Origin of the sequence: Micromonospora andamanensis, assembly GCF_016863495.1 — a bacterium.
Classification (GTDB): Bacteria; Actinomycetota; Actinomycetes; order Mycobacteriales; family Micromonosporaceae; genus Micromonospora; species Micromonospora andamanensis.
In genome coordinates this window covers 56,918-114,238 of the sequence record NZ_BOOZ01000011.1, presented here as the reverse complement: position 1 = coordinate 114,238, position 57,321 = coordinate 56,918, and the positions used below count along the sequence as shown (strand labels likewise).

At 71.5% G+C, this 57,321-nt stretch carries 55 protein-coding genes and 1 riboswitch (2 of these 56 only partly in view); of the genes, 20 read left to right on the top strand and 35 right to left on the bottom strand.

From position 1 onward, the window contains the following. Positions 1-198, bottom strand: partial view of an ROK family transcriptional regulator gene (locus Van01_RS11805; RefSeq protein WP_099850545.1) — the 5' portion only. 981 nt of this gene lie to the left of the window's left edge; only the first 198 of its 1,179 coding nucleotides appear in the window; its start codon is at positions 196-198; its stop codon lies off the left edge, out of view. A gap of 182 nt (positions 199-380) precedes the next feature. Further along, positions 381-1,508, bottom strand: a complete 1,128-nt coding sequence (locus Van01_RS11800; RefSeq protein WP_239099010.1) for a YihY/virulence factor BrkB family protein — start codon at positions 1,506-1,508, stop codon at positions 381-383. Positions 1,509-2,146: 638 nt separating this feature from the next. On the opposite strand from Van01_RS11800, the gene Van01_RS11795 reads away from it, so the two are divergent. From Van01_RS11795 to Van01_RS11775, 5 genes are all read left to right on the top strand, one after another. After that, positions 2,147-4,261 carry a TRAP transporter permease gene (locus Van01_RS11795; protein ID WP_373306247.1) on the top strand — a complete coding sequence of 705 codons (2,115 nt, stop codon included), beginning with the start codon at positions 2,147-2,149 and terminating at the stop codon, positions 4,259-4,261. Beyond that, positions 4,258-5,298, top strand: a complete 1,041-nt coding sequence (locus Van01_RS11790; RefSeq protein WP_239099009.1) for a TAXI family TRAP transporter solute-binding subunit — start codon at positions 4,258-4,260, stop codon at positions 5,296-5,298. The genes Van01_RS11795 and Van01_RS11790 overlap by 4 nt, the downstream gene beginning before the upstream one ends. Positions 5,299-5,361: 63 nt before the next feature. Beyond that, positions 5,362-7,677 (top strand): sensor histidine kinase, encoded by a 2,316-nt coding sequence (locus tag Van01_RS11785; RefSeq protein WP_204005734.1) that lies wholly within the window; start codon positions 5,362-5,364, stop codon positions 7,675-7,677. Beyond that, positions 7,677-8,102: a roadblock/LC7 domain-containing protein gene (locus tag Van01_RS11780; RefSeq protein WP_239099008.1), complete on the top strand. Its 426-nt coding sequence runs from the start codon at positions 7,677-7,679 to the stop codon at positions 8,100-8,102. The genes Van01_RS11785 and Van01_RS11780 overlap by 1 nt, the downstream gene beginning before the upstream one ends. Continuing rightward, the gene (locus Van01_RS11775) at positions 8,099-9,067 is read left to right on the top strand and encodes a TAXI family TRAP transporter solute-binding subunit (RefSeq protein ID WP_204005733.1); all 969 of its coding nucleotides are present in this window, start codon (positions 8,099-8,101) and stop codon (positions 9,065-9,067) included. Before Van01_RS11780 ends, Van01_RS11775 begins: the two co-directional genes overlap by 4 nt. Before the next feature lie 140 nt (positions 9,068-9,207). Here the strand turns inward: Van01_RS11775 and Van01_RS11770 are convergent, their stop codons facing one another. The 9 genes from Van01_RS11770 to Van01_RS11730 all read right to left on the bottom strand — a co-directional run bounded on the left by Van01_RS11770 (position 9,208) and on the right by Van01_RS11730 (position 18,740). Then, positions 9,208-10,017 carry an ABC transporter permease gene (locus Van01_RS11770; RefSeq protein ID WP_204005732.1) on the bottom strand — a complete coding sequence of 270 codons (810 nt, stop codon included), beginning with the start codon at positions 10,015-10,017 and terminating at the stop codon, positions 9,208-9,210. A gap of 9 nt (positions 10,018-10,026) precedes the next feature. Beyond that, a complete protein-coding gene (locus tag Van01_RS11765; protein WP_204005722.1) occupies positions 10,027-10,815 on the bottom strand; it encodes an ABC transporter permease in 789 nt (262 codons plus the stop codon). Positions 10,816-10,839: 24 nt separating this feature from the next. Beyond that, a complete protein-coding gene (locus Van01_RS11760; protein WP_204005713.1) occupies positions 10,840-11,772 on the bottom strand; it encodes an ABC transporter ATP-binding protein in 933 nt (310 codons plus the stop codon). A gap of 145 nt (positions 11,773-11,917) precedes the next feature. Continuing rightward, positions 11,918-12,454 carry a hypothetical protein gene (locus tag Van01_RS11755; RefSeq protein ID WP_204005711.1) on the bottom strand — a complete coding sequence of 179 codons (537 nt, stop codon included), beginning with the start codon at positions 12,452-12,454 and terminating at the stop codon, positions 11,918-11,920. 2 nt (positions 12,455-12,456) lie between these two features. Next, on the bottom strand, positions 12,457-14,322 hold the full coding sequence (gene dnaG / locus Van01_RS11750; protein WP_204005709.1) for a DNA primase: 1,866 nt from the start codon (positions 14,320-14,322) through the stop codon (positions 12,457-12,459). Positions 14,323-14,466: 144 nt separating this feature from the next. Then, positions 14,467-16,050 (bottom strand): BCCT family transporter, encoded by a 1,584-nt coding sequence (locus tag Van01_RS11745; RefSeq protein WP_373306246.1) that lies wholly within the window; start codon positions 16,048-16,050, stop codon positions 14,467-14,469. Positions 16,051-16,251: 201 nt separating this feature from the next. Continuing rightward, entirely contained in the window at positions 16,252-17,097 is an 846-nt protein-coding gene (locus Van01_RS11740; RefSeq protein ID WP_204005705.1) for a siderophore-interacting protein, read from the bottom strand. Positions 17,098-17,148: 51 nt separating this feature from the next. Beyond that, positions 17,149-18,390, bottom strand: a complete 1,242-nt coding sequence (locus Van01_RS11735) for a deoxyguanosinetriphosphate triphosphohydrolase (RefSeq protein ID WP_204005697.1) — start codon at positions 18,388-18,390, stop codon at positions 17,149-17,151. Then, the gene (locus tag Van01_RS11730) at positions 18,387-18,740 is read right to left on the bottom strand and encodes a VOC family protein (RefSeq protein ID WP_204005695.1); all 354 of its coding nucleotides are present in this window, start codon (positions 18,738-18,740) and stop codon (positions 18,387-18,389) included. Before Van01_RS11730 ends, Van01_RS11735 begins: the two co-directional genes overlap by 4 nt. A 291-nt stretch (positions 18,741-19,031) precedes the next feature. Here Van01_RS11730 and Van01_RS11725 point away from each other — a divergent pair, with 291 nt between their 5' ends. Further along, entirely contained in the window at positions 19,032-19,532 is a 501-nt protein-coding gene (locus Van01_RS11725) for a roadblock/LC7 domain-containing protein (protein WP_204005693.1), read from the top strand. A 471-nt stretch (positions 19,533-20,003) separates the two neighbouring features. Here Van01_RS11725 and ppdK read toward each other — a convergent pair whose 3' ends face one another. Further along, complete coding sequence (gene ppdK, locus Van01_RS11720; protein ID WP_204005682.1) at positions 20,004-22,739, bottom strand: pyruvate, phosphate dikinase; 2,736 nt, start codon at positions 22,737-22,739, stop codon at positions 20,004-20,006. Between the two features lie 387 nt (positions 22,740-23,126). On the opposite strand from ppdK, the gene Van01_RS11715 reads away from it, so the two are divergent. Beyond that, entirely contained in the window at positions 23,127-24,893 is a 1,767-nt protein-coding gene (locus Van01_RS11715; RefSeq protein ID WP_373306245.1) for a beta-N-acetylhexosaminidase, read from the top strand. Here Van01_RS11715 and Van01_RS11710 read toward each other — a convergent pair. Continuing rightward, positions 24,838-25,047 (bottom strand): hypothetical protein, encoded by a 210-nt coding sequence (locus Van01_RS11710; RefSeq protein WP_204005680.1) that lies wholly within the window; start codon positions 25,045-25,047, stop codon positions 24,838-24,840. The genes Van01_RS11715 and Van01_RS11710 overlap by 56 nt on opposite strands. Before the next feature lie 684 nt (positions 25,048-25,731). Between Van01_RS11710 and Van01_RS11705 the strand changes: the two genes are divergently transcribed. Beyond that, positions 25,732-26,388 (top strand): C39 family peptidase, encoded by a 657-nt coding sequence (locus tag Van01_RS11705; protein ID WP_204005678.1) that lies wholly within the window; start codon positions 25,732-25,734, stop codon positions 26,386-26,388. A gap of 278 nt (positions 26,389-26,666) precedes the next feature. On the opposite strand, the gene dusB is transcribed toward Van01_RS11705, so the two are convergent. The 5 genes from dusB to Van01_RS11680 all read right to left on the bottom strand — a co-directional run bounded on the left by dusB (position 26,667) and on the right by Van01_RS11680 (position 30,817). Next, entirely contained in the window at positions 26,667-27,845 is a 1,179-nt protein-coding gene (gene dusB / locus Van01_RS11700) for a tRNA dihydrouridine synthase DusB (protein WP_373306240.1), read from the bottom strand. 24 nt (positions 27,846-27,869) lie between these two features. Then, positions 27,870-28,094 carry a hypothetical protein gene (locus Van01_RS11695; protein ID WP_204005676.1) on the bottom strand — a complete coding sequence of 75 codons (225 nt, stop codon included), beginning with the start codon at positions 28,092-28,094 and terminating at the stop codon, positions 27,870-27,872. A 138-nt stretch (positions 28,095-28,232) separates the two neighbouring features. Beyond that, positions 28,233-29,612: a glycine--tRNA ligase gene (locus Van01_RS11690; RefSeq protein ID WP_204005674.1), complete on the bottom strand. Its 1,380-nt coding sequence runs from the start codon at positions 29,610-29,612 to the stop codon at positions 28,233-28,235. 112 nt (positions 29,613-29,724) lie between these two features. Next, on the bottom strand, positions 29,725-30,237 hold the full coding sequence (locus tag Van01_RS11685) for an Rv0361 family membrane protein (protein ID WP_239093945.1): 513 nt from the start codon (positions 30,235-30,237) through the stop codon (positions 29,725-29,727). A gap of 238 nt (positions 30,238-30,475) precedes the next feature. Continuing rightward, positions 30,476-30,817 carry an antibiotic biosynthesis monooxygenase family protein gene (locus Van01_RS11680; protein WP_204005672.1) on the bottom strand — a complete coding sequence of 114 codons (342 nt, stop codon included), beginning with the start codon at positions 30,815-30,817 and terminating at the stop codon, positions 30,476-30,478. Positions 30,818-30,846: 29 nt separating this feature from the next. Between Van01_RS11680 and Van01_RS11675 the strand changes: the two genes are divergently transcribed. From Van01_RS11675 to Van01_RS11645, 7 genes are all read left to right on the top strand, one after another. Further along, positions 30,847-31,104 carry a hypothetical protein gene (locus Van01_RS11675; RefSeq protein WP_204005662.1) on the top strand — a complete coding sequence of 86 codons (258 nt, stop codon included), beginning with the start codon at positions 30,847-30,849 and terminating at the stop codon, positions 31,102-31,104. A 54-nt stretch (positions 31,105-31,158) separates the two neighbouring features. Further along, a complete protein-coding gene (locus tag Van01_RS11670) occupies positions 31,159-32,163 on the top strand; it encodes a metal ABC transporter substrate-binding protein (RefSeq protein WP_204005660.1) in 1,005 nt (334 codons plus the stop codon). Beyond that, on the top strand, positions 32,160-32,924 hold the full coding sequence (locus Van01_RS11665; protein ID WP_204005659.1) for a metal ABC transporter ATP-binding protein: 765 nt from the start codon (positions 32,160-32,162) through the stop codon (positions 32,922-32,924). Before Van01_RS11670 ends, Van01_RS11665 begins: the two co-directional genes overlap by 4 nt. Then, entirely contained in the window at positions 32,921-33,790 is an 870-nt protein-coding gene (locus tag Van01_RS11660) for a metal ABC transporter permease (protein ID WP_204005658.1), read from the top strand. The genes Van01_RS11665 and Van01_RS11660 overlap by 4 nt, the downstream gene beginning before the upstream one ends. 37 nt (positions 33,791-33,827) lie before the next feature. Next, positions 33,828-34,127 (top strand): ArsR/SmtB family transcription factor, encoded by a 300-nt coding sequence (locus Van01_RS11655; RefSeq protein ID WP_204005657.1) that lies wholly within the window; start codon positions 33,828-33,830, stop codon positions 34,125-34,127. A 76-nt stretch (positions 34,128-34,203) separates the two neighbouring features. Further along, positions 34,204-34,602 carry a Fur family transcriptional regulator gene (locus Van01_RS11650; protein WP_204005656.1) on the top strand — a complete coding sequence of 133 codons (399 nt, stop codon included), beginning with the start codon at positions 34,204-34,206 and terminating at the stop codon, positions 34,600-34,602. Between the two features lie 174 nt (positions 34,603-34,776). Next, positions 34,777-35,388 carry a hypothetical protein gene (locus Van01_RS11645; RefSeq protein WP_204005655.1) on the top strand — a complete coding sequence of 204 codons (612 nt, stop codon included), beginning with the start codon at positions 34,777-34,779 and terminating at the stop codon, positions 35,386-35,388. 103 nt (positions 35,389-35,491) lie between these two features. Here Van01_RS11645 and Van01_RS11640 read toward each other — a convergent pair whose 3' ends face one another. The 6 genes from Van01_RS11640 to Van01_RS11615 form a co-directional block, all read right to left on the bottom strand. Beyond that, the gene (locus Van01_RS11640) at positions 35,492-37,426 is read right to left on the bottom strand and encodes an acyl-CoA dehydrogenase family protein (RefSeq protein WP_239099026.1); all 1,935 of its coding nucleotides are present in this window, start codon (positions 37,424-37,426) and stop codon (positions 35,492-35,494) included. 188 nt (positions 37,427-37,614) lie between these two features. Further along, entirely contained in the window at positions 37,615-38,115 is a 501-nt protein-coding gene (locus Van01_RS11635) for a DUF6328 family protein (protein WP_204005639.1), read from the bottom strand. A gap of 172 nt (positions 38,116-38,287) precedes the next feature. Next, positions 38,288-39,115: an alpha/beta fold hydrolase gene (locus Van01_RS11630; protein WP_204005637.1), complete on the bottom strand. Its 828-nt coding sequence runs from the start codon at positions 39,113-39,115 to the stop codon at positions 38,288-38,290. A gap of 57 nt (positions 39,116-39,172) precedes the next feature. Beyond that, the gene (locus Van01_RS11625) at positions 39,173-40,258 is read right to left on the bottom strand and encodes an ATP-binding cassette domain-containing protein (RefSeq protein WP_204005636.1); all 1,086 of its coding nucleotides are present in this window, start codon (positions 40,256-40,258) and stop codon (positions 39,173-39,175) included. Positions 40,259-40,367: 109 nt separating this feature from the next. Further along, positions 40,368-41,135 carry a TIGR03943 family putative permease subunit gene (locus Van01_RS11620; protein ID WP_204005634.1) on the bottom strand — a complete coding sequence of 256 codons (768 nt, stop codon included), beginning with the start codon at positions 41,133-41,135 and terminating at the stop codon, positions 40,368-40,370. Continuing rightward, positions 41,132-42,073 (bottom strand): permease, encoded by a 942-nt coding sequence (locus Van01_RS11615; protein ID WP_204025056.1) that lies wholly within the window; start codon positions 42,071-42,073, stop codon positions 41,132-41,134. The genes Van01_RS11620 and Van01_RS11615 overlap by 4 nt, the downstream gene beginning before the upstream one ends. A gap of 400 nt (positions 42,074-42,473) precedes the next feature. Further along, positions 42,474-42,579, top strand: a riboswitch (TPP riboswitch). A 71-nt stretch (positions 42,580-42,650) separates the two neighbouring features. On the opposite strand from Van01_RS11615, the gene Van01_RS11610 reads away from it, so the two are divergent. The 3 genes from Van01_RS11610 (at position 42,651) to Van01_RS11600 (ending at position 45,578) form a co-directional block, all read left to right on the top strand. Further along, positions 42,651-43,241 carry an ECF transporter S component gene (locus tag Van01_RS11610; RefSeq protein ID WP_204005631.1) on the top strand — a complete coding sequence of 197 codons (591 nt, stop codon included), beginning with the start codon at positions 42,651-42,653 and terminating at the stop codon, positions 43,239-43,241. A 103-nt stretch (positions 43,242-43,344) separates the two neighbouring features. Further along, entirely contained in the window at positions 43,345-44,781 is a 1,437-nt protein-coding gene (locus Van01_RS11605) for an ABC transporter ATP-binding protein (RefSeq protein WP_204005629.1), read from the top strand. Next, complete coding sequence (locus Van01_RS11600; protein ID WP_204005627.1) at positions 44,778-45,578, top strand: energy-coupling factor transporter transmembrane component T family protein; 801 nt, start codon at positions 44,778-44,780, stop codon at positions 45,576-45,578. The genes Van01_RS11605 and Van01_RS11600 overlap by 4 nt, the downstream gene beginning before the upstream one ends. 123 nt (positions 45,579-45,701) lie before the next feature. Here the strand turns inward: Van01_RS11600 and Van01_RS11595 are convergent, their stop codons facing one another. After that, complete coding sequence (locus Van01_RS11595) at positions 45,702-45,929, bottom strand: hypothetical protein (RefSeq protein WP_204005625.1); 228 nt, start codon at positions 45,927-45,929, stop codon at positions 45,702-45,704. Positions 45,930-46,333: 404 nt separating this feature from the next. Here Van01_RS11595 and gnd point away from each other — a divergent pair, with 404 nt between their 5' ends. After that, positions 46,334-47,779, top strand: coding sequence for an NADP-dependent phosphogluconate dehydrogenase (gene gnd, locus Van01_RS11590; RefSeq protein WP_204005623.1), 1,446 nt, complete (start codon positions 46,334-46,336; stop codon positions 47,777-47,779). A gap of 102 nt (positions 47,780-47,881) precedes the next feature. Here gnd and Van01_RS11585 read toward each other — a convergent pair whose 3' ends face one another. The 3 genes from Van01_RS11585 to recO all read right to left on the bottom strand — a co-directional run bounded on the left by Van01_RS11585 (position 47,882) and on the right by recO (position 49,877). Next, positions 47,882-48,067, bottom strand: coding sequence for a hypothetical protein (locus Van01_RS11585; protein ID WP_093407489.1), 186 nt, complete (start codon positions 48,065-48,067; stop codon positions 47,882-47,884). Positions 48,068-48,156: 89 nt separating this feature from the next. Then, positions 48,157-48,933, bottom strand: coding sequence for an isoprenyl transferase (locus Van01_RS11580; RefSeq protein ID WP_204006151.1), 777 nt, complete (start codon positions 48,931-48,933; stop codon positions 48,157-48,159). A gap of 32 nt (positions 48,934-48,965) precedes the next feature. Then, entirely contained in the window at positions 48,966-49,877 is a 912-nt protein-coding gene (gene recO / locus Van01_RS11575) for a DNA repair protein RecO (RefSeq protein ID WP_239099007.1), read from the bottom strand. Positions 49,878-50,003: 126 nt separating this feature from the next. On the opposite strand from recO, the gene Van01_RS11570 reads away from it, so the two are divergent. Beyond that, positions 50,004-50,867, top strand: a complete 864-nt coding sequence (locus Van01_RS11570) for a DUF4097 family beta strand repeat-containing protein (RefSeq protein ID WP_204005621.1) — start codon at positions 50,004-50,006, stop codon at positions 50,865-50,867. On the opposite strand, the gene Van01_RS11565 is transcribed toward Van01_RS11570, so the two are convergent. The 7 genes from Van01_RS11565 to Van01_RS11535 form a co-directional block, all read right to left on the bottom strand. Next, entirely contained in the window at positions 50,854-51,948 is a 1,095-nt protein-coding gene (locus tag Van01_RS11565; protein WP_204005619.1) for an acyltransferase family protein, read from the bottom strand. The genes Van01_RS11570 and Van01_RS11565 overlap by 14 nt on opposite strands. Before the next feature lie 172 nt (positions 51,949-52,120). Next, entirely contained in the window at positions 52,121-53,017 is an 897-nt protein-coding gene (era, locus tag Van01_RS11560; RefSeq protein WP_204005617.1) for a GTPase Era, read from the bottom strand. Continuing rightward, positions 53,014-53,391: a cytidine deaminase-like protein gene (locus tag Van01_RS11555; protein WP_204005614.1), complete on the bottom strand. Its 378-nt coding sequence runs from the start codon at positions 53,389-53,391 to the stop codon at positions 53,014-53,016. Before Van01_RS11555 ends, era begins: the two co-directional genes overlap by 4 nt. Beyond that, positions 53,384-54,766, bottom strand: a complete 1,383-nt coding sequence (locus Van01_RS11550) for a hemolysin family protein (protein WP_373306239.1) — start codon at positions 54,764-54,766, stop codon at positions 53,384-53,386. Before Van01_RS11550 ends, Van01_RS11555 begins: the two co-directional genes overlap by 8 nt. Then, positions 54,766-55,239: an rRNA maturation RNase YbeY gene (gene ybeY / locus Van01_RS11545; protein WP_204005612.1), complete on the bottom strand. Its 474-nt coding sequence runs from the start codon at positions 55,237-55,239 to the stop codon at positions 54,766-54,768. The genes Van01_RS11550 and ybeY overlap by 1 nt, the downstream gene beginning before the upstream one ends. 15 nt (positions 55,240-55,254) lie before the next feature. Beyond that, positions 55,255-56,307, bottom strand: a complete 1,053-nt coding sequence (locus tag Van01_RS11540; protein ID WP_204005610.1) for a PhoH family protein — start codon at positions 56,305-56,307, stop codon at positions 55,255-55,257. Between the two features lie 182 nt (positions 56,308-56,489). Continuing rightward, positions 56,490-57,321: the 3' portion of a serine hydrolase domain-containing protein gene (locus Van01_RS11535; RefSeq protein WP_204005602.1), read on the bottom strand. 557 nt of this gene lie beyond the right edge of the window; the window shows 832 of its 1,389 coding nt (coding positions 558-1,389); the start codon falls outside the window, past its right edge; it ends in the stop codon at positions 56,490-56,492.

Sequence of the window (57,321 nt, the reverse complement as noted above, 5' to 3'; positions counted from 1 at the left end):
GAGCGTCGACCGCCGTCCGCCCCGGGACGCCGCCTTACCTGCCTCCGCCACGTAACCGAGGGCGACAAGTCGCTCCAGCTCGGCGAGCAACCGGGGACGGGGCATCTCCAGTCGGTCGGCGAGTTCGGCCCGCGACAGCGCTCCCTCGTCGCGTAACAACCGCAACAGTCGGACGTGCAGGGGGTCGGCGTTGGGCACGGCTCACCTCTCCCACCGGGGGTGTTCACATCGACGAAATGCCGACGTGTGGTGCCCGACACAGTAGGAGGCTTCAACCTGCGCTGTCCAGACCTTAGGGCAGTTTGACGACAACTTTTGCTTGATCTAGCAAAAGTTTCGGTGCAAGGCGGCAGCTAGTAGATGTGGATGCGTCCGGAAGGTCACTGGGAAGGCGATTCACCACCCTTCGAGCGCAACTTGCGGTCGTCGCGCAACTCAACGTAGGGCTCCCGGTCGACAGGTCGCAGCCCACCACTTATCGCCCGCGCCCGCGCCAACTCGGCATCGAGTTCCGCACCGAACAGGATCGCGATGTTGCTCAGCCAGAGCCAGACCAAAAAGATGATCACCCCGGCCAGGGCCCCGTAGGTCTTGTTGTACGAGCCGAAGTTGCCGACGTAGAAGGCGAACAGGCCGGAGACCAGCAACCAGATCAGGACCGCCAGCACCCCACCGGGACTCACCCAGCGGAAGCCGCCCTGCCGGGCGTTCGGCGACGCCCAGTAGAGCAGGGCGAACATCAGGCTGACCAGGACCAGCAGCACCGGCCACTTGGCGATGTCCCACACCTGCACGGCGGTGCGCCCCACCCCCAGCGCGTCGCCGACCTCCTCGGCGAGGCGGCCGGTGAAGACCACGATCACCGCACTGGCCAGCAGCATCACACCGATCACCGCGGTGACTCCCACCCGGATCGGCAGGGTCTTCCAGATCGGGCGTCCCTCCGGCACGTCGTAGATCGCGTTGGAGGCCCGCATGAAGGCGGCGACGTAACCGGAAGCCGACCAGAAGGCGGCGAGCAGACCGATGATCGCGGCGATACCGGCCAGCCCGCCGCTCTGCTGAGCCTGCTCGATGGCGGCATCGAGGATCTGGCGGATGTTCTGCTCGGGCACCGACTCCGCGACGGTGTCGCGTACCGTCCGGGTGGCCGCCGGACCGAGCAGGCCGAGCAGCGAGACCAGCACCAGCAGGCCCGGGAAGATGGAGAGCACGCCGTAGTAGGTGAGCGCCGCGGCCCAGTCGGTCAGGCTGTCGTCGCCGAACTCGCGCACCGTCCGACGCGCCGCCGCCACCCACTCGCCACGTGACAGTCGGCCCGGGTGCGCAGGCGTGTCGCGGTCGGCGTCCGACTCCCCGCGCCCGGCCGGAACGCTGTCAGCAGCCGACTCGTCCCCTCGCCCCTCGGGGGCGGCCTCGGACCCCGGGCCACCGTCCCGTCGTCCCTCGGCGGCGGCGTCGCCCCCTGGTTCACGCCGGTCCGCACGGGAAGACTCCTCGGAGGCCATCGCCCCTCCCCTCAGTTCCGTTCGCGGTGATCGTTCAGGACTCATGCCCAGCCGGGGACGTCGAGTAACCCATCGGCAGGCTGCGCGGTCCGGACGCGCGATCCGGCTCCGATTCCTCGCTCGCGGGAAATGCGTCATCCTGGGTTCCCGCAAGACGGTTGCGGGTCTAATTCGATCACCGCGGTAATGGTCCGGGCACGGCGGCCTGGGCCGCGAAACGGTCGAGGGGTGTGGTCCGCGTTCGGCCGGGCGGCAGCGCGATCGACCCCGCCGACACCGCGACCCAGGCGATTCGCGACGACACCCACAGTAGTTTCATGCACGGAGAGTAATCACAACTGTGGATTTTTGGCCACCTCGAGACGGCGGCAAGACGCCCGCTAACCGGTAAAGCGGACAGCGGCCGTCCGGCTCGCCGATCGCCCCACACCGCCCCTATCGGCACCTTCGGCCCGATCATGAACGCTATTCTTAATTATCGCGCCGAGCCGTGACACGAAAGAATGTAAAGTCACTCAGCGAAGCGATGCTCGACAATGTCCCCCAACGCGGAGCCAATTCGCGTATCGTCCCCCCTCGTGTCGGCTATCCGATTCACCGATGATTCCGGACCTGATCGCCACGGCGCGCGCAGCCGAGTGGCGGAGGCGGAGCCATCCGCACCCCGGGTCGATCCGGCCGGGATCGACCCGACCGAACTCGCCGGCCGGTTCGAGGACGAGAAGCCCGGCCGGGTGCTGACCGGACCGGTCGCCCTCGTGCTGACCGCCGCCACGCTTGTGATCGGTCTGCTCGCGCTCTGGCAGGTGTTCCGGCCGCTGGCCCAGGGCAGCAAGTACTACCTCATCTACTTCCTGGCCGGCGTACTCCCGTTGGTCTTCCTCGCCTACCCGGCCGACCTGCGGCTGCCACGCCGCCTGCGGGCGGTGGTCGCGGGTCGGGCCCGGTCGATGCCGGCCCCCGACCCGGCCGTGCCCGGCAGGTCCGGCCCCAGCCGCGTCGACTGGCTGCTCGCCGCCACGGCGTTGGCCGGCTGCCTGTACCCGGTGCTGCCGATCACCCTGGCCGGCGGTGGCGGCGGCTACGACGCCTTCCTCGACCGGCAGGGGCTGCTTGTCGGATTCGACGTGGCGATGGGCACCATCCTGCTGCTCCTGCTGCTGGAGGGTTGCCGGCGCACCACCGGCTGGATCCTGCCCGCCGTCTGCGTGGTCTTCCTCGGCTACGGCTACTACGGCGGGCTGCTGCCGCAGACCTGGGCGGTGGCCCACGCCGGGCTCGACTTCGGGCAGCTTGTCGACGCCTTCTACAACTCCGACAGCGGCTTCTACGGGACTCCGCTCGACGTGGCCGCCACGTACATCGTGCTGTTCACCATCTACGGAGCGGTGCTCGATCTCTCCGGCGCCGGCCGGTTCTTCGTGAACCTGTCCGCAGCGGCGTTCCGCCGCTCGCGCACCGCCGCCGGTCGTACGGCGGTGGCCTCCGGTTTCCTGCTCGGCACCGTCTCCGGCTCCGGGGCGGCCACCACCGTCAGCATCGGCGCGGTCACCTGGCCGATCCTGCGCCGCGCCGGGTACCCGGCGGAACGGGCCGGCGGCATGCTCGCCGCAGCCGGCGTCGGTGCCATCCTGTCCCCGCCGACGCTGGGTGCGGCGGCCTTCATCATCGCCGAGTACCTCGGCGTGTCCTACCTCCAGGTACTCGGCTGGGCGATGGTGCCGACGGTCCTGTACTACCTCGGCATCGTGCTCTCGGTGGAGATCGACGCGCGCCGCTCCGGAGTGCGCCCGGCAACCCTCGAGGCCGGTTCCGCCTGGCGGCTGCTGGCCCGCTCCGGCTACCACTTCGCCTCCCTGTTCGCCATCGTCGGGCTGCTCGCCGTCGGGCTGTCGGCGACCCGGGCCGTGGTGCTGGCCACCCTGCTCGCGATCGTCCTGTCCTTCCTGGACCGGGCGCACCGGCTCACCCCGGCCCGGCTGGTCGCCGCGCTCTCCACAGGCGTACGCGGCGTCCTCGCGGTCACCGTCGTCTGCGCGGCGGCCGGCGTCATCACCGCCACCACCACCAAGACCGGCCTCGGCCCGCAGGCCGCCGCGCTGCTGGTCGGCGCCGCGAGCGCGGTCAGCTCGGAGCCGGCAGTCGTGCTCGCCCTGACCGCGCTGCTCGCCGCCGTCGCGCTCAGCCTGCTCGGCCTGGCCGTCCCGGTGACCGCGTCGTTCGTGATCGGCTGGGTGATCATCGGCCCGGCCCTGCTCGACCTCGGCGTCAACGCTCCCGCCGCCGCCATGTTCGTCTTCTACTTCGCGGTGCTCTCCGAGGTGTCGCCGCCGACCGCGCTCGCCGCCGTCGCCGCCGCAGCGGTCACCGGCGGCCGACTGGTGCCCACCATGTGGCACACCCTGCGGTACGCCCTGCCGGCGTACCTGATCCCGCTGGCTTTCGTGATCACCCCGACCGGTCTCGGCCTGCTCGGCATCGGTGGCCCCCGGCGCATCCTCGTCGCCACAGCGGTCACCGCCCTCGGTGTCGCGGTGCTGGCCGTCGCGGCCGGCGGCTGGCTGCCCGGCGTCGGCCCGGCTGGGGTGCCGGAACGCGTGATCGGTGCCGCGGCCGGCCTGACGCTGCTCTGGTTGCAACCCGTGCCCGTCGCGATCGGTGCCGTGCTGGCCGGCGTCATGGCGGTGGGCGTGTTCGTACGACGCGGATCCGCCGGCCCCTCCGGTGGGACGCACGCCGGATCACCGGCATGACCCAGAAGGGAGACAGTGTGGGACGGATCAACGTGCGGCTCGCGGCCGGGGTGGGAGTCCTCACCCTCGTCGCCGCCGGCGCCGCCGGTTGCGGAGGCCGCCAGGACGCCGCAGCCACGGACGACACCGCGAGCGCCGTCACCTGCGAGGTGGCCGAGAACACCCGGGTGGGCATCGCCACGGGTAACGCCACGGGCGTCTACTACGTGGTCGGCAACGCCCTGGCCGGCCAACTCTCGGACAGCACAGGTGGTCGGCTGACCGGCACGGCGGCCGAGACCGGAGCGTCGGTCCAGAACATCGAACAGCTCGTCGGTGGCCAGTACGACGTCGCCTTCTCGTTGTTCGACACCGCGGTCAACGCGGTGGAGGGCAAGGAGAGCTTCAGCTCCCCGCAGCCGGTGGAGGCGCTGGCCCGGATCTACGACAACTACACCCAGGTGGTCGTCCGGGCCGACTCGGGGATCAACTCGGTGGCCGACATGCGCGGCAAGAAGATCTCGACGGGCTCCCCCAAGTCCGGCACCGAGGTCATCGCGAACCGGCTGCTGGAGGCCGCCGGCCTGAACCCGGCCACGGACATCCAGGCCCAGCGGCTCGACCTCGTCAAGACCGTGGAGGGCGTCAAGGACGGCACTGTGGACGGCTTCTTCTGGTCCGGCGGACTGCCCACCGGCGGGGTGACCGACCTGTTCACCACCGCCAGCGACAAGGTGAAGCTCATCGACGTCACGCCGCTGCTGCCCAAGCTGAGCGAACTGAACCCCGCGTACCAGGCCGGCACGATCGGCCGGGACGTCTACTCCACAACGGCGGACACCCCGACCATCGTGGTGCCGAACGTGCTGCTCGTCCGCAAGGACCTCGACGCCAACGTGGCCTGCGCCATCACCCGGACGGTCTTCGAGAAGAAGGACGCGCTGGCTCAGGCAAATCCCGCTGCCAAGGGCATCGCCCTGGACACCGCCCGCAGGACCGACCCGGTCGGGCTGCACCGGGGCGCGGCCAAGGCGTTGCAGGACCTCGGCGCGAGCTGACCGTCGGCGGCCGGGCCGGGCGCGTGGCACCCGGCCCGGCCGCCCCGACCTCGGGAGAACCCCGTGCCGCTGTCCTCGCTGGCCCGCGTACGCCGGCACAACCGCCCGTCCGACCACACCGGCCGACTGTGGTCCGTGCGTACCCAACTGCTCGCCCCGATCCTGATCGCCACCGCCGGTCTGCTCGTGCTGGGTGCCATCCAGACCGGTGACGCCCTGGCCGCCTCCACCGACGCCGAACGGGCCCGGGTGCTGGCCGGCACCGCCACCGCCACCGTCTCCCTGGTGCACGAGCTGGAACGGGAACTCGGCGAGACGGCGGCGCTGCGCCAGCGCGGCGGAACCTCCGGCCGGCAGCTTGTCGACGCCCAGCGACGCCGGGTCGACGAGGCCAGCGAGCGTTACCGGACCGCCAGTTCCGACGCCCGCCGTACCGCGCCGGACCTCGGCCGCGCCCTCGACGGCGTGACCGAGCACCTCGACCAGCTCGACGAGGCCCGACTCGCCGCGCTGACCACCGACAACGCCGACGGTGTCTACGTGGCACTCGTGGAGTCTCTGCTCGCCGTCGCCGACGCGCTGCCCGCTCAGCTACGCGACCCCGAACTGGCCAACCGCGCCCGGGAGGTGGCCGCCGTCGCGGCCCAGGAACACCTGGCGTCACTGGAACGCGACCTGCTGCGGGCCATCTTCGTCCGAGGTGAGCTGGCCAACGGTGAACTCGTCAGGCTGGGCCGGCTACGCGGAGCACAGGAACAACGGCAGGCCGAGTTCTCCCGGATCGCCGGGGAACGCGCCGCCGACGCGTACACCCGGCTGCTCGCCGGTGGGGACGTCTCCACCGCGCGCCGGATGCGCGACAGCGCGTTGAACGCCGACACCGAGCCGGCCGCGCTCGCCGCCGACGGCGACGCCTGGTACGTGGCGCAGAGCGGCGCGATCCGCCGGTTCAACCTGCTCGGCCGGGAGCTCTCCGACGAACTCGACAGGCGCGCCGCCGAGCTGGCCGCCGACGCCCGTCAACGGGCACTTGTCACAGGCGGCTCCACAGCCACGCTGGCGCTTGTCTCGTTGGTCACCGCCGCGCTGCTCGCGGTACGCACCAGCCGCCGGCTGCGCCGGCTGCGGGTGGCCGCGCTGACCATGGCCCATCGGGAGCTGCCCGAGCGGATCACCGCCATCTCGGCCGGCGAGAGCGGTCCGGTCGAGGGCGCGGCCTCGCAGCTCACCGCGGGAATCAGCAGGGGACGCGACGAGATCGCCCAGGTGGCCGAGGCGTTCGACACCGTCAACCGGGCCGCGCTGCGGCTCGCCGGCCAGCAGGCCGAGCTGCGGATGGACGTGACCCGGATGGTCGAGGCGCTGGCCCGCCGGATCCGTACCCTGATCACCCGGCAGTTGCGGCTGCTCGACGACTTCGAGCACGAGGAGACGGATCCGGACGCGCTGGCCCGGCTCTTCGCCCTCGACCACCTCGCCGCCCGGATGCGACGAAACGGAGAGAACCTGCTGGTGCTCGCCGGGGGCGAACCCGGACGATCGCAGGACGGTCCGCATCTGGTGGCCGACGTCGTACGCGGTGCCGCCTCCGAGATCGAACAGTACGCCCGGGTCGAGATCGACGTGCCCACCGCGGGTGTGCAGGGCTCGGCGGTGGGCAACCTGGTGCACCTGCTGGCCGAGCTGCTGGAGAACGCCACCTCGTACTCCCCGCCGCACACACCCGTGCATGTGGACGGTAGACGTACCGTCGACGGGCTGACCCTGCGGGTACACGACCAGGGCATCGGCATCGGCGAGAGCCGGCTGGTCGAGATCAACGAGCGGCTGCGCGCTCCGGCCGCGTTGTCCAGTGCGGCAGCCGGCAGCATGGGCCTGCACGTGGTGGCGCACCTGGCCGCCCGACACGGCATCCAGGTGCGGCTGCACAGCGCCGGCGCCGGCACGGTTGCCCAGGTGGACGTGCCGGAGGCGGTACTGACCCGGATGGAACAGCTCACCGGCCGCCCGACCACCGTCGGTCGTCCGGTCGCCCCGGCCGGCGGCGCCTGGTTCCGGCACCGGGGCGCTCCCGTAGTGGTCGGTGCCGCGGCGGACCAGTTCGACGTGCACCGGGCCCCGACGATGACGTTGCCGGTGTTGGGCAACGGCACGTCGGCCTGGCGGCCCGGCACCGCCGGTCCCGGGGACGCCACTGCTGTCGGTCTGCCCCGGCGGGTACGCGGCGGCGGGCTTCAATCCGAACTGCACGACGTGCCGCCGCCGCAGGCCGCGCCGGACCTGCTCGACCCCGAGGTGGTGCGAGCCCGGCTGTCCGCTCTCTCCGCCGGAGTGGCCCACGCGATGCGACGTAACCAGCAGACGAACGGGAGACCCTGATGATGCCCACTGGCAGCCCCGACCTCGACTGGCTCCTGGCGAACTTCGCCGAGCAGGTACCGGACGTGTCGCACGCCCTCGCCGTCTCCGGGGACGGGCTGCGGCTGGCGGCCTCGCCGCACCTCTCGACCGACCAGGCGGACCAACTCGCCGCCGTCATCAGCGGCCTGGCCAGTTTGACCGTCGGCGCCGCCCGGCTGATGTCGGCGGGGCGGGTCCGACAGCAGATCGTCGACATGGACGGCGGCGTGATGCTCGTGATGTCGGTAGGTGATCGCGCCCTGCTCGGCGTACTGGCCGCCGCCGGATGTGACCTGGGTCAGGTCGGTTACGAGACCGCGACGCTGGTCCAGCGGGTCGCCGAGGCGCTCGAACCGGCGGCCCGGACCTGGGCCGACCACCATCCCGGTGGAGTGCCCGCATGAGCCGGGGGCGGCGGTGGGTGGCGATACTGCTGGCGGTCACGCTCGTCACCGGCTGCGCCGCCGAGCGCACCCCGCAGGCTCGACCGTGGCACGACGGGCGAATCTTCCTCGCCACCGGCAACACCACGGGCGTCTACTACCAGCTGGGCGGCGGCTACGCCGACGTCATCAGCCGCCACCTGCCCGGCTACGAGGCTCGGGCCGAACCGACCGGGGCCTCCGGGGAGAACATCACCCGGCTCGTCGACGGCGACATGGAGATCGCTTTCAGCCTCGCCGACACGGCGGCGGACGCCAGCGCCGGCCGGGGTGCCTTCAACGGTCGGCCGCAGCCGATCCGGGCGCTGGCCCGGGTCTACAGCAACTACACCCACGTGATCGTCCGGGCCGACGCGCAGATCGCCGACCTCGCGGCACTGCGCGGCAGGCGGGTCTCCACCGGCTCGCCGAAGTCCGGCACCGACGTCATCGCCGGTCGGCTGCTCGCCGCCGCCGGCCTCGATCCGGAGCGGGACGTACGCCGGGCCCGGCTGTCGCTGCCGGAGACGGTGGCCCGGATGCGCAGCGGCACCCTCGACGCGATGTTCTTCTCCGGCGGACTACCCACGCCGGGAATCGCCGACCTGCTCACCGGCGCGCCGGACCGGTTCCGGCTGCTGCCGGTCGCCGACCTGATCGAACCGTTGACCGCGACACACGGCTCGGTCTACACCACAGCCGAGCTGCCCCGCGACGCCTACGACACGCCAGCGGGCACCCCGACCGTGACTGTCGCCAACGTGATCCTGGTCAGCGCGGAGATGCCCGACGACCTGGCGTACGACCTGACCCGCCTGCTCTTCACCTACCAGACCGACCTGGCCCTGGCCCACCCCGAGGCGCGCAACTTCGACCGCGAGTCCGCCGCCACCACCGACCCCATCCCCCTGCACCCCGGCGCCGCCCGCTACTACCAGGGCGGCTGACCCGGTTGAGGTGCGACGCTGAACCGTGGCACTCCTGATACTCGACACGCCGTGCTCAGGACACCTGGAGTGCCACGGATCGCCGCCCACGACGCCCGACGACGCCCCAGGGACCGCGCCAGCGACGCCTTGGGCGTGGGTTACTTGTAGAGCAGGCGACCCATGCGGCGGGAGGCGATGAGCAGGCCGGCGGTCAGCACCGCGAGCAGGTAGAGCACGTCGAGCGTCCAGCTCCAGCCGCCGGTGTCGACGGTCAGCGCCCGGATCAGGTGCACCGCCCGGTAGAGCGGAGTCACCTCGACGAGCCACCGCAGCACCGCCGGGTACGCCTCGGCGGGCACGAAGGTGCCGGAGAACAGGAACAGCACGAACTGCGCCGAGCTCATCAGGTCGAAGTCCTGCCAGCTCCGCATGAACGTGGAGATCGCCATGCCGACCGCGCCGAACGCGAAGCCGACGAGCACCGCCGCCGGGAACGCGGCGAGTGCGCGCACGGGCGTGGTCAGGTCCATCACCACCATCACCACGAGGAACGCGGCGGAATACGCGCTGCCCCGCAGCATCGCCCAGGCCAGCTCGCCGAGGGCGATCTCGAACGGCTGCACCGGGGTGGCGATCACCCCGTCGTACAGCTTCATGTACTTCATCTTCCCGAAGAAGTTGAACGTGGTTTCGGCGAGCGCGCCGGTCATCGCCGACGAGGCGAGCATGGCCGGGGCGACGAAGGCCGCGTACGTGACCACCGCGCCGCTGGGCAGCGTCAGGTCGCCGATCAACGCGCCCACCCCGACGCCTATGGAGAGCAGGTAGAGCAGCGGTTCGACGAAACCGGAGACGAGCAGCAGCCAGTAGACCGACCTCAGGGCGGCGACGTTCCGCTCGGTGACCGACGCGGACCGCCGCGACGCGGCCGAGACGTCGACAAGCCGGGGCAGCACCAGAGTGACCATGACCCTCTCCTAGACGACGAGCCGGCGGGCGAAGACGCGGCGGGCGAGCAGCCATCCGCCGGCCGCCCAGGCGGCCAGGTAACACAGGTGGCCGGCGACCGACCAGGCCGGGGCGACGCCGAGCACCGCCGCCCGGCACAGGTCCACGGCGTGCCAGAGCGGCGTGACGTACGCGAGCCAGCGCAATCCCAGCGGCAGCGACTCCACCGGGAAGAACACCCCGGCGAACAGGGTCATCGGGATCACCGCGAAGCGGAACAGCATGGCGAGCCAACTGTCCGAGTCGACGGATGCCGCGTACGCGAAGGTGGGTGCGGCGACGGCCAGCGCGAGCAGCGCCGCCACCGGCACCGTCAGCACCGCCCACGGCGAGCGCAGCGCCCCCAGCACCCCGGTCACCAGGAGAAACGCGATGACGGCGGTCAGCACCCGGAACAGGACGAACGCCAGGTGACCGGCGACGATGTCGCCGACCCGCAGCGGTGACGAGCGCTGCCCGAAGTAGATCTTCTGCCACTGGAGGTTGCCGAAGACCGGCCACGTCGACTCGGCGATCGCCACCTGCAACGCCGTCGACGCGAGCAGACCTCCGACGATCCATTGCAGGTACGAGACGCCACCGACACCACCGTCGATGTACGCCCCGACGCCCAGCCCGAACCCGAGCACGGTGAGCGTGGGCAGCAGAAAGGACGAGAAGGCGCCGGCCCGCCAGGTACGCCGGTAACCCACCAGGTGGTATTCGAGCACCCGCAGCGCCGGCACCCGAGGCAGGGCGGGTCGGGTCAGTTGGGTCATGGCAGCCCCCTTCGGTGGTCTGGCTCAGTCGACGAGGGTGCGGCCCGTCAGGTGCAGAAAGACGTCCTCCAGGCTGCTGCGCCGGACCAGCACGTTCGTCGGGTGCAGCCCGAGCGCGGCGACCTCGGCCACTGTGGCGTCGCCGTCGGGCACGTAGACCAGGATCCGGTCGGGCAGCACCTCGACCCGCTCCCCCAGGGCGTCCAGCTTGCCGGCGAACGCCTCCTGCGACTCGGCGGCGAACCGCAGCTCGACCACCTCACGGGTGGCGTGCCGCTCGATGAGCGCGCGCGGCGATCCCTCGGCGACGATCCGGCCGCCGTCCATCACGACCAACCGGTCGCAGAGCTGCTCGGCCTCGTCCATGTAGTGCGTGGTGAGAACCAGGGTGACGCCCTGCTGCTTGAGTCGGAACAACCGTTCCCAGACCAGGTGTCGGGCCTGCGGGTCGAGACCTGTGGTCGGCTCGTCGAGCAGCACGATGTCGGGCTCGTTGACGAGCGCGCGGGCGATGGTGAGCCGACGTTTCATCCCGCCGGAGAGCGGCTCGACCTTGCTGTCCGCCCGGTCGCTGAGCTGCACGAAGTCGAGCAGCTCGGTGGCCCGCGCCCGGGCCACCCGGCGTGGAATGCCGAAGTAGCGCGCGTACGTCGTCAGGTTTTCCCGGACGGTCAGCTCGGGGTCGAGGTTGTCGAGCTGTGGACACACGCCGAGCCGAGCCCGGATGGCCGGACCGTCCCGCACCGGATCCATGCCCAGGATGCGCAGCTTCCCGCCGCTGGGCGGCGAGGTGCAGCCCACCATCCGCATGGTTGACGACTTGCCGGCACCGTTGGGTCCCAGGAAGCCGAACGCCTCACCGGCGCTGACCTCCACGTCGATGCCGTCGACGGCGGTGAAGTCGCCGAACCGCTTCACCAGCCCCCGTGCCTGAATGAGTGGTCGCCCCGTGTTCACCCCCGGACCCTAAACACCCGCCCCGACACTTCCCACCCGATTACCCGCCGATCATGGAGTTGTGGCACCTAACAGAGCGGATAATTCGGCCCATTTCCGGTGCCACAAGTGCATGATCGACGCGCAGGGAAGGCGGGGCGCAGGGTTAGAGGTCGGTGGGGGTGGTGGCGGCGCGGGCGGTGGCGACGAGGCGGTCGGTCTCGGCGAGGACGTCGGGGGCGTCGGTGGGGGTTCCCGGGTCGTAGTGGACCATCCAGGTCAGGCCGTCGCTACCGGCAACCCGGCGACCGACGACGCGGCCGGAGCCGCCGGGTACGGCGTGGTGCTGGGTGTACGCGACGGACCGGGTGACCCGGGTGCGTACCTGGTGCGGCAGGTCACCCGGGTCGAGCAGCAGGTACTGCTCGGCCGGCAACTCGGCGACCACCAGGTAGCCGTCCCGCTCGGCGACCTGCTCGCCCGGCGTCACCGTCAGTTCCCGACCCGACCAGACCGCCTTGACCACGTCGTGCCAGCCGATCCGGTGGCCCCGGCCCGGCAGCCAGAGCCCGAGGTTGGTGGCGACCACCACCCCGTCTCCCTCACCGTTGCCGGCGGCGGCCCAGGCCAGTACCCGTTCGTCGCGCTCCAGCGGCGGCCGGTCGGCGGGTGGCAGCTTGGGCCGGCGGCGGAACAGTGGCATCCCTACAACCCTCCCGCCGCCTGCTCGCGCAGGGCACGGGCGTGCTGCTCCAGCGAGAGCAACTCACCGAAGGCGGCGAAGTACTCGTCCTTGTTGTTTACCGGATTGATCCGCTGGATCCGGGACTTCAGCTCCCGGATGCGTGCGGTGACCGACCCCCACTGCAACCGGGCCATGGTGATCGAGACGTAGCGCGGATCCGGCTCGCCGTCGATCCGCAGCGGTTCCACGGCCAGTTCTCCGACAAGCGCTTGCGCGGCGAGGTCCTCGCACGCGTCCCGTACCGCTTCGATCCATACCGCGCCGCCGGCAGCCGACGCGGCCCCGCCGGCCGCGGCGACCGCCGCCCGCACGGCCACGTGCACCGGGTGCCGGTAGTCGGTCGCCTCGACCGCGTCGAACATCGGACCGGCAAGCACCGGCTCCTGGAGGGCCAGCTTCAGCGCCTCCCGCTCGACCATCGACTGTGGGCTGTCCACGCTCGGCTCGGTCCGGACGGGCCGCGCGGCCGGACCGTCCGTCGGACGTCCCGAGGCGGCGGTCGCCACCGCCCGCTGCACCGGCTCGATCTCCATGCCCAGGTCACCGGCGAGCTTACGGACGTACTCCGGCCGCTTCTCCCGGTCCTTGAGCTTCGCCACCAGGGGCGCGGCCCGTCGCATCGCCTCGACCCGACCGTCGACGGTGTCCAGGTCGTACCGGCTGATCACGTGGCGCAGCGCGAAGTCCACGAGCGGCTCGCGGCGGGCGACCAGGTCACGCACGGCCAGGTCACCCTTTGCCAGGCGCAGCTCGCACGGATCCATGTTGTCGGGGCTGACCGCGATGAAGGTACGCCCGACGAAGCGCTGGTCGTCGTCGAAGGCGCGCAGCGCGGCCTTCTGCCCGGCCGCGTCCCCGTCGAAGGTGAAGATGATCTCGCCAGCTACCGCGTCGGTGTCCAGCAGCAGCCGGCGCAGCACACCGATGTGATCGGCGCCGAACGCGGTGCCGCAGGTCGCCACGGCTGTCGGCACACCGGCCAGGTGGCAGGCCATCACGTCGGTGTAGCCCTCGACCACCACCACCCGCCCCTGCTTGGCGATCTCCCGTTTGGCCTGGTCGATGCCGTAGAGCACGTGGGACTTCTTGTAGATCGGCGTCTCGGGGGTGTTCAGGTACTTCGGACCGTCGTCGTCGGCGAAGAGTTTGCGCGCACCGAAGCCGATGACGTCGCCGGTCAGGTCCCGGATCGGCCACAGCAGCCGCCTGCGGAACCTGTCGATCAGACTGCCCGAGCGGGCCGGTCGGGACAGGCCCGCGGTGACCAGTTCGTCGTGACTGAAGCCACGCTGACGCAGGTGCTTGGTGAGCAGGTCCCACCCGTCGGGGGCGAAGCCGCAGCCGTACCGCTGCGCGGCGGCCCGGTCGAAGCCGCGCTCGGCCAGGAACTCCCGGGCGGTACGCGCCCCGGCGGTGGTGAGCTGGGCGGTGTAGAACTCGACAGCGGCGGCGTGCGCGGCGACCAGCCGCTGCCGCTGGCCCTGCTGAGGGCGGTTCGGCCGGGGTGCCGACCGGTCGTCCTCCAGGTAGCGCAGTTGCAGGCCGGCGCGGGCGGCGAGCCGTTCCACCGACTCGACGAAGCTGAGATGCTCCGCGTCCATCAGGAACTTGATCGCGTCGCCACCGGCGCCGCAGCCGAAGCAGTACCAGACGTTACGGGCCGGCGAGACGTTGAACGACGGGCTCTTCTCGTCGTGGAAGGGGCAGAGCCCCTTGAGGTTGCCGCCGCCGGCCGACTTGAGCGTCACCGTGTCGGAGATGATCTCGGCGATGGACGTCCGCTCGCGGACCAGCGCAATGTCCTCGTCCCGGATCCGCCCCGCCATGCCGCCACCTCCTCGGCCTACATCCTGCCCTGCCCGCCCGGGCGGCACGGAGGGGCCCCTCGGTGCCGGCCCGCGCCGATCCGCCCGCGTCGTGCCGGCGAGCCAGCCGGCACGACGCGGGGGCCGAGGGCCACCAGGTGGCGGTCAGCGGGACCGGCGCCGCAGGTATCGGCGTACCGGCGGCGGGTCCTCCTCCTCGTACGATCGGGCCGCGCGCACCGCCTCGGCCAGCCCGTGCGGGCGGGTACGCACCGGTGCGGCAAGCAGTGGATCGCGGGACATGTCCTTGACCAGGGCGACGGCCAGACCGAGCATCACCACCACGAACGGCAACGCCACCATGATGGTGGCCTGTTGCAGCGCGTCCAGCCCGCCGACGAGCAGCAGCACCGCGGCGACCGCGCCGATCAGAACTCCCCAGGCGACCACCACCACCCGGTGCGGGCGCAGCGCCCCCCGGGAGGTCAGCGAGCCCAGTACCAGCGAGGCGGAGTCGGCGCTGGTGACGAAGTACAACGCGATCAGCACCATGGCCAGCACGCTCGTCAGCGCCGCCAGCGGCAGCGCGTCGAGCAGCCCGAACAGCGCCTGCTCGCTGCTTTCCGAGGCGTCGGTCACCAGGTCGCGTACGCCAGTGGCCTGCACCCGCAGCGCACTGCCGCCCATGATCGCGAACCAGACGGCGCTGGCGCCGCTGGGCACCAGGAGCACCCCGATCAGGAACTGCCGCACGTTGCGGCCCCGGGAGATGCGGGCGATGAAGGTGCCGACGAACGGTGCCCAAGAGATCCACCACGCCCAGTAGAAGATCGTCCAGCCGCCCAGCCAGGCCGGGTCGGAGAACGCCCCGGTCCGGGTGGACATGAAGACGAGGTTGCTGAGGTAGTCACCGATGGAGGCGGGCAGCACCTCAAGGGTGTAGATGGTCGGTCCGACCACGAAGACGAAGAGCATCAACGCGACGGCAAGCACCACGTTCGTCGTGGAGAGCCATTTGATGCCCCGGTGCAGGCCGGTGAAGGCGGAGATGACGAAGGCCAGCGTGAGCGCCCCGATCACCACAAGCTCCACAGCTGTGCTGTCCGGCACCCCGGCCACCAGGTCCAGGCCGGCGGCGACCTGAAGGGCGCCGAGTCCGAGGCTGGTCGCGGAGCCGAAGACGGTGGCGAAGACGGCCAGCAGGTCGATGCCCTGACCGACAGGACCGTCGGCGCGGTCACCGATGAGCGGCCGGAACGCCGCCGAGATCCGGTTCTGCCGGCCCCGACGGAAGGTCGAGTACGCCAAGGCCAGCGCCACCACCGCGTAGATCGCCCATGGGTGCAGCGTCCAGTGGAAGAGGGTGAACTGCATGGCCGCCGACGCCGCCTGCCCGGTCTGCGGCTCGACGCCGGCCGCTGGTGGCGGCGTGGCGTAGTGCTGGATGGGCTCGGCGACGGCGAAGAAGACCAGGCCGATGCCCATGCCGGCGCTGAACATCATGGCGATCCAGGCGAGCGTGCTGAACTCCGGTTCCTCGTCGTCCTTACCGAGCCGGAGCCGGCCGAACCGGGACAGCGCCAGCACCACCGCCAGCACCAGGAAGGCGTTGGCCGCCACCACGAAGAACCAGCCGAACGTGTCGATCACCCAGGCCAGACCCGATTCGCCGACGCTCGCCAGCGAGTCACGGGCCAGCACCCCCCAGAGCACCACGGCGAGCACGCCACCGACGCTCAGGCCAAGCACGATCGGGTCGATCCTGCCGTCCTTGCCACCAGGTTCGGCGGTTTTCTCGTCCACCTGCTCGCTCATGGTCACCCCTGACCAGCCTCCCGTTCCGCTGCCGTCGTGCTCGGAGAAATTCCGGCGATTCACACCCAGGGAACCGACTTTTGGCCGTTCACGGGCGTGTTGGGGGGCCACCTTGCCGGTTATCGGTCCAACGGGTCAACCGAGCGGCACGGGCACGCGCGTCTCTTCGTCGGCCTCGACCTGACGGTTCCAGTCGGGCTTGGTGGCCCGCCAGCCCTCGTCGTCCAGGCCCCTGCGCCAGTAGCCGGAGATGGACAGCCAGTCGCGGGGAACCGACCGCTCCACCCGCAGCAACCGGCGCAGTCGGCGGACGAAGGACGCCTCGCCGTGCACGAAGGCGTGCACCCTGCCGGCCGGGAAATCCAGCCCGCGCACCGCGTCCACGAGCGCCTCGCCCACCGGGCGTACGCCCCGGTGCAGCCAGGTCAGCCGCACCGCCCCGGGGCTCGGCAGCGGCTGCTCGTCGGCCGGGCCGTCGACCTCGATGAAGACGTGGGCGGGCGCGCCGACGGGCAACCGGGCCAGGGACGCGGCGATCGCCGGCAGGGCGCTCTCGTCACCGACGAGCAGGTGCCAGTCGGCTGCCGGGCTCGGCGCGTACGCCCCACCCGGGCCGACGAACAGCACCTCGTCGCCGGGCCGCAACGCCGCCGCCCACGGGCCGGCCAGCCCCTCGTCGCCGTGGTGCACCACGTCGACAGTCAGTTCCCCGGCCGCCGCGTCCCAGTCGCGCACCGTGTACGCGCGCAGCCGGGGCCACTGCTCTCGTGGCAGGTCACGACGGATGGCGGCGAGATCGACAGGGCGCGGCAGGTCGACCCCGGCGACCGGAAACACGACCTTGATGTAGTGGTCGGTGAACTCGCCGACCGGCAGGCTGGCCAACTCTTCGCCGCCGAGCACCAGCCGGACCACGTGCGGGGTGGGCCGCCAGGTGCGCAGTACCCGGGCGGAGGTGACCTTCTTCGGGCGATCCGTCATTCGGTTAGGCTAACCTCACTCGCGGCGTGCCGTCCGACCCCGGTCCCGATGTCAGCTTCTGCCCAGGCGATCGTGCCAGGCCAGCGCGGCGGGGTCGGTCAACGAGGCCACCTGGTCGATCACCACCCGCAGCCGGGCGTGGTCGTCGGGTGCCTCCCGCCACAGCGGGGCGAAAACCGGGTCGAGCGCTTTCGGTGCCCGCGCTGCCAGGATCTCCACAAGCCCGGCGACGATCTCCCGCTGCCGCTGGTAGCGGCCCTGCGCACCCGGCCGACGCATCACGTAACGCAGGGCGATGCCCTTGAGCAGCGCGCACCGGGCGCGCAACGGCCGGGGCACGACCAGGTCGGCTGCGTACCGCCGATGGGGTCCCGGGCCGAACCGTTCGGTGGTGGCGGCGACTGCTGTCGCCACGAACCGGCCGGTCAGCACGCTCGTGGTGGCCTTCAGCGCGGCCTGGGCCCGATGACTGCCGTCGTAGCCGGCCAACGGGGCGAGCACCGGGTCAGCCAGCAGGTCGGCAAGCGTCTCGTCTAGGTAGTCGCGCGACTCGGTCGAATAGACGGCGGCGACGTCGGCGCAGAGCGCCGCCCGTTCATCGGAGTCGGCGAGCAGCGGCTCCAGGGTGAGGTACCCGCCGTGGATGCCGTCCTCGACGTCGTGCACCGAGTACGCCACGTCGTCGGCCCAGTCCATCACCTGCGCCTCCAGGCACCGCCGCTCGCCGGGCGGCGCACCCTGTCGAAGCCAGGCGAAGGCAGGCAGATCGTCGGCGTACACGCCGAACTTGCGCCGGCCGGGCTGGCGGGTCCACGGGTACTTGCCTACCGCGTCCAGTGCGGCACGGGTCAGGTTCAACCCGACAGATGCCCCGTCCGGGCCGTACACCTTGGCCTCCAGCCGGGTCAACACGCGCAGCGTCTGGGCGTTGCCCTCGAACCCGCCGCAGTCGGCGGCCAGCTCGTCGAGTACGCCCTCGCCGTTGTGACCGAACGGCGGGTGACCGAGGTCGTGGGCCAGCCCGGCGGTGTCCACCAGGTCCGGATCACAGCCGAGCCGGGCACCCATCTCCCGGGCGACCTGGGCCACCTCCAGCGAGTGGGTCAGCCGGGTACGCAGGAAGTCGTCGGTGCCGGCCGTGTGCACCTGGGTCTTCGCGGCCAGCCGACGGAACGCCGCCGAGTGCAGCACCCGGGCCCGGTCCCGTTCGTACGGGGACCGGCCGTGCTCCGGGTCCTTGACCGGCTCCGCCACCCGACGCGCCGCGTCCGACCCACCGGCCGCAGCGCTCAATCCCCACGCTGCCGCAGCACGCAGAACTCGTTGCCCTCCGGGTCGGCCAACACCGTCCAGTCGTCGCCGTCCTGACCGATGTCGACGTGCCGGGCACCCATGTCCACGAGGCGTTCCACCTCGGCCTCCCGGTCGGTCGGGCGCAGGTCGAGGTGCAGCCGGTTCTTGCCCTCCTTGACGCCGGTCACGGGCACGAAGACGATGCCGGGCAGCCGGTCCACGCTCTGCCGGATCTCCACCTCGTCCGGCCGCTCGTCGACCACCTGGTAGCCGAGCGCCTCGGCCCACCAGCGCGCCAGCCGGCCCGGGTCCCGGGCGTCGACGGTCAGGCTCTCCCACACACTTGTCATGCGGGCACCGCCACCGCGGCGCCGACGGGCTCTGACAACTCGGCACGCGATCTCATCCGGCCACCCCCTTCGCGAAAGACGGTCCATGGGCGAAGTCAGGTTACGCCCGGGGATCCGGTTCGGCGCGGCGGCGACGTGCCCACGGCGGGTCCGCATCCTCCGATCAGACGAGAGTTGTCGCCCAATTGCCGACGGTAACGGGATCGCACTCATCGACGTCCACGGGTAGCGTCGCCATCGCGGAACGTCACTTGTTGAGGCGGAGACACGACCGGTGGGAGAGACACGCTCGTGAACGCGGAAACGATGATGGGTACCGAGCTGCGGGGCCTGCGCCGACGCCGCCCCGAGGTCGCCGGCACGGTCCTCGCCGGCACTGACGGCCTGCTCATCTCCAGCGACCTGCCCACTACCGACGCCACCCACCTGGCAGCGCTGGCGGCGGCCAGCTTCGGCCTCGGGCACCGGATGGCGGCCACCGTACGACAGGGTGAGTTCCACGAGTCCGTGGTGCACACCGCCGCCGGCTGCGTGGTCACCTACCCGGCCGGTCGGGACGCACTGCTCACCCTGGTCGCCGAGCCGGGCGCGGATCTCGCGGCGCTCCGCGAGGAGGCCCGTGGGGTGGTCCGCCGCACCGGCCCGGCCCTTGCCGCCTGCCGCCGCCCGACCCTGCTGCCCCACCAGGCGGATCCGCACGCCCCGCTGGCGGTCCGCACACCCATGGCCTCGATGCCGAACCAACGCCCCCGCCGCGACCCGTCCATCACCTGGCGCCGCCCCCCGATCTGACCGCTCCACCCGGCGCCGCCCGCCAAGGGGTGCACCGCACCCCACCACTCGCCACACCTCGACCCCCCGCAGGCCGGGCCACGCGGTAGGCACACCCTGCCTTGCGCGCCACGCGGTACGACGCCACGCCGTACTCCGCGCTGCATCGCGCCACGCTGCATCGCACGCCACGCGGTACGCCACGCTGCATCGCACGCCACGCGGTACGCCACCGGACGGCCCGCACAGCCCACGCCACACCGCGTACTACGCCACACAACCCGCCGCCGCGCCCCGCCCAAGACGACGCGCAGTGCGCGACGCCCCAGGCCAAGCAGCAACATCGGGGATGTTGCTGTGTCGAGCCGCCGTGAGGCAGCAACATCCCCGATGTTGCTGCCTCACGGCTGACCCGGCGCGACCCGGGGGCGCAGCGGGACCCCGTGTGGGAGGGAGGCGGCGGTTCGCCCCGGGGCGGGGCGAGCCGTGCGGTCAGCGGCTGTCGGAGCCGGTGGTGACCACTGCCGCCCGGCCGGCCTCCAGTCGCGCCACCGGCACCCGGAACGGCGAGCAGGAGACGTAGTCCAGCCCAACCGAGTGGAAGAAGTGCACCGAGTCGGGGTCACCGCCGTGTTCGCCGCACACCCCGAGCTTGAGCCCCGGCCGGGCCGCCCGCCCCTCCTCGGCGGCGATCCGCACCAGCCGGCCGATGCCGTCGGCGTCGATGGACTCGAAGGGCGAGATGCCGAAGATGCCCAGTTCCAGGTAACGCCAGAAGAACGCGCCCTCCACGTCGTCGCGGGAGAAGCCCCACCCCATCTGGGTCAGGTCGTTGGTGCCGAACGAGAAGAACTCGGCGGCCTCGGCGATCTGCCCGGCGGTCAACGCCGCCCGGGGCACCTCGATCATGGTGCCGATCAGCACGTCAACGTCGCTGCCGCCGACCACCTCGGCGATGATCCGCTCGGCTTCGGCGCGTACCGTCTCCAGCTCCTGGACCGCGCCGACAAGCGGGACCATGATCTCCGGGCAGGGCCGGACCCCCAGGCGGGTGCACTCCACCGCCGCTTCGGTGATCGCCCGGACCTGCATCGCGAAGAGTCCGGGGATGACCAGACCCAGGCGTACGCCGCGCAGCCCGAGCATCGGGTTCTCCTCGTGCATCCGGCGCACCGCCGCGAGCAGCGCTTCCTCCTTGGCGACGTCCTCACCGCGCTCCTGGGCGACAGCCACGTTCACCGCGAGCTGCTCCAGCGGGGGCAGGAACTCGTGCAGCGGCGGGTCGATCAGCCGGACGGTGACCGGCGAGCCGTCCATCTCCCGGAAGATTTCCACGAAGTCGGCCCGCTGCAACGGCAGCAGCGCGGCGAGCGCGTCCTCCCGCCCGGCCGGGTCACGCGCCAGGATCAGTCGTTCCACAAGCTCCCGGCGGTCGCCCAGGAACATGTGCTCGGTGCGGCAGAGTCCGATGCCCTCGGCGCCGAAGCGCCGGGCCCGGGCCGCGTCGGCGGCGGTGTCGGCGTTGGTGCGGACCGCCAGGCGTCGCGTCGCGTCGGCGTGCGACATGATTCGGTGTACGGCCCTGACCAGCGCGTCTTCGCTGGTGGCCGGGTCGACCTCGCCCTCGAAGTAGCGCACCACCTCGGACGGGCTGACCGGCACCTCACCCAGATAGACCTTGCCGGTGGTGCCGTCGATGGAGACCACGTCGCCCTCGGTGACCGTCCGCCCGGCCACGACGAACCGCCGCTTCGGCACGTCGATGTCCAGCTCGTCGGCACCGGAGACGCAGGTCTTGCCCATGCCCCGGGCCACCACCGCGGCGTGGCTGGTCTTACCGCCCCGCGAGGTGAGGATGCCCCTGGCCGCGATCATGCCGTTCAGGTCGTCCGGGTTGGTCTCCCGACGGACCAGGATGACGGCCTCGCCCTCAGCGGCCAGCTCGACGGCGCGGGCCGAGGTGAAGACCACCTTGCCGACCGCCGCACCCGGTGACGCACCAATCCCGGTCGCGACCGGCTCGAACTCGTGGTCGAGCTGAAAACGCGGGAACATCAACTGGGCCAGTTGCGCGCCGTTGACCCGGTGCAGGGCCTCGTCGAGGTCGATCAGGCCCTCGTCGACGAGCTGCCCGGCGATGACGAACGCGGCGGCGGCCGTACGCTTGCCGACCCGCGTCTGGAGCATCCACAGCTTGCCGCGCTCGATTGTGAACTCGATGTCGCACAGGTCCCGGTAGTGCCGCTCCAGCCGAGCCATGTAGTCGAGCAGTTCGTCGTAGGAGTCCTTGTCGATCCGCTCCAGCTCCTGCAACGGCACGGTGTTGCGGATGCCGGCCACCACGTCCTCGCCCTGGGCGTTGGCCAGGTAGTCGCCGTAGATGCCCTGGGCGCCGCTGGCCGGGTCGCGGGTGAATGCGACCCCGGTGCCGGAGTCGGGGCCGAGGTTGCCGAAGACCATCGCCACCACGTTGACGGCGGTGCCCAGGTCGGCCGGGATGCGCTCCTGCCGGCGGTAGACCACCGCCCGCTCGGCGTTCCACGAGTCGAACACCGCGCGTACCGCCAGGTCCAGCTGCTCGCGCGGCTCCTGCGGGAACTCCCGCCCGGTGTGCTTGCTGAAGATCTTCTTGTACGCGTCGACAAGCCCGCGCAGGTCGTCCGCGTCCAGGTCCAGGTCGAGGTCGGTGCCCTTGGCGCGTTTGGCCTCGTCGAGCGCGTGTTCGAACTCCTCGCCCGGCACGTCGCAGACCGTCTTGCCGAACATCTGGATCAGCCGCCGGTAGGAGTCCCAGGCGAACCGGTCCGCTCCACCGGAGGCGCCCTGGTCGGTGGCGGCACCGGCCTGCCGGGCCAGCCCCTCGACGCTGCGGTCGTTGAGCCCGACGTTGAGCACGGTCTCCATCATTCCGGGCATCGAGAACTTCGCCCCGGAGCGCACGGAGACCAACAGCGGGTCGTCCGGGTCGCCGAGCCGCCGGCCCATCTCGCGTTCCAGCGCCGCCAGGTGGGCGGCGATCTGCTCGGCCAGCCCGGCCGGTTCCGCACCCGTGTCGAGGTACGCCCGGCACGCCTCGGTGGTGATGGTGAAGCCGGGCGGCACCGGCAGGCCGAGATTCGTCATCTCGGCCAGGTTCGCCCCCTTGCCGCCGAGGAGGTCCTTGAGCTCCTTGTTGCCCTCGGCGAAGTCGTAGACGTACTTGTGCTCAACCGTCTCTTGCGCTGTCACCAGAGCCTCCCACGCGCCCGGATTGACACTTAACGAAGGTTCAGTTTTTTGATACCCCGGATCCATGGACTGGTAATCCGGGGAGTCGTGCCGATCGGTGGGCGAAGGCTAAGCGAACAACGCGCAGCCCGGGAGCACTCGGTGACAATAGGCACAGCAATCACGACTGTCCGCGTTCAGGACGGTTGTTGGGAACGATTCCACGCGCACATTCACGCAATTGCCGGCCTCCCCGTACGCTTGACGGCACGCTCCGTGACCATCTGGCACCATTGCCACAACCGCCGCGAATACACCCCCTCGGGAGTCCTCGTGTCCGCCCCACCCGACACCACACCGGAACCACTCGACCCGACCCGCTCCGGCAACCTCGCCGAGCTGTCCGAGGTGACGCCCACCCCGGCGACCGGCTACACCGCTGCGGACCACATCGCCGCAGGTGACGGGACGTCCGTGCGGGCTGACACCGAAACGGCCGTGCCGGCGGACGACGCGGTTCAGGCCGCCGGGCGTACCGCCGGGGAGCTGGCCAGTGCGGCGGAGCGGGAGGCGGCGGCGCTGCTCGCACCGCCGGCACCTGTCCGACTGGGTGAGGTGGTGCCCGCGCCGGAACGGGTCGAGCCGGACGCCGCGGCCGACTACCTGCTCGCCGCCGACGCGGTGATCCGGGTCAGCGCCGATCCGGCTGCCGTGGCCGTCGCCGGGCACCTCGCCGCGCTGCTGCGCCCGGCGACCGGATACCCGCTGCCGGTGACCGACACCGCCACGCCCGTCCCCGCCGGCGGCATCGCCCTCGACCTCACCGGCGACGCCGCCCTGGGCGCGGAGGGCTACCGGCTCGACATCACCACCGACGGCGTACGCATCGCCGCCGGCACCGCAGCCGGCCTCTTCCACGGGGTACAGACGCTGCGGCAGCTGCTGCCGGCAGCCGTCGAGAGGTCCACCCCGGTCGCCGCCCGCTGGGTGCTGCCCGGCGGGTCGATCCTCGACCGCCCCCGCTACCCGCACCGGGGCGTGATGCTCGACGTGGCCCGGCACTTCTTCGGCGTCACCGACGTGCTGCGGGTGATCGATCACCTGGCCCGCTACAAGCTCAACCGGCTGCACCTGCACCTCACCGACGACCAGGGCTGGCGCATCGCGATCGACTCGTGGCCCCGGCTGGCCACCGTCGGCGGGGCCGGCGCGGTCGGCGACGCGCCCGGCGGGTACTACAGCCGCGCCGACTACCAGCGGATCGTGGCGTACGCCGCCGACCGGCACATCACCGTGATCCCCGAGGTCGACCTGCCCGGTCACACGAACGCCGCGCTCGTCGCCTATCCGGAACTGGCACCGGATCGGGTCGCGCCGCCGCCGTACGCCGGCACCGAGGTCGGCTTCAGCTACGTCGACCCGGCCAACGAACGCACCTACGACTTCGTCACCGACGTGCTCGGCGAGATCGCCGCGCTCACCCCCGGCCGGTGGCTGCACATCGGCGGCGACGAGGCGTTCAAGGTGCCCGCCGAGGTGTACGCCGGTTTCGTCGAGCGGGTGCAGCGCATCGTCGCCGAGTTGGACCGGGACGTGATCGGCTGGCACCAGATCGCTCCCGCCGCCCACGTCGACAGGCGGGTCCTCCAGTGGTGGGGCACGACCGGCGAGGACCCGGTGACCGCCGAGGCGGTACGCCGGGGGGCCCGGCTGGTCCTCTCCCCCGGCAACCACGCGTACCTGGACATGAAGTACGCCCCGGACACCCCGATCGGGCACGACTGGGCCGGCCTGATCGACGTGCGCCGGGCGTACGACTGGGATCCGGCCAGCCACCTGACCGGCGTACCGGCCGAGGCGGTGCTCGGCGTCGAGGCGCCGCTGTGGACCGAGTCGGTGACCACCCTCGCCGAGATCGAGTTCATGCTGTTCCCCCGGCTGCCCGCCATCGCCGAGCTGGGCTGGTCACCCCGGTCGACGCACGGCTGGGTCTCGTTCCGGGAGCGGCTGGCGGGGCACGGCCCACGCTGGGACACCGCCGGCATCGCGTACCACCGCTCTCCCGAGCTGCCCTGGCCACAGCCGGCGACGCCGATTCCCGCTCCGCGTGGTCCGGCGGTCAGCCGCTCCGGTGGGCCGCCAGCCCGTCCAGGAGCAACTCCAGGCCGAGGGTGAAGCGGTCCACCGGTCCGGCGGCGAACAGTGCGTCGCGCAGCGCGACGGTGTGCGGAAAACGGTCCGCGGGCAGGTCGCGGTAGTACTGCGCGACCTCAGCCCAGCGCCGCCGTACGGCCTCCGAGCCGCCGGATCCCGCGAACGTCGTTCGCATGATGGACGACGGGCTGACCCCCGGTGCACCGGGTGGGCTTTTCGAACGGATCGCGGCGTATGTCGGGACAGCCTGGCTCGGTGTGGCCGGCGCTCGACTCCTGGCCCACCGCCGACGCCCTCAGCCGGCAGCACGGCGCTTATCGCATGGTCGGCCCCTGGCCACCGCCGACGCCTTCAGCCAACAGTCCGGCGCTGATCGCGTGGCCGGCCCCTGAAAGCCGACTCCCGGCGCACCGCCGCCTCCGTCGGCCGGCAGCCCCGCCGTTGGCACGGCCGGCACCGCTGCGCGGAACACCTGCCGGGACATTCGTGCACGGCGTGGCCCGGATGTCCGATTCGCCGGTGACCGGGGCCACGCTGCCGGCGGAATCGCGGGCCCGGCCCGGTGGTTATACATGGCGTAACCGCGAGCGCCTCCCCGGCGCCGCCCCGGCCCGGTCGGAATGATCCCTCACCCCCGGGCGTTACACCCCCCGGTACACCGCCGAAGCCATCCGCCCTCCCCCGCGCGAGGGCCCCCCGGAATGGCCCCGGCCCACCCGGCGATACACCCACCCGGGCATCACGTCCCGGGCACCGAACGCCGGACCAGCGCGTAGCACGTCTCCCCTTTCCCGCATGGCCCACCCGCATCCCCCGCGGGCCGGAGCCACGCGCACCCCCGACCGAAAGGTGCGAAACCATGGCTACCACCATCCTGCGCAAGACCGCCCTGACCATCGCCGCAGCCGCCGCCACCGCCGGTGGCATCGCCGGCCCCGCCATCGCCGCCCAGGCCACCCCGGCCGTCCAGGCCAGCGCCGTGACACAGGACCGCAAGCCCGGCGGCGAACGCGAACTCGGCGTCCGCTACGAGGCGCAGCCCAACTTCTACTACTGCGGCCCCGCCGCCGCCCGCAACGCGCTGAGCGTGCAGGGCAAGAACATCGACGTGGACACCATGGCCAAGGAGATGCGCACCACCGAGGCCGGCACGAACTCCATCAACGACATCACCCCGGTGCTGAACAAGGAGACCGGCAAGGACGTCTACAAGTCGGTCGAGATCGCCGGCGCCAAGGCTGACGACAAGCAGACCGACAAGCTGCGCGACGACATCGTCCGCACCGTCGACGACGGCCGTGCCGTGGTCGCCAACATCGCCGGCACCGCCACCGACACCGACGGCACCGCCCACAGCTTCGAAGGTGGCCACTACATCAGCATCGTCGGCTACCGCGACAACGGCGACACCGTCACCATCGCCGACTCCGCCAACCCCGCCCAGGCCTCCTACCGGATGAGCATCGACACCCTCGCCGACTGGATCGCCACCCGCGGCTACAGCGCCACCTCCTGACCAACCCAACACCACGAAGGGCCGACCCCACCAGGGGTCGGCCCTTCGTCATCCCCACCCCACCCCACCCCACCCCGCCCCGCGGATGCGACAACATCGGGGATGTTGCTGCCTCAAGCCACGGGCCAGACAGCAGAATCACCGAAGTTGCTGCCTCCGGCGGGGGCGCCCACCCCCACGCGGTGCCCGTGACGGGTCAGGCCACCGGGGTCAGGAACTCTCCCCGAAGGTGCAGACGGTGCGGCCCGGCGGACATCACGGAGGGGGCGCTCGGCCGGTCAGCCGCCGGAGTCGTCAAGCTCGGCGCCCTCGGGAACGGTGTCATCGTCGCGGCTGGCCAGCCAGCCGTCGGGCAGGAAGACCTTGCCCGGTGAGTTGGTGCGACCACGCGGCTGACCCAGCGTCTCCACCGGGAACGGCACCGCCGGGTCGAGTTTGCCGAGCAGGTCGTCGAGCTGGGCCAGGCTGTCGATCATCGCCAGGGAACGACGCAGCTCGCTGCCGATCGGGAAGCCCTTGAGGTACCAGGCGACGTGCTTGCGGAAGTCGGTGCAGCCGTCCCGCTCACCACGCGCCGGGTTGCGGGCACCTGCGGTGAACTGCTCGACCAGCAGCTCGGCGTGCCGGCGCATGGTCACCGCCACCTCGCCGAGGGTGGGCAGCCGACGCTGCGACGAGCCGTTGAACGCCGCCTCCAGGTCGGCAAAGAGCCAGGGCCGCCCCAGACAGCCCCGGCCGATGACCACGCCGTCGACACCGGTGTGCGCCACCATCCGCAGCGCGTCGTCTGCCTCCCAGATGTCGCCGTTGCCGAGCACCGGCACGTCGAGTGCCTGCTTGAGGGTGCCGATGGCATCCCAGTCCGCCGTACCCGAGTATCGCTGGGCGGCCGTACGCCCGTGCAGGGCGACCGCGGCGACGCCGGCCTCCTGGGCGGCGAGCCCCGCCTCGACGTACGTCAGGTGGTCGTCGTCGATGCCCTTGCGCATCTTCACGGTGACCGGCACCCCGGCGGGTGACGCGGCGTCCACCGCGGCCCGCACCAGGCGGGCGAAGAGCCGCCGCCGCCAGGGCAGCGCCGCACCGCCGCCACGACGGGTCACCTTCGGCACCGGGCAGCCGAAGTTGAGGTCGATGTGATCGGCGAGGTCCCGCTCGACCACGATCCGCACGGCGGCGGCTGTGGTTTCCGGGTCGGTGCCGTAGAGCTGGAGGCTACGCGGGCGCTCGTCCGCCCCGAACGCAATCATCCGTAGCGTCTTCGGGTTCCGCTCGACCAGGGCGACCGTTGTGATCATCTCGCAGACGTAGATCCCGCCGCCCTGCTCCCGGCAGAGCTGCCGGAAGCCGACGTTCGTGATGCCGGCCATCGGCGCGAGCACCACCGGCGGCCACACCTGGTGCGGCCCGATGCGCAGCGGCGGCAGCTCGGCCGCGGAACGGAGGGCGGTTTCCACAGTTCAAGGGTACGGGGCTCGCCGTCAGCGCCGCCGCCACGGCCACCGGCGGCCACCGCCACCGGACGCCTGCCGGACCAGCGCCTCCGCCGCCCGCAGCTTCTGCTGGATCTCCGTGCCGCTCACACCCAGCATGTCGGTCAGCAGGATGCCCTGCTTGACCACCAACCCGGCACGCTCCCAGCCCGCCGGCCGGGTGGAGTACTCCCGCGCCCGCTCGAAGATCTCCTCGCGTGCTTCTGGCTCCACGTCGTCGGCCCTTCGTCGTCTCCGTGCGGATCAGACCGCCCTGGGAGACATCATTGGCCATGGATGCCAGTCGGCACGCCCGTGGCGCCCGGCCCGGACCTGCCGGACGGACCGGCACGCCCGGGCGCGGCCGAGGGATCAGCAGCCGGGCAGGCGGTCGATCAGGTAACGCTCGACCTGGTCCAGGCCGATCCGTTCCTGGGTCATGGTGTCCCGGTTGCGCACCGTCACCGCGTTGTCGTCGAGCGTGTCGAAGTCGACGGTGACGCAGAACGGGGTGCCGATCTCGTCCTGCCGGCGGTAGCGGCGACCGATCGCCTGCGAGTCGTCGAACTCGACCACCCAGCGCTTACGCAGGTCGGCCGCGAGCTGCTTGGCCTTCGGCGAGAGCGCCTCGTTACGCGACAACGGCAGCACCGCCACCTTCACCGGGGCCAGTCGCGGGTCGAAGCGCATCACGGTGCGCTTGTCGACGCCGCCCTTGGTGTTCGGTGCCTCGTCCTCGTCGTACGCCTCAAGCAGGAAGGCCAGTACCGCCCGGGTGAGGCCGGCAGCCGGCTCGATCACGTACGGGATCCACCGCTCGCCCTTCGTCTGGTCGAAGTACGACAGGTCGACGCCGGAGTGCTTGCTGTGCGTGGACAGGTCGAAGTCGGTGCGGTTGGCGATGCCCTCCAGCTCGGCGAACTCGGTGCCGCCGAACTGGAACCGGTACTCGATGTCGACTGTGCGCTTCGAGTAGTGCGAGAGCTTCTCCTTGGGGTGCTCGTAGAAGCGCAGGTTGTCCTCGGAGAGGCCAAGGTCGAGATACCAGTTCCAGCGCTCGGCGAGCCAGTACTCGTGCCACTGCTCGTCGGTGCCCGGCTCGACGAAGAACTCCATCTCCATCTGCTCGAACTCGCGCGTACGGAAGATGAAGTTGCCCGGGGTGATCTCGTTGCGGAACGACTTGCCGGTCTGCGCGATGCCGAACGGCGGCTTCTTGCGGGCGACCGTCTCCACGTTGCGGTAGTTGACGAAGATGCCCTGGGCGGTCTCCGGCCGCAGGTAGTGCAGGCCCTCGTCGCTCTCCACCGGGCCGAGGTAGGTCTTCATCAGGCCGTTGAACATCCGGGGCTCGGTGAAGGTGCCCTTGTTGCCGCAGTTGGGGCAGTTCAGCTCGGCCAGCGAGGTCGGCGGGCGGCCGTGCTTGGCCTCGTACGCCTCCTCGAGATGGTCGGCGCGGAACCGCTTGTGGCAGGACTGGCACTCGGTCAGCGGGTCGACGAATGCCTCCAGATGCCCGGAGGCGGCCCACACGTCCCGGGCGAGGATCACCGCGGAGTCCAGACCCACCACGTCGTCGCGCTGCTGGACCATCGTCTTCCACCACTGCCGGCGGACGTTCTCCTTGAGTTCCACGCCGAGCGGACCGTAGTCCCACGCCGACCGGGTGCCCCCGTAGATCTCGCTGGAGGGGAAGACGAAGCCTCGGCGCTTGGCGAGGCTGACGACGGCGTCGATTCGGTCGGCTGGCATTTTTCCTCCTACGCCGACTGGCGGTCGGCGGGGACGTGACGGTCGGCGGCTACGGCTCGGGACCACGGTACGACCGGCTCGGTCCCGAACCCAGCACATTACCTGCGGCCGGTCAGTTGACTCCGCAGACCTCCATGCCACCGGTCTGCGGATCCTGCGCGAGCACGACCTGCTGGCGCTCCTGGCCACCACCGCTGTAGGTCACCTCCACCGGCACGGTCAGCGTGGTGGTGTCCACCTCACCGACCCGGTAGGAAGAGATCTGAGGTTCAGCGGCGGAGCGGCGTTCGAACTCCTGCCGGGACTCGCGTCGCCGGGCATCCTCGCAGAGTTGGTCGTACGCCCGGCCGTAGTCGCCGTCGGAGAGGGCCCGGTAGTAGTCGCCGGAGACCGTCCGACCCTGCTCCTCGATCGCCTGCACCCCACTGACCAGCAGCCCGACCACTGCGGTGCCGCCACCACCGCAACAGAGCAGCAGCGCCAACGCCCCCGCGCCGAGGCCGAGCCAGAGCCGTGACCGGCCGCCCTCGGTCGGCGGTGCCGCGAACGGCGGTGCCACCCCCGGACCGGGCGGCGGCACCGGCGCTCCCGACTCCGGGCCGGGCGGTGACGGTACGGGCGGCAGTTGACCCCCGGGCGGGTTACCGGGTGAGAACTGGTCCCCGGGGGGCGCGGTGGGCTGGAGCTGACCCGCCGACGGCGAGCCGGGGCCGGTGCCATCGGTAGGTGGCGGGCCGGATGCGGCCGGCGGCGCGCCGCGTTCGCCGGGGACCTGAGGCCCCTGCTGGCCGGGCAGCGAGGGGTCTGGTGGTGGGGCTGCCGGTCCGGGAGCGGTCATGGAAGCCAGCGTAGTGCCCGGCGACTCAGCGGTAAGGACCCGCAGCCCGGTCACTGGCGACTGTGACCACGTCACCGCCGGGGGCGGCGCTCGCCAACGGCTCGTACGCGGACGGCTCGTCGAGGCTCTCGGCGAGCAGCGGCACTGCGGTGATCTTCACGTCGAACCCGCCGAGGGCGCGGCGGTAGGTGCCCACCGACTCCCACTCGGTGACCAGGCACCAGTGACGGGGGTCGTCCAGCGCCCGGACCAGCTGTCCGCGCTGGTAGCCGGGGCGGGCAGCGAGCGCGGCGAGGGCCGCGTGGGCCCGCGCGGTGAACGCCTCCGCGACGTCTTCGTCGACCACGAACCGGTTGGTCACCAGCACCGACGCCTCCTCCTCGTAGAGTCTGTGGGATGCAGCGTACGCAGCCTGGGATCGCCGCCCGACTGGCCCGGACCAACCCGACGACGGTGTTCCTGGTCACCCTCCTCCTCGCGCTTGTCGCGTTCTTCGCCCCGGGCGTGATCGGCGGGCTGTTCACCCTGCTGCTGGCCGGTGCGCTGGCGACCCTGCTGGTGACCACCTGGTCGGTGCAGACGCCACAGACCCGGGCGATCCGACTGATCGTGCTGACCCTGCTGGTCACCGTCGGCCTGGTGAAGCTGCTCTGACATGCAATCATGCGTTTTTGACAATCATTGTCGTTGTCGCGGAGAGTCGATGACATGACCTTCCGCCCCGCCCCGCGTGCCCTGGCCACCGCCACGGCCGCCCTGCTCGCCCTGACCGGCGTCACCGCCTGCTCGAACAACGACAGCCCGGCCGGCGCCGACCCGCAGCGGGTCGACGTGGTGGCCGGTTTCTACCCGTTGCAGTTCCTCGCCGAGCGGATCGGCGGCGACGCCGTGGCCGTGACGAACCTGGCCCGCCCCGGTGCCGAGCCGCACGACCTGGAGCTGAACCCGGGCCAGGTGGGCCAGATCAGCGAGGCGGAGCTGGTCCTCTTCCTGCACGGCTTCCAGCCCGCCGTGGACGAGGCGGTCGAACAGCAGGCCGGTGACCGCGCCTTCGACGTGGCGACCGTGGAGCCGCTGCTGGACGCCACCGCCGGTGGTCACGATCACGGCCACGAAGGCGAGGAGGACGGGCACGGCCACGAGGACGAGGAACACGCCGAGGAGGAGAAGCACGCCGAGGAGGCGTCCGACGGCGCCAAGGACCCGCACGTCTGGCTCGACCCGACCCGGCTGGCCACCATCGGCGACAAGCTGGCCGAACGGCTCGGCGCGGTCGATCCGGACCGGGCCGGCGAGTACACCCAGCGGGCCGCCGCCCTGCGTACCGAGCTGGAACAGCTCGACACGGAGTTCGCCGAAGGGCTGAAGACCTGCCAGCGTCGGGAGATCGTGGTCAGCCACACCGCGTTCGGCTACCTGACGCAGAAGTACCAGCTGGAGCAGATCGGCATCAGCGGGCTCACCCCGGAGGACGAGCCGTCCCCGCAGCGCCTGGCGGCGGTGGCCGAGGAGGCCCGGGAGCACCAGGCCACCACGATCTTCTTCGAGACGCTCGTCAGCCCGAAGGTGGCCGAGACCATCGCCCGGGAGGTCGGCGCCCAGACCGCGGTGCTGGATCCGATCGAGGGTCTGTCAGCCGAGGGCGGCGGGGACTACCTTTCGGTGATGCGTACCAACCTGCAGACCCTGAGGACGGCGTTGAGCTGCTCGTGACACCTGACGTCATCACCGTCACGCACGGGGTGGTCGGCTACGACGGCCGCCCCGTGCTTCGTGACGTCTCGCTGACCGTGACCGCCGGTGAGGTCGTCGCGGTCCTCGGCGCCAACGGCTCCGGCAAATCCACCCTGATCCGCGCGATCCTCGGGCTGGTCCCGCTGAGCGCCGGCACCGTGACCCTCTTCGGCCGGCCGGTACGCCGGTTCCGGCAGTGGCACCGCGTCGGCTACGTCCCCCAGCGCCTCGGCGCCGGCAGCGGCGTACCGGCCACCGTCGCCGAGGTGGTCGCCGCCGGGCGGCTGGCCCGCCGGGGAATCCTGCGCCCACCCGGGCGCACCGACCGGGAGGCGGTCGCCGAGGCGCTGCACGCCGTCGGCCTGGCCGACCGGGCGAAGGATCCGGTCAGCACCCTCTCCGGTGGCCAGCAGCAGCGCACACTCATCGCCAGGGCGCTGGCCGGGCGACCGGAACTGCTGATCCTCGACGAGCCGACGGCCGGCGTGGACGCGGCCAGCCAGGAGGCGTTCGCCGGAGCGCTGCGCGATTTCACCGTCGGTGGGGGCACCGTACTGCTCGTCGCCCACGAACTGGGTCCGCTGCGCCCGGTGATCGGCCGGGCGATCGTCGTGCACCAGGGGTTCGTGGCGCACGACGGCGCCGTGCCGGAGCCGGCCGGGCACCACGCGGCACCGGACCACGACCACGTGCATCCGCACGGTCCCGAGGAGCCCGCCGGGCTGTGGAGCGCACGATGAGCCTTTTCCAGTACGAGTACATGCAGCTTGCGCTGGTCAGCGCCCTGATCATCGGGCTCACCGCGCCCGCGCTCGGCATCTACCTGGTGCAGCGACGGCTGGCACTGATCGGGGACGGCATCGGGCACGTCGCGTTGACCGGGGTCGGCGCCGGCCTGCTGTTCCAGACCTCCCCCGTGATCATGGCGGTGATCGCGGCCACCATCGGCGCGGTCGTCATCGAGCTGATCCGGGAACGCGGCCGTACCTCCGGCGACCTGGCCCTCGCGCTGCTCTTCTACGGCGGCATCGCCGGCGGGGTGGTGCTTGTCGGGCTCTCCGACAGCACCAGCTCCAACCTCAACGCGTACCTGTTCGGCGCGCTGAGCACGGCGTCCCGGGCGGATGTCGCCACCATCGCGGTGCTGGGTGCGGCCGTGCTGATCGCGATGCTCGGGCTGCGGCCGGCGCTGTTCGCCGTCTGTCACGACGAGGAGTACGCCCGGGTCTCCGGCCTGCCGGTGCGCGCGCTCAACCTGCTGCTCGCGGTCACCACGGCGATCACGGTGACGATCGCCATGCGTGCCGTCGGCGTACTGCTGATCAGCGCACTGATGGTCGTCCCGGTGGCCACCGCGCAGCAGGTCACCCGGGGGTTCCGCAGCACGATGGCGGCGGCGATGGCGTTGGGCCTGTTCGCTGGCGGGGCGGGCATCTGGATGGCGGCGCTCGCCGACACCGCGCCCGGTGCCTCGGTGGTGGTGCTCGCGATCGCCTCGTTCGTGGTGGTCACCCTGCTGGCCGCCGCCTGGCGCCGGGTCCGCCGGGCCCGACCTCAACCCGCACCGGCTCCGGAGCCACACGAGGTGGTGCTCGGCGGGTCCTGATCACGAGCGGCGCGCCGGTATTGGTTACCGTTGCAGGGTGACCAGCGGATCCAGCTATGACGCGTACGAGGGTGCCAGCGAGTTGCTGCGCGCCCTCTCGGCACCGATCCGGCTGGCCATCGTCAGTGAGCTGGCCGGTGGTGAGCGCTGCGTGCACGAGCTGGTGGACAAGCTCGGGGTGGCCCAGCCGCTGGTCTCCCAGCACCTCAGGGTGCTCCGTGGGGCGGGTGTGGTCCGGGGCTCCCGGCGGGGGCGGGAGATCGCGTACACCCTGGTCGACGAGCACGTCGCGCACATCGTGGCCGACGCGGTCAGCCACGCCGGGGAGGGATCATGAGCGAGCGTAGCGAGCGAATCATCAGGCTCAGCGCGGATGTGCCTCATGACGGCACGCAGCGAAGCGGAGTGGCGTCATGAGCGACAGTGGTACGGCGGTTCGCAACACCCGTCAGCGTTCGGCGGTGAGCGCCTTGCTCGCCGAGGTGGAAGGCTTCCACAGCGCTCAGGAACTGCACGCGATGCTGCGCGATCGCGGCGAGCGGGTCGGGTTGACCACTGTCTACCGGACGTTGCAGGGCCTGGCCGACGCGGGCGAGATCGACGTGATGCGCCCACCTGGCGGCGAGCACCTGTACCGCCGGTGCAGCGAGGGTCATCACCATCACCTGGTCTGCCGGGCCTGCGGCCGTACGGTCGAGGTCGCCGGCCCGACTGTGGAGACCTGGGCCGACCGCGTCGCCGCCCAGCACGGCTTCACCAACGTCAGCCACACCCTGGAGATCTTCGGCACCTGCCCCACCTGCGCCCCCTGACCCCACCCCCACCCCACCCCCCTGCCCCACCGCCCACCTCGTCGATCTTGCACTTGTGGTCGCGACAGAAGCGAACGTAAGAGACATTTCGGCGACCACAACTGCAAGATCGGCGCGGGGCTGGGGGCGGCTGTCGGGGTGCCGGGGGGCGGGGTCCGTGGCAGGCTGTCCGGCGTGAAAATCTACGCTGATCGTTTCCCGACCGCGCTGCGACAGCTGCTCACCGATCTGCTCGTCGTCGCCTGGGTGTACGCGACGATCCGGGGCGCGCTGTGGCTGCATGACCTGGTGCAGAAGCTGGCCGTACCCGGACAGAAGCTGGAGGGGGCGGGCGGTGGGCTGGCCGACAACCTCGCCGAGGCCGGCGGCAAGGTCGGCCGGGTCCCGCTTGTCGGCGATGAGCTGACCGCGCCCTTCGAGCGGGCTGCCGGTGCCGCCCGTTCGCTGGCCGAGGCCGGCCGCGACCAGCAGGAACTGGTCGACCAGTTGGCCCTGGCACTGGCTGTCGGGATGCTGATCGTGCCGCTCGGACTGGTGCTGTTCGGCTGGTTGCCGCTGCGGCTGCGCTGGATGCGCCGGGCCGCCTCGGCGGCAACGCTGGCCGCCGCGCCCGCCGGCCGGGATCTGCTGGCCCTACGTGCCCTGGCCGGCCAGCCGCTGCGCAAGCTCACCCGCATCGCCCCCGACGTCGCCGAGGCGTGGCGCCGAGGCGACGACACCACGGTCAACGCCCTCGCCGCCCTCGAACTCCGCCGCCTAGGCCTCCGCGACCCCCACGCCCCCTGACCCCACCACCCACCCTCGCTCAAGCGCCGATCATGAAGTTGTTGTCGCGACACGCCGACATCGATGACAACAACTTCATGATCGACCCCGAAAGGGTGGGTGGTCAGGGGGTGGGTGGTGGGGGGAGGTGGCGGCGGGCGTCGGTGGGGGCGGTGGAGGGGCCGGGGGTCCAGGGGGCCACCCAGGGCAGGTCGGCGGGTGGCGGGATGACGCCGTCCTCCAGAGCCGTGTAGCGGCCGGCGAGGATGCGCTTGGCGGCCGTCACGTCGATCGAGTCGGTGTTCTGCCAGAGCGCGGTGAACAACGCGTCGACCCGGACCCGGGCCTGACGGCAGAACAGGTCGGCCAGCTCGACGTTCTCCGGCCTGGTGTCGCGCTCGGCGTGGGCGCGTACGCAGACCGCGCTCATCGCGAACAGCTCCGCGCCGATGTCCACCACCCGACCGAGGAACGCCTGCTTGCGTTCCATCTTTCCCTGCCAGCGGGACATCGCGTAGAAGGTGGACCGGGCCAGCTTCCGGCTGGCCCGCTCCACCTGACGCAGGTGCCCGGCGAGCGGGCCGAACTCGCCGTACCCGGTGGGCTGCTGCCCCTTGCCGACCGCGAGGGTCGGCAGCCACCGCGCGTAGAACGCGCCTGCCCGAGCGCCGGCCTTCGCCTTGCGGGAGAGCCCGGCGTCGGGGTCGATGATGTCGCCGGCCACCGACAGGTGCGCATCCACCGCCTCGCGGGCGATGAGCAGGTGCATGATCTCCGTGGAGCCCTCGAAGATCCGGTTGATCCGCAGGTCACGGAGCATCTGCTCGACCGCGGCCGGACGTTCGCCCCGGGCAGCCAGTGAGTCGGCCGTCTCGTACCCCCGGCCACCGCGGATCTGGATCAGCTCGTCGGCGATCCGCCAGGCCATCTCGCTGGCGTAGAGCTTCACCAGCGCCGCCTCGATCCGGATGTCGTTGCGGTCGTCGTCGGCGAGCAGACAGCAGAGGTCCAGCATGGTCTCCATGCCGTACGTGGTCGCGGCGATGAAGGAGAGCTTCTGGGCCACCGCCTCGTGCTCTCCCACCGGCCGGCCCCACTGGACCCGCTCCGCCGACCACTCCCGGGCCACGTTCAACGCCCACTTGCCGGCACCGACGCACATCGCCGGCAACGACAACCGGCCCGTGGTCAGCGTGCTCAGGGCGATCCGCAGCCCCTTGCCCTCGCCACCTATGACGTTCTCCTTCGGTACGAAGACGTCGTGGAAGCGGGTGAGGCTGTTCTCCAGGCCACGTAGGCCGAGGAAGGCGTTGCGCCGCTCGACGGTGATGCCCTCGGCGTCGCCGTCGACCACGAAGGCGGTGATACCACCGCGACGCCCCTCGGCCTTCGGCACCCGGGCCATCACCACGAGTTGGGTCGCCACGGTGCCGTTGGTGGCCCACAGCTTGACGCCGTTGATCCGGTAGCCGGCGCCGTCGGGTGTCGGTTCGGCGGTGGTCGCCAGGCGGGCCGGGTCGGAGCCCACGTCCGGCTCGGTGAGCAGGAACGCGGAGACCTCGCCGGCGGCCAGCCGGGGCAGGAAGCGACGTCGCTGCTCCTCGCTGCCGAACATCTTCAACGGCTGAGGTACGCCTATCGACTGGTGCGCCGACAGCAGCGCCCCGATCGCCGGGCTGACCGAGCCGGCGAGCATCAACGCGCGGCAGTAGTGCAGGTTGCTCAGGCCCAACCCGCCGTACTCCCGACCGATCTTCATCCCGAAGGCACCCAGCCGGGCCAGTCCCTGGAACACCTCGTCGGGGATCCGCGCGTCACGTTCGATCGCCGCGCCGTCCACCTCGGCGGCGACGTAGTCGCGGAGCCGGCCAAGGAACTCCTCGGCACGGGCCTGTTCCTCCGGATCCGGTCGCGGCCACGGATCGATCAGGTCGAGCCGCAGCCGACCCAGAAAGAGTTCCTTGCCGAAGCTGGGCCGGTCCCAGGTGGTCTGCCGGGCCGCCTCGGCGACCTGACGCGCCTCCTTCTCGGACACCTGCCCCGCGTCCGGCGCGGGCACCTGGCCCGATGCGTCCGGCGCGGGGTCGGCGTTACGGCTGTCGGTGGCTGACGGACTGTGATTCTCGGCGATGGCCACGGCAAACCCCCGAGGGCTCGATCCGGACAGTCGGACTGTTCCGCCTGTTCAGCAGGCTACCCGCGTTTGTTACCCAAAGGTAGCCACGGATATCCGCAGCAGTTGTCGGCTCAGTCCTGAGTCAGGCCGCTCGGGTCCTCGTCGTCGTCGATGTCGTCCTCACCCCAGTTGCGGCGGGCGAACGGGAGGGCCATCCAGAAGGTCAGGAACCACAGGCCGGTGACCGCGCTGAGCAGGAAGGCGATCGGTCGGGCGAGCACGAAGTCGGTGATCAGCAGCACCGAGCTCACCATCGCGACGAGCATGAAACCGAGGCCGCCGCTGGCCATCCGGTGCGCGAAGCGCACCAGTTCCGGCTTGCGCCCCTGCCGGAACAGCGCCCGGTGGAAGGCCACCGGCGAGATGATCATCGCGGTGGCGCCGGCGGCGGCCAGCAGCGCCACGATGTAGACGTCCCGCTGGAACGGAGTGGTCTCGCCGAAGCCGGCGCTGAACGGCAGGGTTAGCAGGAAGGCGAACAGGATCTGCACGCCGGTCTGCGCGACCCGCAACTCCTGGAGCAGGTCGGCGAAGTTGCGCTGCCACCGCTGCTTCTCGGTTTCCTTTGACACTGCGGACCTCCGGGGGGCTCCGCCGGCCCTCGCCGCCGGCGGCAACGCTGATGCCCCAACGGGTTCAAGCCGAAACCCGCTCGGGATCCTTGGCGGATCCGTCCACCGACGCGGGGCGTCCACGGGCGCGACCGGCCAGTGACAGAAAGCGCGCCATCGGTGCCGACCAGCCTCAGACCGGGCGTACCCGGGCCAGGATCGCCTCGGCAAGCGGCGTCGGCGCCTCGTCCGGGATCCAGTGGGTGACCCCGGTCAGTTGGACGAATCGGAAGTCCGCGGTCACGTGCGCGGCGCACGCCTGCGCGGCGACCCGCCCGATGGCGACGTCACCGTCGCTCCAGACGAACGTGGTCGGCACCGCCACCGGGCCGGTCGCCGCCAGATCCGCTTTCGACATCGCGCGATACCAGTTCAACGCGGTGGTCAGCGCTCCCGGCTCACGCATCGGATCGGCGTACGCGGCCACCCGGGCGTCGTCACCGACCCCGCGCAGCAGCCGGCGCAACCCGGCGGCACCCAACGCCAGCAGCGCCTTCTCGGCCACCCCCGGCTGCCGGAACAGCAGCATGTACGCCGAGCGGGCCTTCTGCTGCGGGTCGTGTGTCAACGCGTACGCCATGGCGGCCGGGTGCGGCACGGAAACCGCGGTCAGGGTTCGTACCCGGTCCGGGTGGGTGGCGGCCAGCGCCCACCCGACGACCGCGCCCCAGTCGTGTCCGACCACGTGCGCGGCGGGCACCCCGAGGGCATCCAGCACCGCCGCCGCGTCGGCGACAAGTTCACCGAGCCGGTACGCCTCGACCTCGGCGGGCCGGGCCTGCGGCGAGTAGCCCCGCTGGTTCAGCGCGTAGCTGCGCAGACCTGCCGCGTGCAGGGTCGGCAGCACGCCTTCCCACTCACCCGAGTGCTGCGGGAAACCGTGCAGCAGCAGCACCGGCTCGCCCTGCTCCGGACCCCCGGTGGCGACGTCGAACCGCAGACCCCGAGCCTCGATACGCATCCCGGCAGCCTACCGACGACCCGACACCGGCTCACAAAGGTGATACCAGGTCGGAGATCAACAGGGCGGCTCGGCCAGCGGCTCCATCCGGTTCCATCCGATCCAGCCTCGTTCGCGCAACAGCTCCTTCAGCCGCTGTATCCGGGGGTCGGACTCCTCGGCGAGCGCGTCCAGCAGGTCGTGCGGCATCTCGTCGTAAGACTCGTTGCTGACGTTCAGCTCGCCCGCGGCGTACGCCTGCTCGGCCAGGCAGGCCATGATGTCGGCGGCTTCCGCAAGTCGTGGATCATCGTCGACGTCGCCGTCGAAGACCTCGGACAGCACCCGGTAGAGCCGGACGATCCGCGGGTCGTCGAGCTGCGCGAGTTTGCCGGGCATGAACTCGCGGACGCTGTCGGGCCAGCGGGCGGCGACCAGGATCCATCCGTCCCGTTCACCCGCCACCACCCGCTCGGACGCACCGATCTCCCGAAGCCGATGAAGGTAGGCGGTCACCTCCGGGGGGAGCGTCAGGCCGTCGCCGGCCGCGAGCTGCGCGATCTGCCGACGGCTGGTCTCAAGCCGTTCGATCTCGTCCCGGAGGTGCCTGTCGATCCTGCGGATCGCCGCCGTGAACGTGGGCGCGTCGGCTTCGAGTAGCTCGTCGATCCGGGACAACGGAACTCCGACGTTGGCGAGAGTGCGGATCTTGATCATCGACACGGCCGCCAGCGCGCCGTACCGCCGGTAACCCGAGGCGTCCCGCTCCGGCTCGGGCAGCAGCCCGATCTGGTGATAGTGCCGCACCGTCCGCACCGTGACACCGGCGTACGGCGCCAGTTGGTTCTCTCGCCCGGTGAGGATCTCGTCGACGGCCGCGAACTGCCCGGTGAGGCTGATGGCCTCGCGTACGTCGGGCGCCTGGGCCGCGACGTCGAAGCCGTTGACGTGCGCGGTGCCCGCGTCGGCCTTGAGCAGCGTGGACAGGATCTTCACCACCGTGGTCTTGCCCGCCCCGTTCGAGCCGAGCAGGGCGAAGATGCTCCCCCGTGCCACATCGAGATCCACGCCGCGCAGCACACGCAGCTTCTGGTACGACTTCTCCAGGCCCCGGACACGAATCGCAGGCCCCTGAAGCTGACTGGTTGTCACAGGGACGTTCATGCCGGTCAGCATGGAGGGTTGACGCAGCGTCATGGTCAAGCCCGCAGCGACGCCGATTCGCGCTGGCGTCACACCAGACCGAATCCGGCCGGCCGCCGGCAAGGTGGTCCTAGTCGTACGGGCGCTTGGGCGCCGGCACCTGCCGCCAGGACTCGACCTCAAGGTAGGGAATCTCGGCATCGTTCACCGGATCCCGGCCGAGCCGGTCGCTGTAGCGGCCGGTCACCTCCACCCAGGTGTCGTCGGGCAGCCCGGCCGGCACGTCCCCGGTCAACCCGAGCTTGACCGGGCGGCCGTCGGCGGCGCAGCAGGACAGCACCATCCGGGCCAGGATCGGCTCGCCGTCTCCGCCGGTGGCGATGAAGCCGGTGAGCTGCACCCGCCGATCGCCTATCGACGTGCCTCTGTCGAACAGTGCCCGGGACGCGTAGTCCAGGACGCTCACCTGCACCGGGTCACCCTCGGGCAGCGGCGGGTAGTCCGACTGCTGCTGGCTGCTCAGCGCGGTGCCGGCCTGGCCCGCCGCGTACGAGCCGAGGGCCGGCGGGGCGACCAGCAGCAGGCCGAGCACCGGCAGGATCAGCAGCCACCCGACCCGTGGTTCATGGTGGGCGTGTCCGTGCCCGTCGTGGTCGTCGTGGCCGCTGCCGGAGCCGCCGGCCGGAGCGCCGCCGGCCGGGGCCAGCGCGCGGGGGGCCGCCGGGCGCAGCTCGTACCAGAGCGTCATGATCGCGGCGGCGACCAGCAGCAGACCGGCGGCGATCAGGAAGGGCCGCAGCCCTTCCTTGACGTAGCGCAGGTAGAGGTCGGTGACGCTGGCCCGGATCACCGCGCCACCGAGCAGCAGCAGGATCACCGCCTGCGCCTGCCGGTTCACAGCAGCACCGCCCCGGCACCCACGGCGACCAGCAGGGCCACCACGAAAGTGGTCGGCGCGAACCGGAAGGCGAACCGGCGGCCGAACACCCCGGCCTGCATCGAGATCAGCTTGAGATCGACCATCGGCCCCACCACCAGGAAGACCAGTCGTGACGTGAGGGAGAACTGGGACAGCGAGGCCGCCACGAAGGCGTCCGCCTCCGAGCAGAGCGAGAGCAGTACGGCGAGCAGCGCCAGGGCCAGGATCGACAGCCACGCGTTGTCGGCGAGGGTCTGCAACCACCGCTCCGGCACCAGCACGTTGATGCTGGCGGCGGCCATCGCGCCGAGCACCAGGAAACCACCGGCGTGGGTCACGTCGTGACGGACCGCAGCCCAGAAGGCCCGACCCCGGGACGCGTCGTCCAACTCCGGCCGACGCGGCATCCTGATCCACTCGGTACGCCCGAGCCGCAACCAGAGCCACCCCATGATCATGGCGACGATCAGGCTCGCGACGCCCCGGGCGAGCACCATCTCGGGATTGTTCGGGAAGGCGACAGCTGTGGCGGTGAGCACGATCGGGTTGACCGCCGGGGCGGCGAGCAGGAACGCCAGCGCGGCGGCCGGCGTGACGCCCCGTCGGATCAGTGACCCGGCGATCGGCACCGCGCCGCACTCGCAACCCGGCAGCACCACCCCGGCCGCGCTGGCCGCCGGCACCGCCAGCGCCGGGTGCCGGGGCAACGCCCTGGCCCAGAAGGACCGGGGTACGAAGACCGCGATCACGGCGGAGAGCAGCACTCCGAAGACCAGGAACGGCACCGCCTGCACCATGATCGAGACGAAGACCGTGGTCCAGGTCTGGATGCGGGGATCGTCAAGGGCGGCGGCGATCGGCTCCCGAAAAATGATCAGGACAATCAGCAGCGCCGCCAGCACCTCCACCGAGCCGATCCGGTCGCCGAGCCAACGCCGGGGTGGCTCGCCACCCGCGGACGCCGGAGGGCGTGTCCCGGTGTCCACGCCCCCACCGGAGGACCGGCCCTCAGGTTCGCCGGCTGGCACGGCCCGGTCAGTGTCTGTGGTCACCCGTCACCCTTCGGCCGTGGCGGATCGGCGCACTGAGATTACCGTCCGGCGTGGATGGCGTCGATGGATGTCACAGATTTGGCCGAGCCGCCGCTCCCCCGAGACGGCCCGCTCGGATATCCCGCCGCCAGCAGGCCACGCTTCCCGGGTCGGCAGGTCACGGTTCCCGCGCCACCGGATCACGGGCGGCAGGCACCCGTCGTGACCTGGGGAGATCACATTGCCGGTGGATCTTCGGTGGTGTTAGCGTCGGCGGGACAGACAACACCTCCGACAGGGGAGCGCACAGCGCTGAGAGTGCGGGTCCGCCCGCAGACCCTCCGTACCTGATCTGGGTAATGCCAGCGCAGGGAGTTCGGTCCACCTCCAGCCCGCCACCGTTCGGCGCCGCCGGCGGGGCGTGCGTCTTGCCTGGTTCGCATCTGGACTGGGAGCGACAATCGTGAAGACCACCGACAGCAACCGCTGGCGCACCATCGACATCGTGGTGGCCTCGGTCATCGCCGTCGCCTTCGGCGTCATCTTCTGGGCCTGGGGCCTGGTGTGGAGCGCCACCGAGGGCGCCTTCAGCTTCTTTCCGCCGGCACAGACCCTCATCTACGGGGTCTGGCTGGTGCCGGCCGTCCTCGGCGGCCTCGTCATCCGCAAGCCCGGCGCCTCGCTGTACTGCGAACTGCTGGCGGCGATCATCTCGGCCCTGCTGGGCAGTCAGTGGGGCACCATCGTCCTGTTGCAGGGCCTGATGCAGGGGCTCGGCGCCGAGTTGGCCTTCGCCGCCTTCCGGTACCGCTCGTACCGGCTGCCGGCCGCCCTGCTGGCCGGCGCGCTCACCGGTCTGAGCGCGGCCGTCTTCGACTTCGTCTACTGGAACGCCGAACGCGACATCGCCACCTACCGCCTGCCCTACGCGGCGCTCACCGTCATCAGCGCCACCGTGATCGCCGGCGCCGGCGCGTACGCCCTCACCCGCGCCCTGACCCGCACCGGCGTCCTCGACCGCTTCCCCGCCGCCCGCGACCGCCCCCTGGTCTGACCTCCCCGGAAACCATCTCGTCGATCATGAGGTTAGCGGCAATTTCGATCTCCACAGCAACCGTCAACCTCATGATCAACGGGAGAGAAGGGAGGGTGGGCTGGTGAGCGGGGTGCGGGTGCGGGGGTTCGGGTGGCGGCACGCCGGGCGGCGTGACTGGGCGGTACGCGGGGTTGATCTGCGGGTGGAACGTGGCGAGCGGGTGCTGCTGCTCGGGGCGTCCGGGGCCGGGAAGAGCACGTTGCTTGCGGCGTTGGCCGGGCTGCTACCCGAGGACTCCGGGGAGCACGCGGGCAGCATCGAGATCGACGGCCGGTCGGCGGACGAGGCCCGCGACCGGGTCGGCATCGTCTTCCAGGACCCGCAGTCCCAGCTCGTCATGGCCCGCAGCGGCGACGACGTGGCGTTCGGGCTGGAGAACCGGGGGGTGGCGGCCGGCCAGATCTGGCCGCGGGTGGACGAGGCGCTGGACCGGGTCGGCTTCCCGTACCACCGGGACCGGCCCACCGCGGCGCTGTCCGGCGGCGAACAGCAGCGCCTCGCCCTGGCCGGCGTGCTGGCGTTGCGTCCCGGTCTGCTGCTGCTCGACGAACCCACGGCCAACCTCGACCCGGCGGGCGCCGCCCTGATCCGCACGGCGCTCGCCCAGGCAGTCGACGCGGACACCACACTGATCCTGGTCGAGCACCGGGTCGCCGAGGCGCTGCCGCTCGTCGACCGGGTGGTGGTGCTCGAACCGGGCGGCGGGATCCGCGCCGACGGCCCGCCGGACGCGGTCTTCGCCGCACACGGCGACGCCCTCGCCGCCGAGGGGGTCTGGGTGCCCGGTCGGGAGATCCCGCCCCGTCGGGCCACCGGCCCGCCCGGCGAGGTGCTGCTGACCGCCGAGCGGCTCGGCCAGCCGCCCCGGCTGGCCGCCACCGACCTGACCGTACGCGCCGGTGAGGCGCTCGCCGTGCTCGGGCCGAACGGCGCCGGGAAGTCCACCCTGGCGCTGCTGCTCGGTGGCCTGCTCCGGCCGGGCACCGGACGGCTGGCGGCAAGCCCGGAGCTGGCCGGAGCCGACGCGCGTAGCGCGCCGCACCGTTGGCGGGCACCGGCGCTTACCCGCCGGATCGGCTCGGTGTTCCAGAACCCGGAGCACCAGTTCGTCACCGGCACGGTCTTCGACGAACTGGCCCTCGGGCCGAGGCGGACCGGGACCGCCGAGTCGGCGGTCCGCGACCGCGTGACGGACCTGTTGAGCCGGCTGCGGCTGGACCGGCTCGCCGCCGCCAACCCGTACACCCTCTCCGGTGGCGAGGCGCGGCGGCTGAGCGTGGCGACCGCCCTGGCCACCGCGCCCCGCCTGCTGATCTGCGACGAACCCACATTCGGCCAGGACCGGCGCACCTGGCGCGAACTGGTGGACCTCCTCGCCGACAGGCGCGACGCCGGTCACGGCCTGGTCACCGTCACCCACGACGCCGAGTTCGTGGCCGCCCTGGCCGACCGCACGCTGGCCCTCGAACCGCTCGACGCGGGACCGGTACGGCGATGATCACCCTGGAGCCGATCGCCCGTCCGGACGCGCCGCTGGCCCGACGCAATCCGGTGGCCAAGCTGACGGCGGCGATGCTGTTCACGTTTCCGCTGATGGCCACGCTGGACCCGGTCACCCCGGCGATCGCGATCGCCGTGGAACTGGCGGCGCTGCCGCTGTTCGGGGTGCACCCCCGGCTGCTGGCCCGACGGGTCTGGCCACTGCTCGCCGCCGGCGGCGGCATCCTGGTCACGCTCGTGCTCTTCGCCGCCGACCGGTCGGGCCGCGTGCTGCTCGACGCGGGACCGATAGTGGTGACCTCCGGCGTGCTGCTCACCGCACTCGGCCTGGTCCTGCGGCTGTTCGCGGTCGCGCTGCCCGGCGTGATCGTCTTCGCCACCACCGACCCGACGGACCTGGCCGACGCGCTTGTGCAGAACGCCAAGGCACCCGCCCGGTTCGCCATCGGCGCGCTCGCCGCGTTCCGGTTGGTGCCGCTGCTCGGCCAGGAGTGGCAGATGATCAGCATGGCCCGACGGGCGCGCGGCGTCGAGGCGGGACACAGTCCGGTGGCCCGGGTGCGACTGTTCGTCTCGACGGCGTTCACGCTGCTGGTCGGGGCGATCCGGCGAGGCACCCGGCTCGCCGTCGCGATGGACGCCCGGGGCTTCGACAGCACGGTGCCACGCACCTTCGCCCGCCGACAGCATTTCGTCGCGGCCGACTGGCTGCTCGTCGTCGGCGCGACAGCGACCGCCGGGGCCGCGCTCGCCGTCAGCGTGGCGCTCGGCGTCTTCCGCCCGCTGGTCGGCTGAACCCGCCGGTACCGGAACGGCACCTGCTCAGCGACGGATGCGGTCGTTGCCTGGCACCGGCGACGCGGGAGGGCAGGGGCCGGGTGCGCGTACCGACGCCGCACCCGGCCCCCGCGCGAACCGTCAGCTACGCCGGAACGCGTAGCGGCGGACCTGGCCGGCCCGCTGGCCCCGGCCCACCCCGGAGGTGCCGGTGGCCGGCGGACCCGCCTTCGGGGCGGTCGGCCGTACGGTCGGCAGGGTGGGCACCGGCGCGATCGCGACGTCGTCCAGGTTCGCCGGTGTGACGGCGGCGAGTTCGGCCGAATGACGGTCGGGACGGGACTTCCGGGAACTGCGCTTGGCGGGCATCTGTGCCTCCTCGCTGGGCCGGCGACCGGTGGACGGTCGGTCGGCCGCCTCGTGCGGACCGCCACCAGGGCGGTCGGGGACGGACGGGACTGCTGCCCCGGGACCGGCCACGGAAGACACCACAACCGCCGACGGCGGGTGGACACACGCGGACGCCCGGAGCACACGGGTCGCGGCCAGACGGCGGCGGACCCGGCTCGGAAAGGGGGCGTCAGTAGCGCATGCCCGCACGTTATCGCCCCCGGCGGCGCGGGCGCATCCGAATTACCGCCACCGTCGCGCGTCGGCATGGTGGTGCGCTACGCGACCACCTGATGACCAGCGGTGGGGGGACGGCGCGGGCCGACCCGGTGCCGCGATACCGTCGCAGCACTACAGGTAGACGGCGGAAGGTGGCGACGAGGATGGCGGATCGGGCTACGGCGCAGATCGGTGTGACGGGGCTGGCGGTGATGGGCCGCAACCTGGCCCGGAACCTGGCCCGCAACGGGTTCACCGTGGCGTTGCACAACCGCTCGCCGGAGCGGACCCGGTCGCTGGTGGCGGAGCACGGCGACGAGGGCACCTTCGTCCCGACGGAGTCCCTGGCGGACTTCGTCGCCGCGCTGGAGCGGCCCCGCGCGGTGATCATCATGGTCAAGGCGGGCGGTCCCACCGACGCGGTGATCGACGAGTTGGTGCCGCTGCTGGAAGCGGGCGACATCATCATCGACTGCGGCAACGCGCACTTCGCCGACACCCGTCGCCGAGAGGAGGCGCTGCGGACCCAGGGCCTGCACTTCGTCGGCACCGGTGTCTCCGGTGGCGAGGAGGGCGCGCTGTGGGGGCCGAGCATCATGCCGGGCGGCTCGGCCGAGTCGTACCGCAAGCTCGGGCCGATCTTCGAGAAGATCGCCGCGCAGGTCGACGGCGAGCCCTGCTGCCAGCACGTCGGGCCGGACGGCGCCGGTCACTTCGTCAAGATGGTGCACAACGGCATCGAGTACGCCGACATGCAGCTCATCGCCGAGGCGTACGACCTGCTGCGGGCCGGGCTTGGCGCGGAGCCGGCGGAGATCGCGCAGATCTTCCGGGAGTGGAACTCCGGTGAGCTGGAGTCGTTCCTGATCGAGATCACCGCCGATGTGCTGGCGCACACCGACGCCGCGACCGGGCGGGCCTTTGTGGACGTGGTGCAGGACCGGGCCGAGCAGAAGGGCACCGGCCGGTGGACCGTCCAGATCGCCCTCGACCTGGGTATCCCGATCACCGGCATCGCCGAGGCCACCTTCGCCCGGTCGCTGTCCGGGCACGTCGGTCAGCGTGAGGCCGCGCTGCGGGCCTTCCCCGAGGCCGGCGAGAAGTGGCAGGTCAGTGACCGCGAGGCGTTCATTGAGGACGTCCGCCGGGCGCTGCTGGCCTCGAAGATCGTCGCGTACGCCCAGGGCTTCGACCAGATCCGTGCCGGCAGCGCCGAGTACGACTGGGGCATCGACCTGGGTGGCACGGCGACGATCTGGCGCGGCGGCTGCATCATCCGGGCCCGCTTCCTGGACCGGATCAAGCAGGCGTACGACGAGCAGCCGGAGCTGCCCACCCTGCTGGTGGCACCGTGGTTCGCCGACACCGTGCGCGACGGCGTGCCGAGCTGGCGACGGGTGGTGGCCGACGCGGCCCGGGCGGGTGTTCCGGCCCCGGCGTTCGCCTCGTCGCTCGCATACTTCGACGCGCTGCGCGCCGACCGGCTGCCGGCCGCACTGATCCAGGGCCTGCGGGACAACTTCGGCGCGCACACCTACCGCCGGGTCGACCGGGACGGCGCGTTCCACACCCTCTGGGCCACCCCGGACCGGGCCGAGGTCGAGGCCTGAGCCACCCGCCGAGGTGAGGGCGGCTCATCACAAACTGCGGCATCTCGCGGTATCCGCTAGCTGGGATACCGCGAGATGCCGCAAGTCGGGTAACCGGTCGCGTCAGAAGAAGCGGCGGCGCTTGGCCTGCTGCGGGCGGATCAGGTCGGCGCCCTTGTTGAGCAGGCGGGTGGCCCGGTTGGGACCACGCCGGGACTCCAGCGTGTGGCTCAGTTTGCGGGCTCCGGCGGCGGCGACCGGCACCGCGATGGCCATCACCGCCCACTGCCCGATGCGCTTGCGGATCATATGGGTTCACCTCCGTCAGTTGCTGCTGTCAGCGGTGATACCCAGCGTGGCCGCCGGCTAAGCGCTCAGGTGGCCGCAACCACCGACGCTCAGGTGGCCGGGGCCACCGGGTTGGGCAGCGCGCCACCGAACCGGCGGTCGCGCTTGGCATACAACTCGCAGGCATACCACAGGTGACGACGGTCGAAGTCGGGCCAGAGCGTGTCCAGGAAGATCAGCTCGGCGTAGGCGCTCTGCCAGAGCAGGAAGTTCGAGGTCCGCTGCTCGCCGGAGGGCCGCAGGAACAGATCCACCTCGGGCACCTCGGGGTGGTAGAGGTACCGCCCGACCGTCTTCTCGGTGACCTTGGCCGGATCGAGCCGGCCGGCGGCCACATCCCGGGCGATCGCGGCGGCGGCGTCGGCGATCTCCGCCTGCCCGCCGTAGTTCACACAGAACTGCAGGGTCAACGTCGAGTTGCCGCGGGACATCTCCTCGGCGGTCTGCAGCTCGCTGATGACGCTCTTCCACAGCCGTCCGGCCCGGCCGGACCACACCACCCGCACCCCGAGGTCGACAAGCTGGTCCCGGCGGCGGCGGATGACGTCCCGGTTGAAGCCCATCAGGAACCGCACCTCGTCCGGCGAGCGCCGCCAGTTCTCCGTCGAGAAGGCGTACGCCGACAGGTACGGGATGCCGAGCTCGATGGCGCCCTCGACGGTGTCGAAGAGGGAGAACTCCCCCGCCTCGTGGCCCTTGGTGCGGGGCAGGCCACGCTCCTTCGCCCACCGGCCGTTGCCGTCCATCACCACCGCGACGTGGCGGGGTACCGCCCCCGGTGGCAGCGCCGGCGGTCGGGCTCCCGACGGGTGTGGTGTCGGCGGCACCGGCTCACGCCGGCCGGCCCTGGACGATCGGATCACTCGGTTGTCTCCCTGCTCACGTCCTGTGACGCCCGGTCGGGCGGCAGCGCTGCGCCGGTCGGGGCCACGGTGCCGGCGTCGCCGGTCGGTCGCCTCGCGCCGGCATCGCCGGCCGGTCGTCTGGCGCCGGGTGCCGACGGCCCGCCACCCCGGTCGACCAGCGGCAGCGAGCGTAGCGCGCGTTCCAGGTGCCACTGCAGGTGCGCCGCGACCAGGCCGCTGCACTCCCGGCGTACCCCGGTCTCGGTGGCGTCGGCGACCCGCCAGTCGCCGACGGTAAGCGCCGACATCAGGTCGATGGTGGCCGGGGCGGGGTGGGCGGCCCCGGGTGGCCGGCAGTCCGGGCAGACCGCGCCTCCGGCGGGCACCGAGAAGGCCCGGTGCCGGCCGGGGGTGCCGCAGACCGCGCAGGCGGTCAACGCCGGCGCCCAGCCCGCCAGCGCCATCCCGCGCAGCAGGTACGCGTCGAGCACAAGCGTGGTGGCGTGATCGCCCTCGGCGAGGGCACGCAGCGCGCCCAGGGTGAGCTGGAACAGCCGCAACGACGGCTCCCGCTCGACCGGGGTGAAACGCTCGGCGGTCTCGGCGATCGCGCTGGCGGCGGTATAGCGGGGGTAGTCGCCGAGGAACCGCTTGCCGTAGAGGTCGATCCCCTCGACCTGGCTGACGCTGTGCAGCGAGCTGCCGTACTCCCCCTTGGGGTCGCCGGCCAGTTGCAGGTCGACGTGCCCGAAGGGCTCCAGCCGGGCACCGAACTTCGAGGTGGTCCGGCGTACCCCTCGGGCCACCGCGCGGAGCCGGCCGTGGCGGCGCGTGAGCAGGGTGATGATCCGGTCGGACTCGCCGAGTTTCTGCACACGCAGCACCACCGCGTCGTCGCGGTAGAGCTGTCGGCGGTACCCGGCCATCGCGCCATTCTCCCCTCCGGCCGGACATCAGGTCCGACCCCGGGTCGGAATTCAGGGTCCGCTCGGGGTCACCGTGCCGGCGAACCCGGATGCGCGCCAGGTGGTGCCGGTCGTAGCGTGCTCGGCATGGCTTCGCACCGGACCATCGCCGTCCCCCGGCCCGCCGCCGCAGATCGGCCCACCGCCACGCGCCGAACCACCGCGACCCGAGGGAGCGCCGCGCGCCGGACCGGCATCGCGGTCGCCGCCACGGCCGCCCTCATCGTCCTGGTCGGGTGTGACAACCTGTCGTACCGGCAGCTGGATTTCGACACCACCGAGTCCGCCCGGATCACCACGATCCGAGTACTGCCCGGTTCCGGCGACGTGGTGGTCCGGGCCGACGGCGGAGCGGACGGGGTACGCGTCAAGCGCGTGGTCCGCTACCAGGGCGGCCAGCCGGACACGACGTACGAGATCAGGGACTCGGAGCTGGTGCTGGACACCTCCTGCGGCTCCCGGTGCAGCGTCTCCTACGAGGTGACCGCCGGCGAGGGGGTGGGCGTCCGGGGCGAGACCGGCTCCGGGGACGTCGATCTCAGCCAGGTCGGCCAGGTGGACCTCAAGGTCGGCTCCGGCAACGTGCGGGTCGCCGGGTCGACCCAGACGGTGCGGGTGGAGACCGGCTCGGGCGACATCGACGTGCACGACGTGACCGGACCCGTCGTATTGCGCGCCTCCTCCGGGAACGTGACGGGAAGCCGGCTCACCGGCGAGGTGGACGCGGAGACCAAGTCCGGCGACGTCACCCTCGAACTGGACAAGCCCGTCTCCGCGCGGGCGCACGCGTCGAGCGGCAACGTCGCGCTGACCGTGCCGGACGGGGCGTACCAGGTCCGGCCGAGGGCCGGCTCCGGCGAGATCGAACTGGGTGTGCCGGATGACCCCTCCGCCGCGTCCGTGCTCGACCTGCGTACCGGCAGCGGCGACATCACAGTCATCTCGCGATGACTTCCCCGTCTCGGCCGCGCTGTGCCGGAACCGGCTCCGCCCGACGCTCCACCGCTTCGGGGGTGGGCCGCGACGCCGGCCGGCGGCCACCCGGAATCAGCTCGGGTGGACGCCGCGCCGCGACGTCCTCGACCCAACCCACGATCGCGGTCACCAGCCCCACCAGCAGGAAGACCAGGACCACCCGGATCGCCAGGCCCAGCAGATTCTGATGTGACCAGCCGACCACGTCGACGAGCGGGGTGAGGGCGACCACGAACGCCATGTGCCACAGGTAGACGGTCAACGCCCGCCGGTTCAGCACCGTGACCGCCCGGCCGAACAGCGCGCTGCGGTCCACCCAGGCCGCGGCCGCCGGGGCCCGGCCCAGCGCCACCAGGATGAACGCGGCCGACCAGAGCGCGTTGCCGAGCGGAATGTCGTTGAGGTCGTAGCCACGCGGACCCTGGTGGGTCAGGATCCAGGCACCGCCCAACGCGGCGAGCGCCAACGCGGTCGGCAGCAGAACCCAGGCGCTCAGCCGGCGCAGCATCCCACTCTGGTGGGCGAAACCCAGCAGCCACGCACCGAAGTAGAGGCCGAACTCACGAAGCACGACAGGCGGCTCCGGATAGATGCCCACCTCGATGACAAGCAACAGGCAGTACGGAGCGAGCAGGGTGGGCAGTGGGAAGCGGCGGAACAGCCACAACGCGACAGGCGAGGCGAGCACGAACCAGAGGTAGTCACGCAGATACCAGATCGGGCTCAGCGCCAGCGCGCCCCAGTAGTTCGCCGGCGGATCGGCCACCGGGAAGAGCCAGAGCAGCACCGCCGGGGTGAACGGCAACCCGGTGAGCAGCATCGCCGGCACGAAGATCGCCGCGACCACCCACAGCGACGGCAGCAACCGCCGTAGTCGCCGGCCGACAGCGGTCGGCCCGGACCGCAGCAGCGACGCGGCCATCAGCGATCCAGCGAGCGCGAACATCACCGACATCGCCGGGAACAGCAGTGTCAGCGAGGCCCACCCGGTGACGTGGTAGACGACGACCCGCACGATGGCCAGGGCGCGCAGCAGGTCCAGGTATCTGTTTCGCATCAGCCTGCATCTGTGTCGGGGGCGCGTAGGCTCTTGTCCCTCCTACCCTCCGTTGCCCGCCCACGAAACAGTCAGACACCCACCGCGATAGTGAAACTTCCCATATGCCTGACCGGTCCCGATCAGTAGATACGGTGCCCCTCGTCCGATTCGACCGGCCTGCCCGATCGGCTCAGAACCCGAGCTTGCGCATCTGCTTCGGGTCGCGTTGCCAGTCCTTGGCGACCCGCACGTGCAGATCGAGATAGACCTTCGTGCCCAGCAGCTCCTCGATCTGCCGCCGCGCGGCGGTGCCGACGCCCTTGAGCCGAGCGCCCCGATGCCCGATGACGATCGCCTTCTGGCTCGGCCGCTCCACGTACACGTCGGCGTAGATCTTCGTCAGCCGACCCTCCGGAATCATCTCCTCCACCACGACGGCGATGGAGTGCGGCAACTCGTCCCGGACGCCCTCCAGGGCGGCCTCCCGGATCAGCTCCGCCACCAGCACCTGCTCCGGATCGTCGGTGAGCATGTCGTCCGGGTACAACTGCGGCGACTCGGGAAGATAGCGCGTCATCACCTCGACCAGGGTGTCAACCTGGTGCCCGGAGACCGCGCTGACCGGCACGACCTCCGCAAAGTCCCCCAACTCGCTGACGGCGAGCAGTTGCTCGGCCAACCGTTTCCGATCGACCAGGTCGGTCTTGGTGACCACCGCCAGCACCGTCGCCTTCAGCTCGGCAAGCTCTCCGGTGATGAACCGGTCGCCACGACCGATCGGCTCGTCGGCCGGGATGCACAGGCCGATCACGTCGACCTCGCTCCAGGTCTGCCGGACCAGGTCGTTGAGCCGCTCACCCAGCAGGGTGCGGGGACGGTGCAGGCCCGGGGTGTCGACAAGCACGAGCTGCGACTCCGGCCGGTGCAGCACCGCCCGGATGATGTGCCGGGTGGTCTGCGGCTTGTTCGAGGTGATGGCGATCTTCTGCCCGACGATGGCGTTCGTCAACGTGGACTTGCCAGCGTTGGGACGCCCGACGAAACACGCGAAACCGGCCCGGTAGGCGCGCCCGCCGCGTTCGTTCATTCGGTCACCGTGCCGAGCACCGTGCCGTCCGGACCGGCCACGTGCACCGGCGCATCGGCGGCCAGGTCGCGCACGGCCGCGTACCCGGCACCGTCCAGTGTGGATGCCTCGGTCACCACCACCGCGGCCTCCAACCGGGTGGCACCCGCGGCAGCCGCCGAGGCGACAGCCAGTTGCAGCGCGGTGATGGTCAGCGAGGGCAGCGACACGCTGGCCGCCGCGTAGGTTCGGCCGTCCTGATCCCGGACCGCGGCACCCTCCACGGCACCCACCCGGCCCCGGGCACCACGGGCGAGGATGACCAGCTTGCCATCCTCGGCGCTCAGTTCGGTGCCGGTGGACCGGGCGGCCGGTACGGCCTGTGACTCAGGCATCGGCGGGCTGCCTCTCTTCGGATCGATCGTTGTCGGAACGCGACGCGGTCGGCTGGCCGGCCGCGTCGTCAGGGGTGTCTGTCGGCTCCACCCGGCGCACCAGCACCGTGTCGATCCGGTTGCGGCGACCGGTGGTGCCCTCGGCGACCAGCCGCAGACCTGCCACCTCGACCTGCGCGCCCGGGATCGGCACCCGCCCCAGGGACTGCGCGAGCAGACCACCCACGGTCTCCACCTCGTCGTGCGGCAGCTCGGTGTCGAACAGCTCGCCGAGATCCTCCACCGGCAACCGGGCGGTGACCCGCACCGCACCGTCGGGCAGGTGCTCGACAGGTGGACGCTCGACGTCGTACTCGTCGGTGATCTCCCCGACGATCTCCTCGAGGATGTCCTCGATGGTGACCAGACCACCGGTGCCGCCGTACTCGTCCACCACGATGACCAGGTGGTTGCGGGCGGCCTGCATCTCCGACAACAGATCGTCGACGGGCTTGGACTCGGGCACGAAGGTCGCCGGCCGCATCAGCTCGGCCACCGGCAGCTGATGATCCTCAGCGGCCCCACCCTGGGTACGCCGGATCAGATCCTTGAGGTAGAGGATGCCGAGCACGTCGTCGACGCTCTCGCCGATCACCGGGATCCGGGAGAACCCGGAGCGCAGGAACAGCGCGAGCGCCTGGGAGAGGTTCTTGCCCGACTCGATCCACACCATCTCGGTACGCGGCACCATAACCTCGCGGGCGATCGTGTCACCCAGGGCGAAGACCGAGTGGATCATCTGCCGTTCGCCGTGCTCCACCACACCCCGCTGCTCGGCGAGGTCGACCAGCTCACGCAGCTCGACCTGGGTGGCGAAGGGCCCCTCACGGAACCCACGGCCCGGGGTGACCGCGTTACCGATCAGGATCAGCAGGGAGGCCAGCGGGTTGAGTACCCGACCCAGCCAGCGCACCAGCGGGGCGGCCGAACGGCCCACCGCGTACGCGTGCTGCCGGCCCAGGGTGCGCGGACCGACGCCGACCACGACGAAGCTGACCACTGTCATCGCCCCGGCGGTGACGAGCGCCGCACGCCAACCCGCGCCGAAGGTGTCCACCGCCACCAGCGCCACGAGCGTGGTGGCGGTCAGCTCGGCGAGCAGCCGGAGCAGCAGCAGGAGATTGAGATGCCGGACCACGTCACCGGCGACCGCCTGGAGGGTACGGGCGCCCCGGATCCCCTCCCGGGCCAGCTCGGCCGCCCGGGCCGGGGAGACCGCGGCCAGGGCCGCCTCGGTCATCGCGATCAGGCCGGCGAGCACCACCAACCCGGCAGCGAAGACGAGCAGTTGCAGGTCGGGTAGGCCGGTGGCGGCCGCGGCCAACGAAGTGTCCATCACCGGGAGCGGGCCGACCGCCAGCTCGCCAGCAACCGGGCCTGGAGCCCGAACATCTCCCGCTCCTCCTCCGGCTCCGCGTGGTCGTAGCCGAGCAGGTGCAGCACACCGTGCACGGTGAGCAGGTGCAACTCGTCGGCGGTGCCGTGCCCGGCGGTCGCGGCCTGCTTCGCCGCCACCTCCGGGCAGAGCACGATGTCGCCGAGCAGCGCCGGCTCACCACCGGCGGCGGCGCTCTCACCCGGCCCGTGGTCGACGCTGCCCTCGTCCATGGGGAAGGCGAGCACGTCGGTCGGGCCGTCGCCGCCCATCCACCGATGGTTCAGCTCGGTCATGTAGTCGACGTCGACAAGCAGCACGGAAAGCTCGGCGAGCGGGTTGACCCCCATCTCGTCGAGCGCGTGCCGGGCCACAGCGAGCACGGCGTCGGTGTCGACCTCGACACCGGACTCGTTGGCGATCTCGATGGACAACTGTCTTCCCTCGGTCTAGCGGCGCCGGCCGCCGCGGTTGCCCTGAGCGCTGCGCCCGGACACCGCATGCACACCCTGCGCCTGCTGGTTCTCGGCGTCCCACCGCGCGTACGCGTCGACGATCTCTCCGACCAACCGGTGACGTACCACGTCGGCGCTGGACAGTTGCGCGAAGTGCACGTCCTCGACACCGTCCAGAATGTCCCGGACGACACGCAACCCGCTTGTCGTCCCACCGGGCAGGTCGACCTGGGTGACGTCGCCGGTGACCACGATCTTGGAGCCGAAGCCGAGCCGGGTGAGGAACATCTTCATCTGCTCGGGCGTGGTGTTCTGCGCCTCGTCGAGAATGATGAATGCGTCATTAAGCGAGCGACCCCTCATGTATGCCAGGGGGGCGACCTCGATCGTCCCGGCCGCCATCAGCTTCGGGATGGTCTCCGGGTCGAGCATGTCGTGCAGCGCGTCGTAGAGCGGACGCAGGTAGGGGTCGATCTTCTCGTTGAGCGTGCCGGGCAGGAAGCCCAGTCGCTCGCCGGCCTCGACCGCCGGCCGGGTCAGGATGATCCGGTTGATCTGCTTGGCCTGCAACGCCTGCACCGCCTTGGCCATGGCGAGGTAGGTCTTGCCGGTACCCGCCGGGCCGATGCCGAAGACGATTGTGTGCCCGTCGATCGCGTCGACGTAGCGCTTCTGCCCGAGCGTCTTGGGGCGGATGGTGCGCCCGCGCCGGGAGAGGATGTTGAGGGTGAGCACCTCGGCGGGGCGCTCCGTACCACCCTGTTCGAGCATGCCGACGGTACGCCGGACGGCATCTGTGGTCAGGGTCTCGCCTTTCTCGATGAGTTCGAGCAGCTCGCTGAAGAGCCGCTCGGCGAGGGCGTTGTCGGCGGGAGCGCCGGTGATGGTGATCTCGTTGCCACGCACGTGCACGTCACTGTTCACCGAGCGCTCGACCAGTCGCAGGATCTCGTCACCCGCGCCGAGCAGGTTGACCATGATCTTCGAGTCGGGAACCGTGATCCTGGTCTGCACCCGGGGCGGGCCGGGAGGTGGGGTGCCGGTCATAGGTCGGGCCCGAGGGCCCTGCGCCACCTGCTCTCGATCTCGGTGCCGGGCCCGTGGCACGGCGTGCGGACGTTGCGTCCATCGTATCGGGTCAACGACGCGGACACGCTGCCCATTTCCGCCGCCGTGGCACCCCGCAGCACTGGACAGAACAGGCATTTCGGCCGCCGGTGACTGCCGGTTCAGGCGCGGAAGTCGAAACCCTCGAAGGTCTCCTGACGGCGGGTGAACCGGTACGTCGCCCAGTGCATCCGGACCACCACGCCCGCGGAGTCGCGGGTCAGCCGGAGCAGCTCGCCGTTCTCCCGCCCGGCGACGGTACGAAACACGTCAGGTCGCTGCGGCACCGGGGCGAAGACCGCCTGCGGCTTTCCCGGTGGGTCAGCGGCGCCACGGGCCCGCAGCGCCCCCTCGTGCCACGAGAAGACGTACTCGAAGCCCTCGCCCCACCAGCGGCCGAGCAGCCCGCGTACCTCCGGCGGCGCCGGATCGCCGGGCCGCCACGGATCGATGTCGGCCGGGTCTTGATCGACTGCGGCGGCGAGCAGCCGGTGCGGCAGCTCCAGCAGCTCGACGGCGGTGCCGGAGGAGCCCAGCACGGCGGCGCCGAACGCGGCCGGGGCCCCCTCGCCGCCGCGTCGGCCGTACACCCCGGCGAGGAAGCCGGGCATCGCCCCGTCGTGCCCGACGTGCACCACCCGCTCCCCCTGCGGCACCAGGATCAGGCCGAGACCGAACCCACCGGCCCACACCGCCTCGTCGGTGACCGTCACCGGCCAGCGCATCTCGTCCAGGGTGGCCGGGGCGAGCACCCGGCCCACCGCGTCCATCGCCGCCGGGTCGGCCAGGAACGCGGCCCACCGGGCCATGTCGGTAGCGGTGCTCCACAGTTGCGCGGCCGGTCCGACCGCGCCGAAGTCGGTGGGTGGTTCCGGATGCGCCTCGTCGGAGTACGCGTCGACGAGGAACCCGGTCGCGGCGCGCGGGCCCGAGGTGACGGTGGTGGCGGTCAGT

Bases quoted from the DNA above. Each gene is read 5' to 3' on its own strand.
- Van01_RS11800 (WP_239099010.1), bottom strand. From the start codon at position 1,508: ATGGCCTCCGAGGAGTCTTCCCGTGCGGACCGGCGTGAACCAGGGGGC.
- Van01_RS11790 (WP_239099009.1), top strand. From the start codon at position 4,258: ATGACCCAGAAGGGAGACAGTGTGGGACGGATCAACGTGCGGCTCGCG.
- Van01_RS11780 (WP_239099008.1), top strand. From the start codon at position 7,677: ATGATGCCCACTGGCAGCCCCGACCTCGACTGGCTCCTGGCGAACTTC.
- Van01_RS11775 (WP_204005733.1), top strand. From the start codon at position 8,099: ATGAGCCGGGGGCGGCGGTGGGTGGCGATACTGCTGGCGGTCACGCTC.
- Van01_RS11770 (WP_204005732.1), bottom strand. From the start codon at position 10,017: ATGGTCACTCTGGTGCTGCCCCGGCTTGTCGACGTCTCGGCCGCGTCG.
- Van01_RS11765 (WP_204005722.1), bottom strand. From the start codon at position 10,815: ATGACCCAACTGACCCGACCCGCCCTGCCTCGGGTGCCGGCGCTGCGG.
- Van01_RS11755 (WP_204005711.1), bottom strand. From the start codon at position 12,454: ATGCCACTGTTCCGCCGCCGGCCCAAGCTGCCACCCGCCGACCGGCCG.
- dnaG (WP_204005709.1), bottom strand. From the start codon at position 14,322: ATGGCGGGGCGGATCCGGGACGAGGACATTGCGCTGGTCCGCGAGCGG.
- Van01_RS11740 (WP_204005705.1), bottom strand. From the start codon at position 17,097: ATGACGGATCGCCCGAAGAAGGTCACCTCCGCCCGGGTACTGCGCACC.
- Van01_RS11730 (WP_204005695.1), bottom strand. From the start codon at position 18,740: ATGACAAGTGTGTGGGAGAGCCTGACCGTCGACGCCCGGGACCCGGGC.
- Van01_RS11710 (WP_204005680.1), bottom strand. From the start codon at position 25,047: ATGCGAACGACGTTCGCGGGATCCGGCGGCTCGGAGGCCGTACGGCGG.
- Van01_RS11705 (WP_204005678.1), top strand. From the start codon at position 25,732: ATGGCTACCACCATCCTGCGCAAGACCGCCCTGACCATCGCCGCAGCC.
- Van01_RS11690 (WP_204005674.1), bottom strand. From the start codon at position 29,612: ATGCCAGCCGACCGAATCGACGCCGTCGTCAGCCTCGCCAAGCGCCGA.
- Van01_RS11675 (WP_204005662.1), top strand. From the start codon at position 30,847: ATGCAGCGTACGCAGCCTGGGATCGCCGCCCGACTGGCCCGGACCAAC.
- Van01_RS11670 (WP_204005660.1), top strand. From the start codon at position 31,159: ATGACCTTCCGCCCCGCCCCGCGTGCCCTGGCCACCGCCACGGCCGCC.
- Van01_RS11660 (WP_204005658.1), top strand. From the start codon at position 32,921: ATGAGCCTTTTCCAGTACGAGTACATGCAGCTTGCGCTGGTCAGCGCC.
- Van01_RS11650 (WP_204005656.1), top strand. From the start codon at position 34,204: ATGAGCGACAGTGGTACGGCGGTTCGCAACACCCGTCAGCGTTCGGCG.
- Van01_RS11630 (WP_204005637.1), bottom strand. From the start codon at position 39,115: ATGCGTATCGAGGCTCGGGGTCTGCGGTTCGACGTCGCCACCGGGGGT.
- Van01_RS11625 (WP_204005636.1), bottom strand. From the start codon at position 40,258: ATGAACGTCCCTGTGACAACCAGTCAGCTTCAGGGGCCTGCGATTCGT.
- Van01_RS11600 (WP_204005627.1), top strand. From the start codon at position 44,778: ATGATCACCCTGGAGCCGATCGCCCGTCCGGACGCGCCGCTGGCCCGA.
- Van01_RS11595 (WP_204005625.1), bottom strand. From the start codon at position 45,929: ATGCCCGCCAAGCGCAGTTCCCGGAAGTCCCGTCCCGACCGTCATTCG.
- gnd (WP_204005623.1), top strand. From the start codon at position 46,334: ATGGCGGATCGGGCTACGGCGCAGATCGGTGTGACGGGGCTGGCGGTG.
- Van01_RS11585 (WP_093407489.1), bottom strand. From the start codon at position 48,067: ATGATCCGCAAGCGCATCGGGCAGTGGGCGGTGATGGCCATCGCGGTG.
- recO (WP_239099007.1), bottom strand. From the start codon at position 49,877: ATGGCCGGGTACCGCCGACAGCTCTACCGCGACGACGCGGTGGTGCTG.
- Van01_RS11570 (WP_204005621.1), top strand. From the start codon at position 50,004: ATGGCTTCGCACCGGACCATCGCCGTCCCCCGGCCCGCCGCCGCAGAT.
- Van01_RS11565 (WP_204005619.1), bottom strand. From the start codon at position 51,948: ATGCGAAACAGATACCTGGACCTGCTGCGCGCCCTGGCCATCGTGCGG.
- era (WP_204005617.1), bottom strand. From the start codon at position 53,017: ATGAACGAACGCGGCGGGCGCGCCTACCGGGCCGGTTTCGCGTGTTTC.
- Van01_RS11555 (WP_204005614.1), bottom strand. From the start codon at position 53,391: ATGCCTGAGTCACAGGCCGTACCGGCCGCCCGGTCCACCGGCACCGAA.
- Van01_RS11550 (WP_373306239.1), bottom strand. From the start codon at position 54,766: ATGGACACTTCGTTGGCCGCGGCCGCCACCGGCCTACCCGACCTGCAA.
- Van01_RS11540 (WP_204005610.1), bottom strand. From the start codon at position 56,307: ATGACCGGCACCCCACCTCCCGGCCCGCCCCGGGTGCAGACCAGGATC.